The organism is Anabaena sp. AL93, from assembly GCF_001672085.1.
GTDB classification, from domain to species: domain Bacteria; phylum Cyanobacteriota; class Cyanobacteriia; order Cyanobacteriales; family Nostocaceae; genus Dolichospermum; species Dolichospermum heterosporum.
Map to the genome: position 1 here is coordinate 1 of NZ_LJOU01000027.1, position 55,667 is coordinate 55,667.

63 protein-coding genes and 1 tRNA gene are annotated in these 55,667 nt (G+C 37.6%); 29 read left to right on the forward strand and 35 right to left on the reverse strand.

Annotated features, from left to right (window positions below):
- Nucleotides 1–99 precede the first annotated feature (99 nt).
- From hisB to AN486_RS09050, 5 genes are all read left to right on the forward strand, one after another.
- Complete coding sequence (gene hisB / locus AN486_RS09030) at nt 100–705, forward strand: imidazoleglycerol-phosphate dehydratase HisB (RefSeq protein WP_027401172.1); 606 nt, start codon at nt 100–102, stop codon at nt 703–705.
- A 65-nt stretch (nt 706–770) separates the two neighbouring features.
- On the forward strand, nt 771–1,754 hold the full coding sequence (locus AN486_RS09035; RefSeq protein WP_039201786.1) for an ABC transporter ATP-binding protein: 984 nt from the start codon (nt 771–773) through the stop codon (nt 1,752–1,754).
- Nucleotides 1,755–1,873: 119 nt separating this feature from the next.
- Nucleotides 1,874–2,155 (forward strand): hypothetical protein, encoded by a 282-nt coding sequence (locus AN486_RS09040; RefSeq protein ID WP_168465998.1) that lies wholly within the window; start codon nt 1,874–1,876, stop codon nt 2,153–2,155.
- Nucleotides 2,148–3,584 carry a polysaccharide biosynthesis/export family protein gene (locus AN486_RS09045; RefSeq protein WP_168465997.1) on the forward strand — a complete coding sequence of 479 codons (1,437 nt, stop codon included), beginning with the start codon at nt 2,148–2,150 and terminating at the stop codon, nt 3,582–3,584. Before AN486_RS09040 ends, AN486_RS09045 begins: the two co-directional genes overlap by 8 nt.
- Nucleotides 3,585–3,843: 259 nt before the next feature.
- Nucleotides 3,844–4,722 carry an SPFH domain-containing protein gene (locus AN486_RS09050; RefSeq protein WP_053538684.1) on the forward strand — a complete coding sequence of 293 codons (879 nt, stop codon included), beginning with the start codon at nt 3,844–3,846 and terminating at the stop codon, nt 4,720–4,722.
- 55 nt (nt 4,723–4,777) lie between these two features.
- On the opposite strand, the gene folP is transcribed toward AN486_RS09050, so the two are convergent.
- From folP to AN486_RS09085, 7 genes are all read right to left on the reverse strand, one after another.
- Nucleotides 4,778–5,635 (reverse strand): dihydropteroate synthase, encoded by an 858-nt coding sequence (folP, locus tag AN486_RS09055; RefSeq protein WP_290600267.1) that lies wholly within the window; start codon nt 5,633–5,635, stop codon nt 4,778–4,780.
- Nucleotides 5,636–5,682: 47 nt separating this feature from the next.
- Nucleotides 5,683–6,408 (reverse strand): triose-phosphate isomerase, encoded by a 726-nt coding sequence (gene tpiA, locus AN486_RS09060; RefSeq protein ID WP_290600307.1) that lies wholly within the window; start codon nt 6,406–6,408, stop codon nt 5,683–5,685.
- Between the two features lie 179 nt (nt 6,409–6,587).
- Nucleotides 6,588–7,013 (reverse strand): HNH endonuclease signature motif containing protein, encoded by a 426-nt coding sequence (locus AN486_RS09065; RefSeq protein WP_053538682.1) that lies wholly within the window; start codon nt 7,011–7,013, stop codon nt 6,588–6,590.
- Nucleotides 7,014–7,019: 6 nt separating this feature from the next.
- Nucleotides 7,020–7,424, reverse strand: coding sequence for a hypothetical protein (locus AN486_RS09070; protein ID WP_290600269.1), 405 nt, complete (start codon nt 7,422–7,424; stop codon nt 7,020–7,022).
- Between the two features lie 46 nt (nt 7,425–7,470).
- Nucleotides 7,471–7,956, reverse strand: a complete 486-nt coding sequence (locus AN486_RS09075; RefSeq protein WP_290600271.1) for a GIY-YIG nuclease family protein — start codon at nt 7,954–7,956, stop codon at nt 7,471–7,473.
- A gap of 177 nt (nt 7,957–8,133) precedes the next feature.
- Nucleotides 8,134–9,828 carry a beta-carotene ketolase CrtO gene (gene crtO, locus AN486_RS09080; protein ID WP_290600273.1) on the reverse strand — a complete coding sequence of 565 codons (1,695 nt, stop codon included), beginning with the start codon at nt 9,826–9,828 and terminating at the stop codon, nt 8,134–8,136.
- Between the two features lie 280 nt (nt 9,829–10,108).
- Complete coding sequence (locus AN486_RS09085; protein WP_053538678.1) at nt 10,109–11,491, reverse strand: cytochrome P450; 1,383 nt, start codon at nt 11,489–11,491, stop codon at nt 10,109–10,111.
- Between the two features lie 309 nt (nt 11,492–11,800).
- Between AN486_RS09085 and AN486_RS09090 the strand changes: the two genes are divergently transcribed.
- The 7 genes from AN486_RS09090 to AN486_RS09120 all read left to right on the forward strand — a co-directional run bounded on the left by AN486_RS09090 (nt 11,801) and on the right by AN486_RS09120 (nt 21,689).
- Complete coding sequence (locus AN486_RS09090; RefSeq protein ID WP_290600276.1) at nt 11,801–14,014, forward strand: phosphoketolase; 2,214 nt, start codon at nt 11,801–11,803, stop codon at nt 14,012–14,014.
- An 85-nt stretch (nt 14,015–14,099) separates the two neighbouring features.
- On the forward strand, nt 14,100–15,545 hold the full coding sequence (locus tag AN486_RS09095) for a hypothetical protein (RefSeq protein ID WP_290600277.1): 1,446 nt from the start codon (nt 14,100–14,102) through the stop codon (nt 15,543–15,545).
- 895 nt (nt 15,546–16,440) lie between these two features.
- On the forward strand, nt 16,441–16,728 hold the full coding sequence (locus AN486_RS09100) for a hypothetical protein (RefSeq protein ID WP_290600278.1): 288 nt from the start codon (nt 16,441–16,443) through the stop codon (nt 16,726–16,728).
- Nucleotides 16,725–17,126 carry a type II toxin-antitoxin system VapC family toxin gene (locus tag AN486_RS09105; RefSeq protein ID WP_290600279.1) on the forward strand — a complete coding sequence of 134 codons (402 nt, stop codon included), beginning with the start codon at nt 16,725–16,727 and terminating at the stop codon, nt 17,124–17,126. The genes AN486_RS09100 and AN486_RS09105 overlap by 4 nt, the downstream gene beginning before the upstream one ends.
- Nucleotides 17,127–18,508: 1,382 nt before the next feature.
- A complete protein-coding gene (locus tag AN486_RS09110) occupies nt 18,509–19,678 on the forward strand; it encodes a hypothetical protein (RefSeq protein WP_053538676.1) in 1,170 nt (389 codons plus the stop codon).
- Nucleotides 19,679–19,687: 9 nt separating this feature from the next.
- A complete protein-coding gene (locus AN486_RS09115) occupies nt 19,688–20,815 on the forward strand; it encodes a hypothetical protein (RefSeq protein ID WP_053538675.1) in 1,128 nt (375 codons plus the stop codon).
- A 280-nt stretch (nt 20,816–21,095) separates the two neighbouring features.
- A complete protein-coding gene (locus AN486_RS09120) occupies nt 21,096–21,689 on the forward strand; it encodes a Uma2 family endonuclease (RefSeq protein ID WP_053538674.1) in 594 nt (197 codons plus the stop codon).
- A 270-nt stretch (nt 21,690–21,959) separates the two neighbouring features.
- Here AN486_RS09120 and AN486_RS09125 read toward each other — a convergent pair whose 3' ends face one another.
- Both AN486_RS09125 and AN486_RS09130 read right to left on the reverse strand, forming a co-directional pair.
- Entirely contained in the window at nt 21,960–22,334 is a 375-nt protein-coding gene (locus AN486_RS09125; RefSeq protein ID WP_053538673.1) for a type II toxin-antitoxin system PemK/MazF family toxin, read from the reverse strand.
- Nucleotides 22,328–22,639: a hypothetical protein gene (locus AN486_RS09130; protein ID WP_053541228.1), complete on the reverse strand. Its 312-nt coding sequence runs from the start codon at nt 22,637–22,639 to the stop codon at nt 22,328–22,330. The genes AN486_RS09125 and AN486_RS09130 overlap by 7 nt, the downstream gene beginning before the upstream one ends.
- A gap of 606 nt (nt 22,640–23,245) precedes the next feature.
- On the opposite strand from AN486_RS09130, the gene AN486_RS09135 reads away from it, so the two are divergent.
- The 6 genes from AN486_RS09135 (at nt 23,246) to AN486_RS09160 (ending at nt 26,331) form a co-directional block, all read left to right on the forward strand.
- Nucleotides 23,246–23,467: a ribbon-helix-helix domain-containing protein gene (locus AN486_RS09135; protein WP_053538672.1), complete on the forward strand. Its 222-nt coding sequence runs from the start codon at nt 23,246–23,248 to the stop codon at nt 23,465–23,467.
- On the forward strand, nt 23,425–23,796 hold the full coding sequence (locus AN486_RS09140) for a type II toxin-antitoxin system PemK/MazF family toxin (RefSeq protein ID WP_228039348.1): 372 nt from the start codon (nt 23,425–23,427) through the stop codon (nt 23,794–23,796). The genes AN486_RS09135 and AN486_RS09140 overlap by 43 nt, the downstream gene beginning before the upstream one ends.
- Before the next feature lie 310 nt (nt 23,797–24,106).
- A complete protein-coding gene (locus tag AN486_RS09145; protein ID WP_290600284.1) occupies nt 24,107–24,655 on the forward strand; it encodes a hypothetical protein in 549 nt (182 codons plus the stop codon).
- On the forward strand, nt 24,655–25,212 hold the full coding sequence (locus AN486_RS09150; RefSeq protein ID WP_053538671.1) for a hypothetical protein: 558 nt from the start codon (nt 24,655–24,657) through the stop codon (nt 25,210–25,212). Before AN486_RS09145 ends, AN486_RS09150 begins: the two co-directional genes overlap by 1 nt.
- A gap of 586 nt (nt 25,213–25,798) precedes the next feature.
- Nucleotides 25,799–26,062, forward strand: coding sequence for a type II toxin-antitoxin system ParD family antitoxin (locus AN486_RS09155; RefSeq protein WP_053538670.1), 264 nt, complete (start codon nt 25,799–25,801; stop codon nt 26,060–26,062).
- Nucleotides 26,063–26,112: 50 nt separating this feature from the next.
- On the forward strand, nt 26,113–26,331 hold the full coding sequence (locus tag AN486_RS09160) for a type II toxin-antitoxin system HicB family antitoxin (protein ID WP_053538669.1): 219 nt from the start codon (nt 26,113–26,115) through the stop codon (nt 26,329–26,331).
- A 144-nt stretch (nt 26,332–26,475) separates the two neighbouring features.
- On the opposite strand, the gene AN486_RS09165 is transcribed toward AN486_RS09160, so the two are convergent.
- The 8 genes from AN486_RS09165 to AN486_RS09195 all read right to left on the reverse strand — a co-directional run bounded on the left by AN486_RS09165 (nt 26,476) and on the right by AN486_RS09195 (nt 31,899).
- On the reverse strand, nt 26,476–26,715 hold the full coding sequence (locus AN486_RS09165; RefSeq protein ID WP_290600285.1) for a PIN domain-containing protein: 240 nt from the start codon (nt 26,713–26,715) through the stop codon (nt 26,476–26,478).
- Nucleotides 26,702–26,956 carry a DUF2281 domain-containing protein gene (locus AN486_RS09170; RefSeq protein ID WP_190382427.1) on the reverse strand — a complete coding sequence of 85 codons (255 nt, stop codon included), beginning with the start codon at nt 26,954–26,956 and terminating at the stop codon, nt 26,702–26,704. The genes AN486_RS09165 and AN486_RS09170 overlap by 14 nt, the downstream gene beginning before the upstream one ends.
- A 474-nt stretch (nt 26,957–27,430) precedes the next feature.
- Complete coding sequence (locus tag AN486_RS09175) at nt 27,431–27,772, reverse strand: hypothetical protein (protein ID WP_053538666.1); 342 nt, start codon at nt 27,770–27,772, stop codon at nt 27,431–27,433.
- A 23-nt stretch (nt 27,773–27,795) separates the two neighbouring features.
- Nucleotides 27,796–28,035 (reverse strand): papain fold toxin domain-containing protein, encoded by a 240-nt coding sequence (locus AN486_RS26655; RefSeq protein WP_367142430.1) that lies wholly within the window; start codon nt 28,033–28,035, stop codon nt 27,796–27,798.
- A gap of 22 nt (nt 28,036–28,057) precedes the next feature.
- The gene (locus tag AN486_RS09180; RefSeq protein ID WP_190382430.1) at nt 28,058–28,291 is read right to left on the reverse strand and encodes a papain fold toxin domain-containing protein; all 234 of its coding nucleotides are present in this window, start codon (nt 28,289–28,291) and stop codon (nt 28,058–28,060) included.
- Nucleotides 28,292–28,627: 336 nt separating this feature from the next.
- Entirely contained in the window at nt 28,628–28,870 is a 243-nt protein-coding gene (locus tag AN486_RS09185; RefSeq protein ID WP_290600286.1) for a type II toxin-antitoxin system HicA family toxin, read from the reverse strand.
- Between the two features lie 461 nt (nt 28,871–29,331).
- Nucleotides 29,332–30,615: a bifunctional oligoribonuclease/PAP phosphatase NrnA gene (locus AN486_RS09190; RefSeq protein ID WP_053538665.1), complete on the reverse strand. Its 1,284-nt coding sequence runs from the start codon at nt 30,613–30,615 to the stop codon at nt 29,332–29,334.
- A 786-nt stretch (nt 30,616–31,401) separates the two neighbouring features.
- Entirely contained in the window at nt 31,402–31,899 is a 498-nt protein-coding gene (locus AN486_RS09195) for an HNH endonuclease (RefSeq protein ID WP_039203468.1), read from the reverse strand.
- A 490-nt stretch (nt 31,900–32,389) separates the two neighbouring features.
- On the opposite strand from AN486_RS09195, the gene alr reads away from it, so the two are divergent.
- The 5 genes from alr (at nt 32,390) to AN486_RS09220 (ending at nt 37,616) form a co-directional block, all read left to right on the forward strand.
- The gene (gene alr / locus AN486_RS09200; RefSeq protein ID WP_290600287.1) at nt 32,390–33,577 is read left to right on the forward strand and encodes an alanine racemase; all 1,188 of its coding nucleotides are present in this window, start codon (nt 32,390–32,392) and stop codon (nt 33,575–33,577) included.
- Nucleotides 33,578–33,699: 122 nt separating this feature from the next.
- Nucleotides 33,700–33,781, forward strand: a tRNA-Leu gene (locus AN486_RS09205).
- Nucleotides 33,782–34,288: 507 nt separating this feature from the next.
- Nucleotides 34,289–34,720, forward strand: a complete 432-nt coding sequence (locus tag AN486_RS09210) for a HEPN domain-containing protein (RefSeq protein WP_190382424.1) — start codon at nt 34,289–34,291, stop codon at nt 34,718–34,720.
- Nucleotides 34,721–34,723: 3 nt separating this feature from the next.
- The gene (locus AN486_RS09215; protein WP_199924405.1) at nt 34,724–36,112 is read left to right on the forward strand and encodes a tyrosine-protein kinase family protein; all 1,389 of its coding nucleotides are present in this window, start codon (nt 34,724–34,726) and stop codon (nt 36,110–36,112) included.
- Between the two features lie 10 nt (nt 36,113–36,122).
- Nucleotides 36,123–37,616, forward strand: a complete 1,494-nt coding sequence (locus AN486_RS09220; RefSeq protein WP_053541227.1) for a hypothetical protein — start codon at nt 36,123–36,125, stop codon at nt 37,614–37,616.
- A 458-nt stretch (nt 37,617–38,074) separates the two neighbouring features.
- Here AN486_RS09220 and AN486_RS09225 read toward each other — a convergent pair whose 3' ends face one another.
- Entirely contained in the window at nt 38,075–39,064 is a 990-nt protein-coding gene (locus AN486_RS09225) for a PRC-barrel domain-containing protein (RefSeq protein ID WP_039203471.1), read from the reverse strand.
- Nucleotides 39,065–39,533: 469 nt separating this feature from the next.
- On the opposite strand from AN486_RS09225, the gene AN486_RS09230 reads away from it, so the two are divergent.
- Nucleotides 39,534–40,400: a DUF2382 domain-containing protein gene (locus AN486_RS09230; protein WP_053538660.1), complete on the forward strand. Its 867-nt coding sequence runs from the start codon at nt 39,534–39,536 to the stop codon at nt 40,398–40,400.
- Nucleotides 40,401–40,800: 400 nt separating this feature from the next.
- On the opposite strand, the gene AN486_RS09235 is transcribed toward AN486_RS09230, so the two are convergent.
- The 8 genes from AN486_RS09235 to AN486_RS09270 all read right to left on the reverse strand — a co-directional run bounded on the left by AN486_RS09235 (nt 40,801) and on the right by AN486_RS09270 (nt 46,414).
- Nucleotides 40,801–41,211, reverse strand: a complete 411-nt coding sequence (locus AN486_RS09235) for a type II toxin-antitoxin system VapC family toxin (protein WP_053538659.1) — start codon at nt 41,209–41,211, stop codon at nt 40,801–40,803.
- Nucleotides 41,211–41,432, reverse strand: a complete 222-nt coding sequence (locus AN486_RS09240; RefSeq protein WP_015080101.1) for a hypothetical protein — start codon at nt 41,430–41,432, stop codon at nt 41,211–41,213. Before AN486_RS09240 ends, AN486_RS09235 begins: the two co-directional genes overlap by 1 nt.
- A 324-nt stretch (nt 41,433–41,756) precedes the next feature.
- Nucleotides 41,757–42,107 (reverse strand): DUF5615 family PIN-like protein, encoded by a 351-nt coding sequence (locus AN486_RS09245; RefSeq protein ID WP_053538658.1) that lies wholly within the window; start codon nt 42,105–42,107, stop codon nt 41,757–41,759.
- Complete coding sequence (locus AN486_RS09250) at nt 42,104–42,340, reverse strand: DUF433 domain-containing protein (RefSeq protein WP_015080100.1); 237 nt, start codon at nt 42,338–42,340, stop codon at nt 42,104–42,106. The genes AN486_RS09245 and AN486_RS09250 overlap by 4 nt, the downstream gene beginning before the upstream one ends.
- A gap of 274 nt (nt 42,341–42,614) precedes the next feature.
- On the reverse strand, nt 42,615–43,250 hold the full coding sequence (locus AN486_RS09255) for a DUF4276 family protein (protein ID WP_053538657.1): 636 nt from the start codon (nt 43,248–43,250) through the stop codon (nt 42,615–42,617).
- On the reverse strand, nt 43,244–44,452 hold the full coding sequence (locus AN486_RS09260) for an AAA family ATPase (protein WP_053538656.1): 1,209 nt from the start codon (nt 44,450–44,452) through the stop codon (nt 43,244–43,246). Before AN486_RS09260 ends, AN486_RS09255 begins: the two co-directional genes overlap by 7 nt.
- A gap of 400 nt (nt 44,453–44,852) precedes the next feature.
- On the reverse strand, nt 44,853–45,362 hold the full coding sequence (locus AN486_RS09265; protein ID WP_168634789.1) for a hypothetical protein: 510 nt from the start codon (nt 45,360–45,362) through the stop codon (nt 44,853–44,855).
- A 2-nt stretch (nt 45,363–45,364) separates the two neighbouring features.
- Entirely contained in the window at nt 45,365–46,414 is a 1,050-nt protein-coding gene (locus AN486_RS09270; RefSeq protein ID WP_290600289.1) for an ATP/GTP-binding protein, read from the reverse strand.
- A gap of 430 nt (nt 46,415–46,844) precedes the next feature.
- Between AN486_RS09270 and AN486_RS09275 the strand changes: the two genes are divergently transcribed.
- The 3 genes from AN486_RS09275 (at nt 46,845) to AN486_RS09285 (ending at nt 47,912) form a co-directional block, all read left to right on the forward strand.
- Nucleotides 46,845–47,141 carry a hypothetical protein gene (locus tag AN486_RS09275; protein ID WP_027402408.1) on the forward strand — a complete coding sequence of 99 codons (297 nt, stop codon included), beginning with the start codon at nt 46,845–46,847 and terminating at the stop codon, nt 47,139–47,141.
- A gap of 7 nt (nt 47,142–47,148) precedes the next feature.
- Nucleotides 47,149–47,553, forward strand: coding sequence for a type II toxin-antitoxin system VapC family toxin (locus AN486_RS09280; protein WP_015080096.1), 405 nt, complete (start codon nt 47,149–47,151; stop codon nt 47,551–47,553).
- Nucleotides 47,554–47,783: 230 nt separating this feature from the next.
- Complete coding sequence (locus AN486_RS09285; protein ID WP_257720899.1) at nt 47,784–47,912, forward strand: hypothetical protein; 129 nt, start codon at nt 47,784–47,786, stop codon at nt 47,910–47,912.
- A 301-nt stretch (nt 47,913–48,213) separates the two neighbouring features.
- On the opposite strand, the gene AN486_RS09290 is transcribed toward AN486_RS09285, so the two are convergent.
- The 8 genes from AN486_RS09290 to AN486_RS09320 all read right to left on the reverse strand — a co-directional run bounded on the left by AN486_RS09290 (nt 48,214) and on the right by AN486_RS09320 (nt 51,038).
- Entirely contained in the window at nt 48,214–48,564 is a 351-nt protein-coding gene (locus AN486_RS09290) for a DUF5615 family PIN-like protein (RefSeq protein ID WP_027402409.1), read from the reverse strand.
- Complete coding sequence (locus AN486_RS09295) at nt 48,561–48,797, reverse strand: DUF433 domain-containing protein (protein ID WP_015080100.1); 237 nt, start codon at nt 48,795–48,797, stop codon at nt 48,561–48,563. The genes AN486_RS09290 and AN486_RS09295 overlap by 4 nt, the downstream gene beginning before the upstream one ends.
- Before the next feature lie 312 nt (nt 48,798–49,109).
- Complete coding sequence (locus tag AN486_RS09300) at nt 49,110–49,463, reverse strand: MarR family transcriptional regulator (protein WP_053538654.1); 354 nt, start codon at nt 49,461–49,463, stop codon at nt 49,110–49,112.
- Entirely contained in the window at nt 49,460–49,609 is a 150-nt protein-coding gene (locus AN486_RS26660) for a DUF6516 family protein (RefSeq protein WP_367142431.1), read from the reverse strand. The genes AN486_RS09300 and AN486_RS26660 overlap by 4 nt, the downstream gene beginning before the upstream one ends.
- 30 nt (nt 49,610–49,639) lie before the next feature.
- Complete coding sequence (locus AN486_RS09305) at nt 49,640–50,128, reverse strand: DUF3368 domain-containing protein (protein WP_290600294.1); 489 nt, start codon at nt 50,126–50,128, stop codon at nt 49,640–49,642.
- Complete coding sequence (locus tag AN486_RS09310; protein WP_168537962.1) at nt 50,125–50,376, reverse strand: UPF0175 family protein; 252 nt, start codon at nt 50,374–50,376, stop codon at nt 50,125–50,127. Before AN486_RS09310 ends, AN486_RS09305 begins: the two co-directional genes overlap by 4 nt.
- A gap of 36 nt (nt 50,377–50,412) precedes the next feature.
- The gene (locus tag AN486_RS09315) at nt 50,413–50,817 is read right to left on the reverse strand and encodes a type II toxin-antitoxin system VapC family toxin (protein WP_290600297.1); all 405 of its coding nucleotides are present in this window, start codon (nt 50,815–50,817) and stop codon (nt 50,413–50,415) included.
- Nucleotides 50,817–51,038, reverse strand: a complete 222-nt coding sequence (locus tag AN486_RS09320) for a hypothetical protein (RefSeq protein WP_168632932.1) — start codon at nt 51,036–51,038, stop codon at nt 50,817–50,819. Before AN486_RS09320 ends, AN486_RS09315 begins: the two co-directional genes overlap by 1 nt.
- Before the next feature lie 164 nt (nt 51,039–51,202).
- Between AN486_RS09320 and AN486_RS09325 the strand changes: the two genes are divergently transcribed.
- Both AN486_RS09325 and AN486_RS09330 read left to right on the forward strand, forming a co-directional pair.
- Nucleotides 51,203–51,517, forward strand: a complete 315-nt coding sequence (locus tag AN486_RS09325) for a hypothetical protein (protein WP_290600301.1) — start codon at nt 51,203–51,205, stop codon at nt 51,515–51,517.
- A 215-nt stretch (nt 51,518–51,732) separates the two neighbouring features.
- On the forward strand, nt 51,733–52,044 hold the full coding sequence (locus AN486_RS09330) for a hypothetical protein (RefSeq protein WP_290600303.1): 312 nt from the start codon (nt 51,733–51,735) through the stop codon (nt 52,042–52,044).
- A gap of 317 nt (nt 52,045–52,361) precedes the next feature.
- Here the strand turns inward: AN486_RS09330 and smc are convergent.
- The coding region (gene smc / locus AN486_RS09335; RefSeq protein ID WP_290600305.1) for a chromosome segregation protein SMC at nt 52,362–55,667 on the reverse strand (3,306 nt) is incomplete at its 5' end.

A 55,667-nucleotide genomic window follows, 5' to 3' on the forward strand; every position in this document is an offset into this window, starting at 1 on the left:
GATGTGGGGGATGTGGGGGATGTGGGGAGAAAGAATTTTTCCAATGACAACTGACAACTGACAACTGACAACTAACAACTAACAACTGACAACTGACAAATGACTAATAAACAAACTCATCGGATAGCTTCAGTTCACCGCACTACTGGTGAAACAGATGTTCACGTTACTATCAATCTGGATGGTACAGGGATATGTAAAGTTTCTACAGGTATTCCTTTTTTAGATCATATGCTCCATCAAATCGCTTCTCATGGGCTTTTTGATTTGGACATTCAAGCTAAAGGTGATTTGGAAATTGATGATCACCACACTAACGAAGATGTGGGGATTACCTTGGGACAAGCTTTATTCCAAGCTTTGGGTAATAAAAAGGGAATTGTCCGGTTTGGGAATTTTCTTGCGCCCTTAGATGAAGCTTTGGTACAAGTTGCTTTAGACTTTTCTGGTAGACCTCATCTCAGTTATGGTTTAGAAATTCCTACTCAACGGGTGGGGACTTATGATACTCAGTTAGTGCGGGAGTTTTTCGTAGCTTTGGTGAATCATAGTCAAATGACGTTACATATTCGCCAATTGGATGGAATTAATTCCCATCATATTATTGAAGCTACATTCAAAGCCTTTGCTAGAGCCATGCGAATAGCAGTGGAAATTGATCCCCGGCGGGCAGAAACAATTCCTAGTTCTAAAGGTGTGTTATGAAAATCCTCAGCATCGGTTAATCTGTAGTTAGCTCTAAATAGTCAGTAGTTGGTAGTTTCATCGCTATGAATTCTGTTGTAGACAACCCCGATTCTCAGCAAAATCCCCTAGATAAACAACCTGTAGTCCTGACTTCTGAATTGCGAAAAGTCTATCGCACGGGGTTTTGGCTCAATCAAAAGGTTGTATCGCTCAAAAACTGTTCTTTACAAGTGTACCCAGGAGAAACCTTTGGTCTGTTGGGTCCTAATGGTGCGGGTAAAACCACGTTGTTAAAATTATTGTTGGGAATTATCCGCCCTACATCTGGAAGGGGATTATTGTTAGGTAAACCCATAGGCAACGCTAAAGTCAAGCAGCATATTGGCTACCTCCCAGAAAATTCCTATTTATACGAATATCTGAGCGGTTGGGAATTTTTGCAATTAACAGCGGGTTTATTTCAAATTCCCCAAAAGTTACAACGTCAACGCATTCCCCAATTGTTGGAATTAGTGGGATTATCCCAAGCCGATGCTCGTAAAAAGCAAATGCGGCGCTATTCTAAGGGAATGCTTCAGCGTGTGTGTATGGCTCAGGCATTAATCAATGATCCAGATTTAGTTTTTTTGGATGAACCTATGTCTGGACTTGATCCTCTGGGGCGTTACCAAATGCGAGAAATTATTCTTGCTTTGAAAGCATCTGGTAAAACCATATTTTTCAATAGTCATGTATTGAGTGAAGTGGAACAAATTTGCGATCGCGTGGCTATTCTTGATCAAGGAGAACTAATCTGTTGCGGTTCTCTCAATGAACTTTTAGGTAATCAAAACACCTATCATGTTAAAGGTCAAGGCGGAGACGGGGAAATCTTGAGAAAATGGATAGGTAATTTAGAATTTCGGTCTGATGGTTCTTGGCAGGGTATACTCCAAGAAGATTATTATGATTTTCTGTCTAGTTTAAGGTTAATGGGGGGGAAAGTTATCACTATGAATCTGTCACGTCAGTCTCTAGAAGAGTTTTTTATCCATCAAATTCAAATCCGAAATCATCCGCTTAATTAGTACAAACAGGTAGAAAATAAGAGAGATAAATCACCCATAAGTAGTAATTTTTGCGAATTATTTGATGATTCTAAAAGTCAGTTACTTATGTGTTAATAATTCCTGATAAATTTAGTGTTATGACTGTACCATCAGCGGATGAATTAGTTGTTGACATAGGACGAAAATTGTTATCAGCGAGGAACCGTAACTTGCAAAAAGCACTGAAAATATTTCCTAACATTCAGAGAAGATTTAAAATCAAATTCCTTACGCAACAAATTATTTATGTCCGGAAAACTAAAGATTTATTAGAAAATAAAATTGTTGAGTCACTAGGATTCTTCAGTATACTCGATGTTAAAATGTTTCCGAATAACTCTAAATATCGTCATTTTCAATTCTCAGGTAAATATGCTTAATAAAGATTTGTGTAAATTTCTCACCCACTCAACTATGGGTTTAGCATTGTTAACAACAGTGAATATCGCTTTGCCATCGGTGAGTTTAGCGCAAAAACAGCCAGTAAAATCAACACCCAGTATCGCTACAGATTATTTATTAGGCGGCGGCGATCGCATCCGTGTCAATGTATTTGAAGTACCAGAATACACGGGTGAATATCAAGTTCCTCCTGGTGGTTCAATTAATATGCCTTTAATTGGCAGTATCCCCGTTTCGGGCTTAACCACAGAACAAGCTGCTGATACAATCGCCAGAAGATATGCTCGCTTTCTCAAACGTCCGCTCATTTCCGTCAACTTATTATCACCCCGTCCCATTAATGTGTTTGTTGCTGGGGAAGTAACAAGACCGGGTGCTTATACCCTCAGCTTGGAAGGGGGAGCAGGAAATAACCCCGGTGTCCAATATCCAACAGTATTAGCTGCCCTGACCAGCGCTCAAGGTGTGACACTAGCAGCAGATGTAACTCAAGTACAATTACGCCGCAAGGTAGGACGTTCTGGAGAGCAGACAGTTTCCCTAAATTTAAAGGAATTGACGCAAACAGGTAGAATATCTCAGGAGATTACCTTACGAGATGGAGACACCATAATTGTCCCCACTGCTGCCAGTTTGAATGTGGCTGAAGCCCGGAATTTATTTGCAGCTAACTTTGCCGCTAGTCAAAGTTCACCCCGCACAGTGGTGGTAATTGGTCAAGTTTACCGTCCTGGTTCTTATCTTGTTACTGCTGGAAATGCCGGTGGGGCAGAGGGTGGTGGTGCTGGTGGTGGTTTACCCACTGTCATGCGGAGCTTACAACTAGCAGGGGGAATTACGTCCATTGCGGATGTTCGGAAGATTAAATTACGCCGTCCTACCCGAACTGGTACGGAACAAACTATAGATATTAACCTATGGGAATTACTACAAAGCGGTGATATCAATCAAGACATAGTGGTGCAAGATGGCGATACTATCATCATTCCTACAGCTACGGATATTAGTGCCGCTGAATCTACCCAATTAGCAACAACAACTTTGTCCCCAAATACTATTGAAGTGGGTGTAGTGGGTGAAGTCAAAAGAGCAGGGGCGGTAAGATTACAACCAAATAGCTCTTTAAATCAGGCATTATTAGCCGCTGGTGGTTTTAATGATAGTAGAGCCAGTAAAGGAACTGTAGAATTAATTCGCCTCAATACCAATGGTACAGTTACTAAACGTCCAATTAAAGTGGATTTATCTAAGGGAATTAATGAGGAAACCAATCCGATCCTTCGCAACAATGATGTTGTCGTAGTTGATCGCAACGGGTTAGCTAAAACTGGTGATAGAGTTAATACTGTAGCCGGTCCTTTAGGTACTATCTTGGGGATTATCAGACTATTTACTACTGGATTTTAGTTTAAGTCGAAAGGTTGGTTTTCTAGGTTTCCACTCAAAAAATCTAGACCCAAAACATAATTATTATACATCTTAGGTTATTTTTTTCGGCAACTCATGATTAGAGGTGTAGCGATCGCCTATAATGCGATCGCAGGTTTATCATTTTTATAGTTAACAATCGGGAAATTACGCAATTAACCCATTTTAATTTACAGTTAATGCCAGCCATCACCCTAACAATCAATTCTGCCCGAAGCCGAAAGAGGAGAATAACTGAATGGACCCAATAATTTTTATCATATTTTTAGCTCTAGTAGGTTATGCCTTCGCATCTGCAAAGATGGTAAATCAAGGAGATGTCGCCTTAGTTGAACGCTTGGGGCGGTATCATCGCAAACTAAATCCTGGACTAAGTTTCATAGTTCCCATTCTCGATCAAGTTGTGATGGAGAATACAACCAGAGAGCAGTTATTAGATATAAAACCGCAAAATGTAATTACTAAAGACGGAGTTTACTTAGAAGTTGATGCAATTCTTTACTGGCGGATCAAAGACATTGAAAAAAGCTTTTATGCTATTGATGACTTAGAAACAGCTTTAGCTAACTTAGCCACAACCACCCTTCGGGAAAATATCGCTCAAAATTCCTTAGAGGATACTAATATGTCCAGAGCCGAGATGGACGGAAGCATATTAGGTGTATTAAATCCAATTACATCCGCATGGGGAATTGAAATTATCCGTTTAGATATTCAAAGTATCACCCCACCAGAAGCTGTACGCAAGTCAATGCAAGAACAACAAACAGCACAAATTAAAAAAAAGGCAGCAATAGAAGCAGCAGAAGGAGAACGACAAGCAGCAGTTAAACGAGCGGAAGGAACTAGAACATCAATAGAAATAATTGCTGAAGCCTTGCGTTCTCACCCCGAAAGTAAAGATATTTTAAGGTATCTTGTTGCCCAAGATTATGTAGATGCTAGTCAAAAACTGGGTGAAAGCAATAATGCCAAAATTGTCTTTGTAGATCCTGCTAACTCAACAGAAATGTTTCAGGAATTGATTTCCGATTCAGTACAAGAAAATCATGGTAAAAATCCCACTAATGGAAAGGGTAATGGCAATGGTAAAGGTAATGGGAATGGATCTAATTAGAGCTTGACACCATTAACTGGGCGCGAGCCCCGCGCCCCTACCTCCTAACCTATGGCTAACGCCACGCTGCGCTATCACGAAAAATAGCATCTGCTACCAGAGTAACTTCTTGCATTTCTCGAACATCGTGGACTCGGAGAATATCTGCACCATTAAAAATAGCCGCACAACAAGCTGCGGCTGTTCCCCAAACCCGTAATGTTGGATCTGGTTGATTAAGAATATTACCAATAAAACTTTTACGAGATGCTCCCACCAAAATTGGAGAATTAAGTGTTTTTAGTGATTCTAAACAGCGAAAAATTTCTAAATTCTGGTCATGGTTTTTAGCGAAACCAATACCAGGATCAATAATTATTTTATTTTTGTCAATTCCCAAAAGTGTAGCCTTTGTAATTTGCTCAGATAAAAATTGATAAATATCAGGAATTAAATCTTCATAATCAGTACATTTTTGCATAGTTTGGGGTTTTCCTCGGATGTGCATTAACACAATCGGCACATTTAAACTAGCAACAGTTGGCAACATTTGGGGGTCAAATGTACCAGCAGAAATATCATTAACTATATCTGCTCCAGCGGTAATTGCGGCTTTGGCTACTTCTGCTCTAGTTGTATCTATAGAAATAGGAATATCAATAACTGGACGTAGCAACTCCAAGACAGATAGCACCCGCTCAAGTTCTGCTTCTAGGGATATTTGTTCTGCCCCTGGACGGGTTGATTGTCCACCAATATCAATAATATCAGCACCAGCCGAAACCATTGCTTCTGCCTGGGTTAAAGCCGCTGAGGTGGTGTTAAATTTACCACCATCACTAAAACTATCCGGGGTGACATTCAAAATTCCCATGAGATAAGTCCGCTTTCCCCAGGTAAAACAGTGATCTCGGATAGTTAAGTTGTTAGACATGAAATTTTTTAACTTTTAATTGATGTATCCCCAATCCCCAATCCCCATTATTGATAGTTGACAATTCTGGCAAAACTATCAGCTTTTAGACTAGCGCCACCAACGAGAGCGCCGTCAATTTCTGGTTGTTCCATAATTTCATCAATATTATTCGGGTTGACTGAACCGCCATATTGGATAGGAACTAGGGGATTAGTTAATTGACTGCGAATTAAGCCAATTACCCGATTTGCTTCCTTGGATTCACAGGTATCACCAGTACCAATTGCCCAAATTGGTTCATAAGCAATAATTAGGTGAGTTTGATCAATATCTACCAAGTCTTTTTTTAACTGGGTGCTAATTATTGATTCTGTTTCCCCCGTATCTCGCTGTTGTTTAGTTTCCCCAACACAGAGAATGGGTGTGAGTCCATGCTTTTGAGCAGCTTTAAGACGGAGATTGACAGTTACATCTGTTTCCCCGAAGAATTGCCGTCTTTCACTGTGTCCCACAATGACAAAACGCACACCGATTTCTGTTAGCATAGAGGCGGCGATTTCGCCTGTATATGCTCCACTTTCTTCCCAATGGACGTTTTGTGCGCCCAAATTTACACGGCTACCATGCAAAGATTTAGACACCAGGCTTAGGTCTGTGAAGGGAGGAAATAATACCACTTCTCGTTCTGAGGGGGTTTCCTCCAGGTGAGGCAAAAATCCGCTTAAAAATTCTGCGGATTCTGCCTGGGTTTTGAACATTTTCCAGTTACCAGCAATAACGATTTTCCGCACAGGTGATTTAATCAAAATTTTAATGTTACTAGATGCACTTTTTAATGTACTACTTTTTCAGGACTATTCACGAAGCAGAATTTATCTGGCTACAGAAACGGTAGTCAGTAGGAATATAGGCAAAAGTGTTGGTCTTTATAATAAATGAGATGCTTTATAAGTTATTTGTTTATATGCTATCAATCAAGAGGAGGATGCCAACCACTAATTACCCAACGCTTTCGAGCAATCAGAATTACTGGATTATTGATTCGTAGCTTAACTATTGTAGTCCGACCAATAGCATTTATACCTTCTAATCTTGTACCATCAGCGCTCCATCCAAAATGGTCAGTCCATTTCTGTTGACGAGGGTTAAAAAGTTGTATAGTTTCACCACTCAAAGGATCTATAGATTCAACTGCATCACTTTTGAATTCGTTGCATGAACGACAAGCTAAACAAAGATTTTCAAAAGTTGTTTCTCCACCCTTAGAAACTGGGTGAATATGATCATAAGTCATAGGAATACCGCTATTTGCTTCAGATGTCAAGCAATAACAGCAACGTGATTTATCCCTTTCTATGATTTTTTGTCTTAAACTTTCAGAAATATATGTAGACACAACAATTTAAGAATTTGATAAACGATACCCTCGCCAACTGAGTAATACTGCTGATTGGGCTTTACATAACATAAATAAATCAGCCTCATGTCGAAGTGACATCAACTCTAATTGTTCTACTTCTGTAAGTATACCCCTAGAGTTATGATCAAGCAGGATGTTATATCTGTCCATATCATCTGCTGTTTTTCGACTATTGGCAATTTGCCAAAGAGTATTGTCATCTAGCTTATCTAATGCGGCAATTTCAGATTGAAATTCTTCCGGGACATCATCCCAAGCTGGTGGACTACCAACTTGCAAAGCATGAAGCATTACTTCTTCTAAGGGACGTTGAATAGCATTAGCAGTATTAACTAATCGCTGATAGATAATTTCTGGAATTTGGAGAGTTACTGTTTCAGTGGGCATAGGGTGAACGTTAGAGTTTATTTTATATTGATTATATTACCTATTATCAATCATCAATCCACTTAAATCTGAATCGTGCATCCCTGTACCATTCTTTACCACCCTCTTGAGTTCTAAATTGTTGATAATATCGTTTGTACGACTTTTCAATATCTGTATAACCTATTATATATCCTAGAAGTTTTAAATCACTAGGATTTCCTGTTTGTAACTGTTTTATTCTCCGAGGCAAGTTCTGAGTTTTGCCAATTTTGACACAGTTACGATCTGCTACTGAATAAATAAAATAAACTACCCCAGGTTCACCTATAGGAGCTTGTTTACAATCTTCACACCAAATTATTCTTGGTAATGGAACAAGAGTTTCAAAAAATTGAAGTTCTTCTTCTAGTCTTTGTCTAAGATTTCTTTCTATTGTAAGGTCTTGCTCTGCTCTTTTTCTCAAATCTCTTTCTCTTTCTAATTCTGCTTCTAAGTCTTGGCTCTTATTACGGAAAATATTTAAGTATCTTTTTCTTAATTCTTCTGTCATTTTTTTTGCTTGCCTATTTACTAAATTATTTTTACTGTAATTACATCTTACACAAATGTATGAAAATAGGCAATGTTTTTATACAAGCATTTTCAATCATAACCAACGTACTGTATAAAATACTTACATATAAGGCAGGCAGATCAGGATAAACCTGCCCTAAATACCCAGTTATAGCTATCCTATGCCAAATACAGAACCAACTGTAGACTTAATCGAGTTTCGAGCATCCTTTAAAGCCTGACTAAAAGGTTGCTTATTCTGCAAAAATACCCTCGCACAATTGCGTCCTGGCATACCGGAAATTGAGCCACCTGGATGTGTTCCTGCACCTGTTAAAAAGAGATTATCAATGGGGGTTTTATAATTAGCTAATTCGGGTAAAGGTCGGAAAAAGATCATTTGATCCATTGTCATATCAATATGATAATAATTCCCTTTGTATGCCCCTAATCTTTCTCCTAATTCTGCCGGACTTTCTACTCTTCTAGCGATAGTTGCTTTCTTCACATTGGGGGCGTAAGTTGCTAATTTGTCAATTACTCTATCTGCAACTTTGTTTTTCAATTCATCAGTCCAACCTGTCCCTTTTAAACCTGTACCTTTTGCATTAGCAATTTGATAAGGAGCAAAAAATTCAATCCATAAAGTATGTTTACCAGGTGGTGCTAAACTAGGGTCAAGGGCGCTAGGCATGACGAGATACATGGAGGGGTCAGAATCGGGAATTTCGCCAATTGTACATTTATTATGAGCCTGTTCGACATGATTCATGGAATCAGCAATGAGAATTGAACCAATGAGATATTCATCTTTATGATCATGATGAGAAAAATGCAAGGGTTCATCTAATGCTAAATCTATTTTCAGAATGGTTTCATTGTTATTGATAATCCGTCGTTCTAACCTTTCCCACAAATCAGGATCAACGGCATCAATATCACTTTTTTCTGTCATTTGTAAGAACAATCTTTGAGCATCAATATTAGAAATTACTCCCTGTTTAGCTCGATATTCTTTACCACCTGCCACCCGCACACCCTCGGCTTTAGCATCATTAATTAAAATCTTTTCTACGTGCTGGTCTGTGAGAATTACCCCACCTTTACTATTAACTAATTTCACCAATGCTTGGACTAATGCACCTGTACCGCCGCGAGGTCTAGCCATTCCAGGATTATGACGCATAGCCATCATCATCACCCCAATTGCCAGATTTTTTTGAGAAGGTGGCGCACCTAATTCTGATGCTAATCTAGATAGGGGAGCTTTGAGAAATTCTTCATCAAACCATTCATTAAGAATATCTTCGGCGCTGTTTAACATTGTTCGCACAAAATCAAAACTTTTGGCGGGAGAACCAACTACAGAAAATAAATCTTTAACTTGTTGCAGATTGTAGTTACCGAAAATATCTATAATTGATTTGGGTGGGGCATTAAACATGGGAATCATGGCGTTAATTGCCCGTTGCCAATAATTTGTAAACTCGGCATATTTTTTAGCATCTCTTTCATTGTAACGAGCGATTTCTGCACAGGTTTTTTCTAATGATTTATGTGCTAAGAAATATTTACCGTCGGGGTGAGGACAAAATACAACTGGGTCACATTCTAGATATTCTAAGCCATATTTTGTCAGTTCTAATTCTTCTACTACTGGACCCAAATGAATAAATTCATGGTCAATGGCACACAAGTTAAATTTAAAACCTGGTGCTTTGTCTGGGATACATTCTTCTGTTGTGGCTGCACCACCGGGAACAGGACGTTTTTCTAGTAGTAAGACGCTATAACCTGCTTTGAGTAAATAAGCCGCACAAACTAAGCCGTTGTGTCCAGCACCGATGATGATAACGTCGTATTCTTGCATATCTCTTATGACATAGAAACCTGGCTTTTTTATATTATTAATATTTACGGCAAATTGCAAGTAAATTAGGTAAAATTTTAGTGGAGATTAGTTACAATAATATAGCAATCCTATTTGAGTTGTTGCCGGAGAACGAACCACAGAGGCACAGAGAGCGCAGAGGTAGAGAAGGAAGAGATGTATGTTTACGGCAGGTTATACAAATACGTCTTATTTAGGATTACTATAGATCCCCAATTTATTCAATAAATCAGGGATCTTGTTTGAGAAATTATTGCTGTTAAACTGTGACTGTTTCTAAGTTTACATATTTTGGTTGACGAAGATTCTGAATTTCTAAATTTATGGGACCATTTGGACCTGTAACTAAACCCCGTCTTTGTGGTTTAATTTCATCGGTATTCACTAATTTCATTGACCATGTTTTCAGAACTTTAGCTAATATTAATTTCATTTCCATTTGGGCAAATGCTAAACCGATACAACGTCTTGCACCACCACCAAAAGGTAGAAATTCATAGGGAGAAAATTGTTTTTCTAAAAAGCGTTCTGGGTTGAATTTTTCGGGTTGAGGATAAATATCTTCCCGTTGATGAGTTAAATAAATTGAACCCATAATAATTGTGCCTGCTTCAAGTTGATAACCACAAAGAGAAATAGGTGTTTTTACTTTTCTGGGAAAAGTTAGCATTGCTATGGGATAAATCCTTAATGTTTCATTACAGACAGCAGTTAAATATGGCAATTTAAAGATAGTATTAGAATCAGGATTTTCTCCTAAACTATCCAATTCGACTAATAGCTTTTCTCGAACTTCTGGGAGTTTATGAATCCAGTAAAAAGCCCAAGAAATTGCTGTAGCTGTAGTTTCATGACCTGCGAATAATAAAGTCATTAATTCATCTCTTAATTCTTCATCCGTCATAGGTTCACCATTTTCATCCCTAGAGGACATTAGTAAAGTGAGGATATCTGTCCGCTGAGGATCAAAATTTTCTCTTCTTTGTTGAATTTCCTGATAAATGAGTTGGTCAGCTTTTTCCTGTTTCTTTATTTGTTGTTTCCAAAGTTCCGAAATACCAATTACCTCTTTCAATTTGGGAAAATAGAGAAAAGCAACTCTCCAAGGAACACTACTTTGTTCAATAATTTCACAAAGTAAATGTCTCAGGTTTTCAGCTTGTTCTCCTTCATAAATCCCAAAAACAGCTTCCATCATAATCTGAAGAGTAATTTCTTGGAAAACATTTCTAATATTAAAAGGTTGATTTTTTGGTTGTTTATTGATAGTCTTTGTGGTAATATTTTCAATTAATTCAGCATAACTTCGCATTCTTTCCCCATGAAAAGGTGGCATAATTAATTGCCGTTGACGTTGATGCTCTTTACCACTCAGGCTAATGACAGATTTTTTACCGAGTAAATATTCAAAAATACTATTTAATTCTCCTGGTGCTTCCAAGTCCTTGTGATCATTACTTAATATTTGCTGGATAGCTTCAGGAGAATGAACAAATAAAATTGGTGGTAAATTACTTTCCAATTTTAGAGTAAACAAATCACCATAAGTCTTGGCACATTCTGTCAAATAACTCATGGGTCTGAATATCCAGTTTAAAACTTGAATAGTAGCTGATACTTTTGGTCCTGGTAGTAGTTGCATAATTTTCTCCTGTTTTGATTACACAATTAATTACAGAATAACTCAACTTCAACTATAAACCCTTGAGATTTGAATTTTCACAAGATTATAAAAAAAACTAGATGTGTAGGGGTTTAGCAGTGCTAAACCCCTACGTATACTGATGTAATGACATGAAAGGAAAAACAAGTAATCATGTGAGATGAGTATTTAACCTACTTATGGTGATATTGCGAAAAAGCAATTAACTATTAGATCCTCAAAGATGTAAAATCTTGGTTACATTAAACCAGAAACTCAAGTTTTTCCGATTTTATTCAGGTACTCAACATGACAGTAATTACGACAAAGGCAGCTTCCGCAGTTCCAAATTTTTGTGAAGGGATACAATATTTTGGGGAAGCATTGCCAGATTTTGAAATTTATGGGGCAACTCCCGTGATAGAATCGGGCAAGAGGGCGATCGCATCCCCAACAGATCTAAATGCAGTATATCAAACCTTACTGGCCGCTGATGCCCTGCGCTACTTAACTCTACAAATCAGTGCTAGTAAGGCTTCTGGCCATCCCGGCGGTTTTGCCAGCCAAGCGGAGGCTTATGCAGCTTTGGTCATGCTGGGACATAAAAACATTATCACCGAAGTAGGACATCACGCCCCCGGTTTTTATAGTGCCATGTTCTTAGACCGTTCCTTAGAAGACATGGGCATTTCTACAGTACAACAATTGGGCGATCGCTTTCGAGAAAAGCATGGATTATTAGGACACCTATCCGGCTACATTCCCGGTATTCTCGCACCGGCAGGACCCCTGGGACAAGGACAACATTTTGCCATGTCTGCTGCACTGTTGCACCGTGACAAACTCTTCCCCTTCACCGTGGGAGACGGGGGACTGGGTGAACCCTATATCATGAGTTCAATGGCGCATTTCAACACCGCTTACCCCACCGCTACCAACTTCTTACCCGTGTTGGTGTGGAACGGTTACAGCCAAGAACACCACAGCATGGTATCTCTGAAAACCAACGCAGAGATGATAGCCTATTGGCAAGGTAACGGTTTTGCCGAAGTCGTATTAGTCAATGCCAAAGATTTTGACGACCAAAACCAAGCAGGTGAATATGTTGATAGTACGGTATTTTCCTTTGCCAAGCGCCTAGAATTTACCAAAGCCGTATTAGTAGGTATGGATAAAGCTGCCCGTTCAGCACTTAGCGGTAAATTGACCGTATTTATTATCAAACAACTCAAAGGGGCAGGGGTTCACGCTTTAGGGGCAAAATCCCACAACCTCTATCCTCAAGATACTTTAACCGCGCCCCATATTGTCAGCGCCTTACAAAAACGGGCATTATCAGCCCCAGCATGGCAAATTGTGCGGACAAATGCCGAACGGGCTGGAGGTGGTCCGGCTGCGAAAACTGTAGTCACAGAATTTGAATTACCCCTAGCAGAAATTGGCGAATTACCATTAGTAGAATATCAAGTTGGGGCAGTTCCCCAAGTTTCTACAACTGTCATGGGTAAACTGGTGGGAGTAGTAGGAAATAAAGATAAAAACTTCCTCGTGACTAACGCCGATGGTAACGCCGCTTCAGGAATTGGTAATATTAATGAGGCATTAAAAATCATTCACCCCACCACCGATGACACCTATCATCAAGCCCCAGGAGGTCAAGTTTACGAACCTTTGAGCGAAGATGCTTGTGCAGGTTTAGCGGCTGGTTTATCCTTAATGGGGGCGAGAAGTTTGTGGTGTTCCTATGAATCTTTTGCCATCAATGGTTTACCAATTTGGCAAACTGTCACCCAAGCAATGGCAGAATTACGCCGCAAAACACCGTCAACAATTACATTATTTACTGCGGGGGCTTTAGAACAAGGACGCAACGGTTGGACTCACCAAAGACCAGAAATTGAAGCTTATTTTGCTTCTTTGATGAGAACCGGAAATGTCTTCCCATTATTTCCCCCTGATGCTAACAGTATTCAAGTCTGTTATGACTGGGCTTTGCAAACAAAAAATAAGGGCATTGTCATTACTGCTAGTAAGTCTCCTTTGCCAATTCGTAGCACTTTTGCCCAAACTGAAAAAGGCTTAATTGATGGTGCGGTGTTATTACATGAAGTGGCTGGTGGGAAGACTGTTGTATTTGCTGTAATTGGCGATTTGACTTTAATTCCTGTGTTTGAAGCGGCGGCTTTTTTAGAAACTGAAGGTATTGGTGTGAAGATTGTTTCTATTATCAATCCTCGTCGTTTATATCGTCCTCATGATACTGCTTGGGATACTTGTTCTGAACCAGATAACGGTTTTTTAAGTGATGCCGATTTTGAGCAATTGTTTGGTGGAGATGCCTTAATTGGTGTGACAGGTGGCGCTGCGGCGATGTTAGAACCTATCATGTTACGCAGTAATTCTAAGCGTGATTCTTTTGCCTGGAAGCGTGGGGAAACTACGGCTAGTGCGGGTGAGTTGATGGCTTTTAATGGTTTGACTGCGGAAGCGTTGACTAAGCGGGCTATTGAGTTGGTGCATTAAAACCTACTTTCTATTACAATGTAATCACCCATCTGGAGTTTTATCTGGATGGGGTTCAATATGTCAAATTTAGAACTGATAAATTATGCACTGTAAAATCTTTTATTCTTGGCAGTCAGACTTAGAAAATTGTACCAATCGGGGATTTATCAATAAGGCTTTAGAAGATGCAGCCAAATTAATCCGCAATGATGACTCAATAGAAGTAGAACCTGTTATAGATCGTGATACAACAGGTGTACCAGGATCACCAGATATTGCTAATACAATTTTTAACAAAATAGAAAATGCTCAAGTTTTTGTATGTGACATTTCAATTATTAACCTAAATACACCTTTTAGACATACTCCTAATCCCAATGTCTTACTTGAACTGGGATATGCAATAAAGACTCTGGGATGGGAAAACGTAATTATGGTTATGAATACAGCTTTTGGTACGCCAGAATTGTTACCTTTCGATCTCAAAATGAGACGAGTTACTACTTACAATATGCCTGAAGTGAGCGAGGATCGCGCAACAGAACGGAAAAAGCTTCAGCAAACCCTAGAAATAGCACTTCGGAGCATCCTAGAGGGATTAGAAGTGCAAACTCCTGGGGAACTTATACAACAAACTAGTATAGTTGAACAAGCGATAAATGCAATTGAAAATTTTCAGCCCAATCAAGCTTCTCTAGTGCGTAGGTTTATGATATGGTTAAAAGATGAGCTTATTACACTAAAACCAGACTTTTCAAAAAGTAATATACATTACGATGAGTTACTAATTGAGTCAATTGAAAAGACCACAGAATTAATTATAGACTTTGCTAAACTTGCAAAAGTAATTGCGGAATTTAAAAATGAAGTTGCGGCTCAAGAATTGTACAAGAACTTTGGACTAATTTTTGAACTTTATAATGTACCCAAAAATCAGGGGAGTTTTTACGAATTTGAGTTTGATTTTTATAAATTTATTGGACATGAACTATTTGTTACATTCTTTTCATTTCTTATTCAAGAAGAAGAATGGAGACTTATTGGTGAGCTTTTATCCGATGATATTTATGTAGAAAATCTGGGAATTAACAGGAACTCTGATGTTGTGGAATTTGGTTATGCTTCTTATTTTTATCTTCGATTATTGAAAGAAAATGGTCGAAAACTTAATAGGGAATCCGTTCATCCATATATTTTAAATGAACGCCATACTCAGAAAGAGTTAGGCAAAATTGTGCCAATGCAACAATTTATATATGCTGATTTATTCTTATTTTTAAGAAGTGAATGTGACTCTCAAAATCGCAATATTCGCTACAAGTGGATTCCTCATAGTAAAATATATATAGCAGAGGGAGTACCCAGTTATTTATCGAAAGCATATAAAGCTAAATATGCTCAACAACTTTTAGTAGCCTTTGGAGCATATAATATTGGCAATTTTAGAGAAATTTTAGCTAATGCTAAGGAAAATTTAAGACAAGGCTCAGGTTTCTGGCCACTTTATCCATTAAGTGAATATAAAGACTTAGAATTTGGAAGTAAGTAGCAATTAGGTTGGGTTGACGCAAGAAAACCCAACAATATCCACCATTAATAACGCACTTATCACAACCCCAAAACCCTGTATCTGTTTACATTATCTCACCCAACTATTACTAGGGATTTTTAGAGCGATCGCACCTGAAAAGCTTACCCTGTATCTGTTTACGTTATCTCACTCAACCATTACTAGGGATTAGTAGAGCGATCGCACCTGAAAAACTTACCCTGTATCTGTTTACGTTATCTCACTTAACCATTACTAGGGATTAATGGGGCGATCGCACCTGAAAAGCTTACCCTGTATCTGTTTACGTTATCTCACTCAACTATTACTAAGGATTAATAGAGCGATCGCACCTGAAAAGCTTACCCTGTATCTGTTTACATTATTTTACTCAACTATTACTAGGGATTACTGGGGCGATCGCACCTGAAAAGCTTACCCTGTAGATGTTTACGTTATCTCACTCAAGCATTACTAGGGATTAGTAGAGCGATAGCGAAGCGCTGCTGCAAGCAGTTCGCACCTGAAAACCTTACCTTGTATCTGTTTACGTTATCTCACTCAACCATTACTGGGGATGTTTAGGGCGATAGCGAAGCGCTGCTGCAAGCAGTTCGCACCTGAAAACCTTACCCTGTATATGTTTACGTTATCTCACTCAAGCATTACTAGGGATTAGTAGAGCGATCGCACCTGAAAACCTTACCCTGTATCTGTTTACATTATCTCACTCAACTATTACTAGGGATGTTTAGGGCGATCGGATGAATAAGAGAAGACAATAGAACCATGACAGATACACCTGGAAATATTCACCTCACTTGAGAACCATCACCCAGGGCGTAGTTTATAATAGGATCATACCGAAAAAATTTACTCAATTGAGGAGTTAATCATGGTAATAAAAATTGCAGAAGTATCTAAAGATATTGATACCTTAACAGAAGAAGCGCAAATCTTACTACTTGATTTTATTCAATTACTTAAAAAACGTTATCCAAAACCAGAAAATCAACTCATAGAAAATGAGATAACTGTCTCATCTACCCAAAAACAAAAACCACATCCACTAGACACATTTATAGAAAAACATGGTGCTTGGGAAGATGAACGCACAGCAGCAGAAATAGTCAAAGAGATTTATGATAGCCGCACTATTTCTAATGACGATATTAGCTTATGAATTATTTATTAGATACTGACACCTGCATTTACTGGATTAAAAATATTAATTCCGTCAGAGATAAAATTCAACAAATAGGATGGGAGCAAATTTATATTTGCAACATCACCGTTGCTGAACTGTATTTTGGTGCTTATAATTCTCAAAAAGTAGCAGAAAATTTAACTCGTGCAGAAAAATTCATTCAAGATATAGAAGTTATCAATTTAGATAATAATGCTGTCAAAAAGTTTGGAGAATTAAAAGCAGAACTTAGAAAAATAGGACAACCAGTAGCAGATTTCGATTTATTAATTGCTAGTGTTGCAATAACTAGAAACCATATTTTAGTAACTAACAACACTCGTCATTATAGCCGAATTTCAGAGTTAAAATTAGAAAACTGGATTTCACCTTAAAAAAGTTCTTGAACATGAATTAACGGTAACATAACTCATCATTAATAACGCACTTATCATAACCCAAAAAGCCTATATCTGTTCACATTATCTCACCCAACCATTACGAGGGATTAGTAGAGCGATAGCGAAGCGCTGCTGCAAGCAGTTCGCACCTGAAAACCTTACCCTGTATCTGTTTACGTTATCTCACTCAAGCGTTACTAGGGATTAGTGGAGCGATCACAGCCCGAAAACCTTACCCTGTATCTGTTTACATTATCTCACTCAACCATTACTAGGGATTAATGGGGCGATAGCGAAGCGCTGCTGCAAGCAGTTCGCACCTGAAAATCTACCCTGTATCTGTTTACGTTATCTCACTCAAGCATTACTAGGGATGTTTAGGGCGATAGCGAAGCGCTGCTGCAAGCAGTTCGCACCTGAAAACCTTACCCTGTATCTGTTTACGTTATCTCACTCAAGCATTACTAGGGGTTACTAGAGCGATCACACCTGAAAAGCTTACCCTGTATCTGTTTACATTATTTTACTCAACTATTACTAGGGATTACTGGGGCGATAGCGAAGCGCTGCTGCAAGCAGTTCGCACCTGAAAACCTTACCCTGTATCTGTTTACGTTATCTCACTCAAGCATTACTAGGGATTAGTGGGGCGATAGCACCTGAAAAGCTTACCCTGTATCTGTTTACGTTATCTCACTCAAGCATTACTAGGGATTAGTGGGGCGATAGCGAAGCGCTGCTGCAAGCAGTTCGCACCTGAAAAGCTTACCCTGTATCTGTTTACATTATCTCACTCAAGCATTACTAGGGATTACTGGAGCGATAGCGAAGCGCTGCTGCAAGCAGTTCGCACCTGAAAACCTTACCCTGTATCTGTTTACATTATCTCACTCAAGCATTACTAGGGATTGCTGGGGCGATAGCGAAGCGCTGCTGCAAGCAGTTCGCACCTGAAAACCTTACCCTGTATTTGTTTACATTATCTCACTCAAGCATTACTAGGGATTAGTAGAGCGATCGCACCTAAAAACCTTACCCTGTATCTGTTTACATTATCTCACTCAAGCATTACTAGGGATTAATGGGCGATAGCGAAGCGCTGCTGCAAGCAGTTCGCATCTGAAAACCTTACTCTGCATCTGTTTACATTATCTCACTCAAGCATTACTAGGATGTTTAGAGCGATCGCTGTGATCGTGTTGGTGCATTAAGATTTTAACCGCAGATGTACGCAATATCTTATATTTTTAGAGTGTACATTTGCGGTTGAGCGTATGGTAAAGAATTTTACTTTATTTTTCTTTACATTTAGTTTTGTCTTGATCCATTAATTTAAGACTATTATAAGACTATAAAATTTATTGCTGTTAATTTTCATGAAAATACTTTCTCAAATCTTCGATAACAGAATAAAAGCATACAATATTCTGACAGAAATTTCTATTTCTGAATATTTAGAAATAGCTAAAATTATTCTTCAAAATAATCCTTTTCAAAGAAAAAGATTAAGATCATATTCGTCAATATATAACCTACTCAAGAAAGATTTAAAAGTAGGATGTACTATACCTCCCCTAGTTTTAGCACTCGGTAATGAAAATATAGAAATTAATTATGAAGATGATAATGAATCTCTCAATTATATAAATAACCATAAAAATAAATTAATCATTCTTGATGGATTACAAAGAACATACACTTTACTCGATGTAGAAAAAGAGTTAGATTTTGAAAATGATGAAAATAAAAGAAATTTTTATGATCATAAGTTAAGATTTGAAATTTATTTAGGTCTTAACAAAATAGGTATATTGTACAGAATGCTGACACTTAATACGGGTCAATCACCTATGTCGGTGAGGCATCAAATAGAAATACTTTATTCAAATTATCTCGATGAAAATATTCCTGGAGGAATAAGATTACTTAGAGAAGTTGAGGAAGAAACTCCGCATCAAATTGGCGAATACAGATTTAATGATGTAATAGATGGTTTCACTTCTTATATTCTTAGGGATGAGTCTAGTTTGGATAGAAGAGACTTGCTTGAAAGTATAAAAAGTTTAGAAAAGCTTGCTCTAGAAAATCAAGATAATGATCTATTTCAAAATTACCTCATAACATATAATAATTTGGTTAAAAAAATACATGAATTAGCAGGTGATTGGAATTGTAATAATGAAGAAATCATATTATCGGGTAAGCCGTTTGGTTCTAGCGTAGATAAAATATTTTCTAAATCACAAGTAATGACAGGTTTTGGTGCTGCCGTAGGTTTTTTGAAAGATAAAAATCTCATTAATTCATTTGATGATATAAATAGAGGTATTGCAGATATTAAACCTAGCAAAGATGACTACAACTTTCTTGACGAGTTAATTAGAAAATTAGATGAAATCAGTAAAACTGCCAAAAAAATAGGCAACTCTCAAAGAATGTATTTTTATTACTTGTTTAGAGAATTATTTAGCTCTGCAAGTGACTCATTTTTATTAATAGATGAATCAATAGAATCTAGTTATAAAAGATACAAATTAAATGAGTAAAGTTTTTATATGTCTCTCAAAATTATAGATGAAGTTTCAAATACAACATATTTGTTAACAGAAGTTACATCAACTTTTAATGATGATGAATATCATTTTGAGCTTTCTGATTCAAGTGGCACTAAGGTCTATATTGATTATGTTTTAACTCCCTACAATGATTATAAACCTGAAGATTACTCATTGTTCATATTTAAGTCATGGATTTTAAATAGTGAAAATAACATTTTTCAGGCTTATGAAAAAGACATTAATGAGAGAATTGGTTGGATGTTTCCTATTCAATCTCTTGTATCTAATGAACATAAATATGTAGGTAATTCTCATTTTTTAAAATATGCCTATGTTGCATTTCTCAAATTACTAATAAATCGAGAACAGTATGAAACTTTTACTCCATATCTCCAGACTACAGACAGTTATAGATTAACAGAATTTTACGGAGATGATATAATAATATTAGTTTTATCTAATACTCAAATTCAAAAACTTGATAATTTTCATATTGATAATTACCTTACTTCTTTATATTCATATAGTTATTACTACTGTCAACCTATTGATAATTTTAAAGAAATTAATAGTAGAGCTAATTTTCAATCTCCTGGTGATACTAGATTAATACTTCAGAGAAATTCATCCTATTTACAAGGAGAAGTTTATCTACATAGACTTTTCAAAAGTTTGTTAAAAACAGAGGAACATCCTTTGGTTCGGTTTTATCTTCTTTACCAAGTAATTGAACTAATTATAGAGATAATTTTTGAAAAAAGTTTTTCAGATACAATCACTAATTTCCATAACAATACAGATAAAAATATATATGAACTTAAGGAATCAATAGCATCTATTTCTAGTGAAAAAGAAAGAATATCTAAATTAATAGCTACTTTAGAAAAACATTTTGATGGAAATACTAAAACCAATCTACTTCTTTATTGTAATGACTTACTTGTAGCATTTAATAGTGAGAAAAAAGATAGCTTGGCTTTAGCTTTGTACGCTGTTAGAAGTTTAATAGTTCATAAGTTTAGAAAATTGCCAGAGAAGGATTTACCAAAAATCGCAGAAATTAATAAAGAATTTGAAAATATTGTCATTAAAATAATTTTAAATTACGAAGAAATAAGTATTTAGATTTTGTAGGTTTAAATTAGTAAGTACAGTATCTGTTCACATTATCTCACTCAACCATCACCAGGGATTAGTAGAGCGATAGCGAAGCGCTGCTGCAAGCAGTTCGCACCTGAAAACCTTACCCTGTATCTGTTTACGTTATCTCACTCAACCATTACTGGGGATTAGTGGAGCGATCGCAGAAGCATGACAGATACACCTGGAAAGATTCACCTCACCTGAGAATTATCACCCGACCATGAGTTATAATCAAGATTAAAGTCATAACCATAAAATTACTATGACTCTCCAAATCCTAGACAAAACTACCACAATTTCCGAACAGCGATTTCTTCTACCTGGTTATTACACTTGGGAGGAATTTGAAACAATAGAAACCTTAACCGCAGATGCAGCAGGTTTGCGGATAACTTATCTTGATGGGTGCATTGAATTTATGACACTTGGTGAACAACACGAAACTATTAAAAGTGTAATTGCTATATTCTTAGCATTATACTTTTTTGAAAAAGGTATAAACTTTATTCCAGTAGGCAGTGCTACTCGTCGCGCAAAAGAAAAAAGTGCTTCATTTGAACCTGATGAATCTTATTATATCGGAGAAAAAAAAGCAAATCCAGATTTAGCAATTGAGGTTAATATTACCAGTGGCAGTATTGACAAACTAGAAAAATATAAAAGGTTTAATATTACCGAAGTCTGGTTTTGGGAAAATAATCAATTCTCTCTATATCATCTCAAAAATGATAACTATGAGCAAATTAACCAAAGTGAATTATTGCCAGATTTAGATATAGATTTATTGGCAAGTTGTGTTTTAATGCCTTACATTATTGATGCAAGAACAGCATTTATTAAAGGTATTAAGAAGTAGTAGTTTGTAGTTTGGGTTGACACAAGGAAACCCAACAATACCCACCATTAATAACCCTAAATTACAACCCAAAAACCTCACATCATCTCACCGAACTATCACCAGCGATTATTGGGGCGATCCGCAGTTGAAAAACCCTGTATCTGTTCACATTATCTCACTTAACCATTACTAGGGATTAATGGGGCGATAGCGAAGCGCTGCTGCAAGCAGATCATGTAAATAAGAGAAGACAATAGAACCATGACAGATACACCTGGAAATATTCATTTATATTAAATTCACTAAACCCAAACTAATCTGAATTGCTCTATCTACCTGTTCCATTGTGACTGATTCTAGAATACCCAACCGTTTAATTAATCGTTGTTTATCAATAGAACGAATTTGATTAAGAAGTGCAACAGAATCAACCTGTAAACCTCCTTCTGGTACTTTAATTAGCACTTCAGTAGGATACAAAGGTTCTGTAAACTGAGAAGTAATAGCAGCTACAATAGTTATAGGACTATATTGATTAGAAACGTCATTCTGCAAAATTAAAGCTGGGCGTGTTTTTTTGATTTCTGAACCTATAGTTGGATCAAAATTAACCAAGTAGATTTCACCACGCTGGGGATAGATTATTTTTCCCTTACTTAACACGCTTCCTCTTCCAAATTAAACCACTCTTCAACTAATCCTAAATCACGTTCTGCTCTTTTAATAGCTCCTTGTTTTAACTGTTCTTTGATATTAAATTTACTATAACTACCATTCGCATATTCATCACGGACTAATTGAATTTCTTTTTTAGTTTCTTCATCTTCTTGCCAATTTTCCTCCTCATTATCAGCGATCGCTTCATTAAGAAGTTGTGAAATCTTTCGTTTTTCTGATAAACTTAGCGCATTTAAGGAATCAATCAGTAACTCTATCGGAATGAATAGATTTAATCCAGTTTGTGACATGGCTTTTATCATGATGTGATTGTCGTTCTACATTATATCAAACGATGGCGAATTAGTCTATAAAAACCCTGTATCTGTTTACATTATCTCACTCAAGTATTACTAGGGATTAGTAGAGCGATAGCGAACGCGAGTGCGTCCCGGAGGGAACTAGTGCTGCTGCAAGCAGTTCGCACCTGAAAACCTTACCCTGTACTGTTTACGTTATCTCACTCAAGCATTACTAGGGATTAGTAGAGCGATAGCGAACGCGAGTGCGTCCCGGAGGGAACTAGTGCTGCTGCAAGCAGTTCGCACCTGAAAACCTTACCCTGTACTGTTTACGTTATCTCACTCAAGCATTACTAGGGATTAGTGGAGCGATAGCGTTCGCGAGTGCGTCCCGGAGGGAACTAGCGCTGCTGCAAGCAGTTCGCAGCCCAAAAAGCCTGTATCTGTTCACATTATCTCATCTAATCATCACTAGGGATTACTGGGGCGATTGTGTAAATATTCACCTCATCTGAGAATTATCACCCAAACTAAATCAAATCCTATATTTACAAACTACTAGACTAAAAATATCAAATTAAGCTATACTACTTATAGTATGACTGTGGGTAGGATATGGCTAAAATCTCAATTTCATTGCCAGAGGAACTACTAAATTACATTGACCAAAAAGTTGAAAACCGTAGTGCGTTGATTGAAAATCTCTTGAAACAATGGCAAGAAAAACAACAAGATGAAGCACTAGCCGCAGCTTGCGCTTTGGTTGATGAATTAGAATTAGGTTGGGAAAGTGAATGGCAAAACATAGCGATTACCGAATGGGAAGCATCTGGATAGTAACATTTGATCCATCTGTAGGTACAGAAATTCAAAAAACTCGTCCAGCACTGATAATTTCTGGGACTTTGTTTAACAACCAACGCAGCAAAGTCACAGTTTTACCTTTTACTTCCGTAAAACCGAATAACCCCCGCATTTCACCTGCGGTAGTTGAAGTACCTACATCAGCGCAAAATGGACTTTCTGTGGATAGTCTTTTAATCTGCGTTGAACCCATGACTTTTGACAAAATTCGTTTAACTCAACAATTAGGAGAATTAGAAGCAGAATTACTAGAACAAGCTCAAAATATTTTGCGGAGATATCTTAGTTTAAACAGCAATTAATCATTTTTGATTGATTCAGTTCATATTATCTCACTTAACCATTACTAGGGATTACTGGGGCGATAGCGAACGCGAGTGCGTCCCGGAGGGAACTAGCGCTGCTGCAAGCAGTTTGCACCTGAAAACCTTACCCTGTATCTGTTTACGTTATATCATCCAAGCATTACTAGGTATTATTAGAGCGATCGCACAAATATTAACCTCACCTAATAATTGTCACCTGGACTAAATCAAATTCTAGAATAAATAGCTTACGTGCTAGTAGTATAATATTAAATCGTCAATAAATTAATACACTTGAAATGGAATTATGACCACAGATGCAGAATATCAAACAAGAATTACTACCTATCAATGGGATGATTTAATAAAATTATGGTCAGAAATAAAAGAAAAAAAGACCTCAAAGTTTTGGGATGCAGGTAAAGCACTAGAATATTTGGTTTTACGTGCATTTGAACTTGATGGTGCTGATATAGCTTGGCCTTATACTGTGACAATTCAAGGTAAAATAGTAGAACAAATTGATGGAGTAGTATATACAAACAGCCTAGCCTGCCTGATAGAATGTAAAGATACAACTGAAGAGGTTAATATTGGACCCATAGCTAAATTACGAAATCAATTACTACGAAGACCGGCAACAGCGATTGGTAGCGTATTTAGTCGAACTGGATTTACAGAAGCCACAGTAACTTTAACTGGGTTTGTCGCTCCTCAAACTATTCTATTATGGGGAGGAGAAGAAATTGAATATTCACTAGAAAATAAATGTATATGTGAATTTCTAGTCAAAAAATATCGTGTTTGTGTTCAAAAATGTATCCCCAATTACGACGTTACAACGGAGAGTTTCTAATGACACTAGCATACATTCTTACAGAAAGAGATAGAGATATAGTAATTTTACAGAAATTACTACCAAAAAATTTGATTCAAGACATCAAATTTATAGCTGGTGCAAGTTCTTATAGAGCGCGTTCTTTAGCTAGTTCACTGCTTGCTACTCGAAAAACACCAGTTGCTCTTGTCATAGATGCAGATACAAATAACGAATCTCAAGTATTTGAAAAGCAAGATTTAATTAATTATGTATTAAATCAAGCATCATCTGGTATTCCTTTTCAAGTTTCTCTAGCAGTTCCAGAAATAGAATCCATATTTTTACAGGATAAATCATTAATTGAAAAAATAGCAAAAAGAAAAGATCCATTTAATGATTTAGAATGGCAATTTGCTCAAAGTAACCCTAAAGAATTTTTAGAGGCAATCTTAGGTAAAAAACACTCACTCAATGACACAATACTTAGAAATCTAAATGATGATGAAATTAAGATATTGCAACAACATCCATTAATACAAAAAATCAAGGGTTTCTTGTCATCAGTTATTGAGCCTTCTGTTGCTATTAATTAATCTAACTGGATCTAGAATTTCTATTCATCTAATAACGCACTTATTACAACCCGAAAACTCTGTATCTGTTCACACACATCATCTCACCCAACCATCACCAGCGATCGCAGTCCGAAAACCTTACCCTGTATATGTTTACGTTATCTCACTCAAGCATTACTAGGGATTAGTAGAGCGATAGCGAAGCGCTGCTGCAAGCAGTTCGCACCTGAAAACCTTACTCTGTATCTGTTTACATTATTTCACCCAACTATTACTAGGGATTAGCGAAGCGCTGCTGCAAGCAGTTCGCACCTGAAAACCTTACCCTGTATCTGTTTACATTATCTCACTCAAGCATCACCAAATATCATGTAAATAAGAGAAGACAATAGAACCATCACAGATACACCTGGAAATATTCACCTCACATGATTTAGATCCCCGACTTCTAAGATTAATTATGGATATGATAGAAAAATCTTGAAAAGAAGTCGGGGATCTTTGGCTACTATAACTACTAAATATAAATACTTATCTTGATTATAATGGCAGAAAATGACAAAAACTGCCATGATATAAAAAAGTAGATTTAGGAAGTCAGATTATAAAAAGTATGAATATTTCCTTACCTGACACCATGCGCGATTATATAGAAGAACAGGTAGCGCAAGGAGGTTACAGCAGCGTTAGTGAATATTTTCGGGAATTAGTGCGACAAGACCAAAAACTCAGAGCCAACGAACGATTACAAACCATGCTTTTAGAAGGATTAAACTCAGGAAATGCAACAGAAATGACTGCACAAGATTGGGAAGATATTCGTCAAGCAGTTCGTGAAAAAACTAACAAACGTCAAAGTGCAATTTAGCCATGATGTATGATGTATTAAATTAAAAAAACACCTCCCAAAAAAATGCTATGAAATTTCAAGTAATATTCACTTATGATTCAGAATATCTAGGTTACGTTGCTGAAGTACCAGAACTTCCTGGTTGTGTCAGTCAAGGTAAAAGCTTAGATGAAGCAATTGAAAATATCAAAGATGCTATCAAAGGCTATCTTCACGTATTAGAAAAACATGGGAAACCCTATGTAACCAAAGAATCTCAATCTTTTGTAGGGGAAGTAGTAGTATAAATGGGACGCTTATCAAATATTTCCGGTAAACAAACAGTCAAGTTGGGTGAGATAATGTGAACAGATACAGGGTTTTTAGGTTGTAATTTAGGGTTATTAATAGTGGGTATTTTTGGTTTTTTTTGCGTCAACCCAACCTACTAACTAAGGATGGTGAGGCTCTAAATTAAAGATTGTAAATAATTCTTGTTCCAGACTATTTAAAAAGGTGACTTGAGCTTGAACTCCTTTGCGAGTTAGCAAAAGATAACAGGTTTCTGTAACAACACACCATGTTGTAATTAAAGGTTCATTGTATTTTTTTAAAGCTTGTTTTGCTGTTTCGTGGTAGGTGTCTTTTTGATCAATAAGAGCTAACCAAAATCCTGTATCAACTATGATCATATTTGTTTGGTAATGTATTAGATAAAACTTCTTGATATGTGGTTGATAAATTTTCTTCCACAGCACAACAACCAATTAATCCAATTTCATCAAATTTTTCATAGATACTTTTTTGTTGATGATGATTTTCTGGTTGTGGATAACGTTTTTTGAGTAATTGAATAAAATCAAGTAGTAAGATTTGTGCTTCTTCTGGTAAGGTGTCAATATCTTTAGATACTTCTGCAATTTTTATTACCATGATTAACTCCTCAATTGAGTAAATTTTTTCGGTATGATCCTATTATAAACTACGCCCTGGGTGATAATTCTCAGGTGAGGTGAATATTTACATGATCTGCTTGCAGCAGCGCTTCGCTATCGCCCCAGTAATCCCTAGTAATGGTTGAGTGAGATAATGTGAACAGATACAGGTTTTTTGGACTGCGAACTGCTTGCAGCAGCGCTAGTTCCCTCCGGGACGCACTCGCGAACGCTATCGCTCTAGTAATCCCTAGTAATGGTTGAGTGAGATAATGTAAACAGATACAGGGTAGGGTTTTCAGGTGCGAACTGCTTGCAGCAGCGCTTCGCTATCGCTCTAGTAATCCCTAGTGATGGTTGAGTGAGATAATGTAAACAGATACAGGGTTTTTAGGTTATAATTTACTGTTATTAATGATGGGTATTGCTGGGTTTCCTTGTGTCAACCCAACCTACGCATTAATTTTTATTTTCATGAAACTAGTTCATCAATTTTTGCTGTTTCGTGATTTTTCTGATTTTGATAAAATTCTTCAAACAAAGTAAAAAATCTATCTACTGCGCTTTTTTCATCGGCTGAATGGAAAAGAAGAATACTTGACCATAATTGACCTGTTTCTACATTGAATTTGTGTCTTATCCATTGTAAAAAAGTTTGAAATTCTGTTTCTTCTGCTGTTAAGGGAATACCAATTTCTCGACGGGCAAAATAGTACCCATCTAAAAATGCTTGGAGGCTAAAAATAGAGTTTTTACCTAAATACATTGCAGGTCTTTTTTTGATCTTTTGCAGCAATTTGTAAAGATTATCCATATTTAACTCACTAAATTTCTAGGTTAAAAGTAAGTTTCTGTGATTTGAAACTCTAATCCTGCATCTAATATAGGTGAATAGAGATTCTGTATCCAGTTTAATCGGGTAATGCCTTGATGGTGAATATTGTCAAAAACAAGTTCTCCGTCATTTATCTCTATTATAAGTAGGTAAACAGAAAAAATTAAAGGTATATGACGAAATGTAAATTCAATAAATGCCTTGCAAATAGGTCGTTTCACGGTTTTCACAAAACTAAACATATATCGTTTTTATTATGTTTACCTACTTAACACCTTCATGATGACCAGTGGTAGCAATCAATTCTCCAATACTATCATCATAAATTCTGCCATAAATTGGATCTTGAGAATTTGTATTTATTTTAATATGCTTACCATGAATACTTTGTCTGATTAAAAATTCTTTGATTGCTCTAGCACAGGGTATACAATCAAATATTCCGTAACTACTGGCAATTGCTATAATTTGTTGATAGATGATATCCTCTTTATTCAAAATCACTCCCGTTGTCAAATTTTAATATTTCTACCCTGATTACTATTGATTGATAGTTAAGGGAGTATTAAGCTATTCTTTACATTTTAAACTAGAAGAAGCACAAAATAGGATTTGATTTAGTTCGGGTGATAATTATCAGGTGAGGTGAATATTTACACGATCTGCTTGCAGCAGCGCTAGTTCCCTCCGGGACGCACTCGCGTTCGCTATCGCCCCAGTAATCCCTAGTAATGGTTGAGTAAGATAATGTAAACAGATACAGGGTAGGGTTTTTGGGCTGTAATAAGTGCGTTATTAATAGTGGGTTATTTTGTTGTTAACCCACTGAAAATATTACTTATTTCCTAAAAATTCATCTACGGTAATTCCTGCTTGTCTAATTAAACTTCTGAGTAACCCTGGTGCTAGTTCTTTATGATTGGGAACTGATAAAATAGGTTTTGATTCGTGCCACAGTATGATATGACTTCCGGTTTGATGATCTACAGCATAGCCAAATTTTTCAAAGATTTTGAGCCAACTATCATGTAAATAAGAAAAGACAATAGAACCATCACAGATACACCACCGAAACATTTACCTCACCTGATTTACATCTTTACATCCCCGACTTCTAAGATTGATTATTGATATGATAGAAAAATCTTGAAAAGAAGATTCAGCGAAATCACATTATGAAAGTTATCGGACTATATTGATTAGAAACGTCATTCTGCAAAATTAAAGCTGGTCGTGTTTTTTTTGATTTGGGGAACCTATAGTTGGATCAAAATTAACCAAGTAGATTTCACCACGCTGAGGATAGATAATTTTTCCCTTACTTAATACGCTTCTTCTTCCAAATTAAACCACTCTTTAACTAATCCTAAATCACGTTCTGCTCTTTTAATAGCTCCTTGTTTCAACTGTTCTTTGATATTAGCCTGGAACTGAATTTCCAGGCGGGTCTGTCAGCCAAACAAATAAGCTATCTGTAGCTTAAGTTCACACCAATCAGCATTGCTAAATCCTAAATTAATCAAGTCTTTGAATTTGTTTTAAGACTGAATTGGATTATCTCTAGGATTTACCAATTTCAATAGTTTCTGTTTAATTTGTGCGTCGAAAACTTCCCATTTGATTTTGGCATAAGCTGAATTTTCATTACCACCAGATAAGAAACCCATCGGAATTTCAAAGCCTCCAGCACCCGTCCTCCCACCACCAAAAAATCGCCCAGCACTATCTTGTCCAAAGGCTTCTTTAATAAATTCATCAGGATCTAACGTCAGTTTGGTGGTTCTCAGAGAACCTATCACTACTTCTAATTCGTCATCTTCATCATGAACAATTCCATAAACTACTGCTGTATGCACATTTTCCTCAGTAACGAGAAAATCAGCCGCTTGGGGAATTGCATCCCGGTCATCATAGCGCAAATAACCAACACCAGCTATAGAAAAGTTATTTTGAACGATGCGGTTTTTAAGCGATCGCTCGATCACATCCATTACCCGCTTAGAACGATTTGCTTGCAAAATAGCATTTAGTAACTGAGCATCATAAAACCTGCTCAAATACCCAGCAGCCATAAAATCTTCTTCCTGTGCCTGCATCAACCGATTTGTATCTGAGCGTAACCCGTGCATTAAAGCTGTAGCACATTTAACGTGCTGGCTAATGCTATTATCTAAAGTTAATAATCCTGCTTGTAAGTATTGAGTAAAAATTGTCGCTGTAGCTCGCACATAAGGACGAACATCAACAAATTCTGACTTGAGTTCTCCTTGTAAACTATGATGATCCACCAGCACTATCAGGGGAATTCCAGCTTGTTGGATGGCTGGTAATAATTGAGACGTAGTTCCCTGGTTGTCAATTAACACAAACCCTTGATAGCATGACAAATTTTTATTTTTTAAAGTTTGTATTGTCCAACGTTGAGCAGGTAAATTAGTGAGCTTAACTAAAGCAATATTTTCCTGATGACTTAAAGTTCCCGCGTAAACAATATCACACTTGATATCATACTGTTGGGCAATTAATTGGTAAGACCAAGCACAAGAAAGAGCATCAGGATCAGGAAAATCTTGTAAAATCACCAACTGACGTTCATGACGATGTGCAAGCAGCGTCTTCTGTAACTCCTCTGATTTTTGAGATGCTAGAGAATTGCCACGCTGGACTAAATAGATACCTCCATCACCATTAGAGGATGGTAAGGAAGTCCGGTTTAACGGTGGAAGTTCAATTACCTCTTTCTCTATTTCTAATTCCTCTGGATGGGGATCTGTGGTCAATGATAAACTTTCAAATTGAGAAGGTGGATAATTCACGTACATAAGTAACTAACTGTATTTCTAAGCGGGGAAGATAGGGTTATCCATTCAGATACAATCCAAGTAGTAGTGCGCTGATAAAGCTACATGAAACTTGGCAAAATCTAAGATTAATTCCTTTGGCACTGTGTAAAGCGGTTTATTTCTGTCAATAGCATGAGATGAGGATCTATTGCATCCAACTAAGTAGGTGAACATAATAAAACCAATCTGTGTAAAGAAAAGTAAAATCGCCCAAACCCTCTTCACTCTTGCCTCTTGCATGAGTGCCTCTTGCCTTGCCATAACGACGATTTTCAATGCTAACCTACTTAAAGTGCTACAAAAATGTTGAAAGTCAAGTATGCTGTACCTCTTGTGTTATATACAATTTCATAATTTGTGACTTTGTCTAAACAAATATGCAGATTTTTATGAAAAAATTTGATAATTATCTTGAATATTTATTTGACTTGTGCTACTATTGATGTCCTGTGTCTAAATTGATATCTCAATTTCCTGGTGGCAAATCATCTACTCATAATTGTAACAAATTATCAGTTAAGAACAAAATCTATCTATATATCGTTTTTTTAGAAGATAACGCGCCACCTCTGGAAATTAAGGTAATCGGATACTGCGGTCATGAAAATATCAGCTTAGTGGAAACTTGCCACAAGCTGTAGTAAGTGCTGGACAAAACCAAGTGAAACACCTGCTTGTAGTCACTATCATTGACCCAGTTTGGTCAATCAGATATATCTACAGGTGAATTTTGTCCTGAGTTTTTGTAGTTAATTATGTGGGATGTCAAAGACCTATGACATACTTTTGCCACTCCTGGTGCATTCCACTTTTAAGATGCTTTGTCACCTCAAAGTAGAGACTACTGTAAGGTTGACGGGGTAAATGACGCAAGGGCATTCGCGCCTCTTGCGGTGTACGACAGCCTTTTTTGATATTGCAGCGGACACAAGCCGTGACAATATTTTCCCAAGTGTCTTCACCCCCTCGTGATCTTGGCATGACATGATCGAGAGTTAAGCCGTCTCCTGTGTGACCACAGTATTGACAAGTATGGCTATCACGATGCAAGATATTTCTCCGAGTCAGCGGAATTTCCATATAAGGAACACGGACATAATGACGCAACCGAATTACGGTTGGCATCGGAAAATCCGAGTAAAGGAATTTACCGTTGTATTCTAAGCGTTCAGCCTTGCCTTTAATCAACAACACGGTGGCACGTCGCCAACTGGTGATGTTGAGCGGTTCGTAAGAGGCGTTCAGGACTAAAACCTTCCTCATGAATCTGCGCTCAAGGTATTAGTTTTACATATATTAACACAAATACACCCCGCTGGGGATATGAGAATAATTTATACTTTTGTCCTGAACTAAGAAAGATCCCCGACTTCTTGAAGAAGTCGGGGATCTGAATTTGCCAAAAAAATCGCCATAAAGGAGTATTTAGGGGTTGACATTTGATTTTATATCTGTTATCGTAGACTTGATAAGGAAGAACTATTTTCTAATAATCAAAAGATTTTTGAGTGTGCGGATACACTAATTATTGCTCATACTACTATCTTGTATAAATCGCCGGATCAAAGTTAAACTTCCTGATTAAAGTGATATGGCTTCTAGTACACTGCGGCGTAAATAACCCAACCATTCTAAATCGTTCAAAAGCCTATACTGTCTTCGTTTTGACTTTTAACTTTTGGCTCTTGACGAACGCCCTACGGTACTAGGGGATGTGAGCAGCTTTTCGGTGGTGTGATAGGAGTAAAGTGTAATGTTAAGTCGCAAGCAAACCCCGATTTTTGCCGACAATCAGGAATGTGATGCTTATGCTTGGTTTTCTCAGCGGGCTTGGGTAGAAATTGATTTAGGGGCTTTGTCTCATAACGTCAAGCAGTTGGTCAAGTTTTTATCACCATGTACCCAATTAATGGCAGTTGTCAAAGCTGATGCCTATGGACATGGGGCGGTGACAGTTGCGAGGACTGCTTTGGAGGCGGGTGCTAGTTGGTTAGGTGTGGCAACAGTTCCCGAAGGTATTCAATTACGAGAAGATGGTATTCAAGCCCCAATTCTGATTTTAGGGGCAACCAACACACCAGAACAAATTCAGGCGATCGCCCATTGGCAACTTCAGCCCACACTATGTAGCCCTAAACAAGCTTTAGAATTTTCTAACACCTTAGAAACTATTAACCATAATTCCTCTTTATCCGTACATATTAAGTTGGATACAGGAATGTCTAGATTAGGTACTAATTGGCAACAAGCCGCAGATTTTGTCCAGTTAGTACAGGGATTACCCCATTTAAATATTGCCAGTATCTATTCTCATTTAGCAACTGCCGATAGTCTTGATACCACGGTGATGAAAGAACAGCATAGAAGATTTGCAGAAGCAACTGCACACATCAAAGCTAAAGGGATCAAAATTCCCAGTTTGCATTTAGCAAATTCCGCCGCTACCTTGACAAATCCAGAACTGCACTATGACATGGTGCGGGTGGGTTTAGCTATTTATGGTCTTTATCCTGCCACTCATTTACAAAATCAAATCAAACTGCAACCGGTTTTACAACTCAAAGCCAGAGTTACCCAAGTTAAAACCATAGCCGCAGGAACTGGAGTTAGTTATGGACATCATTTTATTGCTTCTAAAGAAATGCGTCTGGCTGTAGTTGGTATTGGTTATGCCGACGGAGTTCCCCGTAGTCTTTCTAACCAAATGCAGGTGTTAATTCGTGGGCAGCGCATACCGCAAGTTGGCGCAATTACAATGGACCAAATTATGTTAGATGTGAGTTCCATTCCCGATTTGCAAGAGGGGGAAATAGTCACTTTGCTAGGAGAACAGGGAAAAGAGCAAATATCCGCTGATGATTGGGCAAACTGCCTCAATACCATTTCTTGGGAAATTCTCTGTGGTTTCAAACATCGTCTACCTCGTGTGGCTGTGATGTAGATAATTAGGGACATGGGAAAATATCACCAATACCCCATACCCTAATTTAAAATTGGGACTGAAATTTTGACTCTTTTGCCTATTGCCATAAATAATTTGTTGTGCTAACATAAGTTATCAATGCGGATATGGCGAAATTGGCAGACGCGCTAGATTTAGGTTCTAGTTCCGAAAGGAGTGAAGGTTCAAGTCCTTTTATCCGCACTTTTAAACAGATAGTTCAGTTAATAGTGATTTTGTGCAGCGATTAATTATATGTCGTCCATGACAAACTGTTATTCCTCTTTGGGGCGATAGCGAAGCGCTGCTGCAAGCAGTTCGCATTCATCAACAATTGAGGGATAATCTCAGTAATATCCTCAGCCTAGTAGTCTGTCAAGCTTGAAATTGTGAGTTATTAAATTTTATAACCGTTTGTTAGCAATACTTTCAAACTTCATTAACACACAAAATTAATATTGACAGACCACTAGCGAGAAACGGAAGTTCATGGTTAAAGCATTACAGCAGTTGCCGATTGAATGCAATACAATTAAGGGCGCAGACCCTGCGCCCCTACAGGATTGGCAATGAAACTTTGTACCTCATAACATCAGGAAGTGCTGTATCATCTCACCCTCATAATTTGGCTAAGGTATTGTTAATGATATATTTTGGGTTAGGTTTTGAAAACTTGTGATTATTATGTTATACAGCAATTTGTAGTAAACAATGCAAGATTCATTTTCTAATTCAGCAGGTAGGCATTTACAGGATGCCCAAATTCTTTTGGGAGAGCAACGATGGGACAATGCCATTTACCTAGCAGGTTATGTTGTGGAATGTTGTTTCAAGGTACTTGTTGAGCAAAACTTTAAGCATGATCAAAAGGCAGCAAAAAAATATAACCACGACATCACTGAACTCGATGGAAGGTTAATGGAACGCTTACGGGTTATCTACCCCGTTCTGGATAGACAACTCCCGACTTCACGAATAGTTGATACTGTTCTGGCTGAAAAACATCCAGATAGGAGATATTTCAAATCTGGACATTGGACTGAAGCTCAAGCAACAACTGCTGTTCAACGTGCGGAAGAAATTTACCGAGAAATAATCTCCAAATTAGTGTTAGACGGCTCAATTCTCAGCAAAGATATTTAAGAAATGATGATCAGTTTTAGTGAAACCTTTGATAAAGTACGCGAATGCTTTGAGGAACAAAGCATTGTAGATGCACTTATACCTAAACTTGAGTCCGTAACTATTATTCGTGACGTTAATGGAAAGATTAGAATTTTTCTTGAATCATTAGACAATAATCCCATTGAAGAATCAGAAACCACTGAACTTAATACGCTTTTATCTACACAACTGGGAAAGTATTATGGGAATGATATTTGGCTACCACGAAGAAATAACGATGCTTACCAATCTTTAATTAAAACTATCAAGGATGAAAGAGTTTTTGCATCTTGGGATAATGGATCAAGTCCTCGCTGGTATATTCTTGAACGCCACATTGCTAAACAGGCATGGATAGATAATAACGTAGGTGAACAACCTTGGACAGAGGCCGTAGTCTATCAAAAATACAAACCCGCGATCATATCTTTTTTCTCCTTTAAAGGAGGTGTGGGACGAACTAGTAGTCTAGTTGCAACTGCCTTGACTTTAGCCCGTAATGGTCATAGAGTTGCTATTGTTGATCTCGATTTAGAAGCACCAGGATTGGCTACAATTTTTTCACCAGATAATCCAGATAATCCAAATAATCCAAATAATCCAGGTGTAATTGATTATTTATTGGAAAAGAAAATTCAAGAACAAGATTGGAAACTGCGTACTCATTTGATCAGCATTAATGAACGGATTTTGCTAGATGATAATGGTGAGAGTATACAATTACTTCCGGCTGGAACAGTAGATAAAAATTATTTGGAAAAATTAGCTAGATTAGATTTTCAGAACCTTGTAAATGGTGAACTGGAAAGTACAATGGTAAGTATGTTAAAAGAATTGGAAAGTGCAGTCAGACCTTTAGATTTTATTCTAATGGATGCGCGGGCTGGGTTTCATGATATTGGTGGATTAGCGATCGCTAAACTCTCCCATGCGGCAGTGATCTTTGGCACTCAATCACGTCAAAGTTGGGCTGGACTAACTCATGTTATTCGACATTTAGCAAGTCCTGGAGTTGATGAGCGTTTACCGTTGATTCTTGTACATTCGATGGCTCCTGCAACAGGAATCCCAGGACGAGAAACAGAATTAACAGAATTTCGGGAACAAGCCTACGACCTTTTTCGAGAAAACTATTACTCCGAAGATGAAGATGTCCCTGATGCTAACAATAGAGAAGAACCATTTTTTCCGCTAGTTGTACCTTATCAGGAGAGTCTACGGGGGGACATAGCTCTATTTTCTCGCAACTCAACTCCAGAAGAATCCACTCGACTATCAAAGCTTGCAGAAATCATGACCAATTCTCCTTATAAGGAGATTGCAGAAAAGTTGTGTAATCTTTTTGGGCGTGAATTTCAAAAAAATAATTAGATTAAAACCTATGTCTGAAATTAATAAACACAAATTACTAGAATTAATAGCGAATATCGCCCCTGGTAAAGGAATTGCTGAACATGAAAGTAATGATCATGAAACATTCTTAAAAAACTTTTTACCCATAGCAGATTATCGTCATGCTTTAGAACCAAATATATTATTAATATTAGGAGGAAGAGGAGTAGGAAAAACTGAATTATTCCGTTTACTAGCAATTCCTTCAGGACGAGCAGCTTTAGTTGAAAGCTTGGGAATTAGATCCTTACCCACCTTGAGTAAAACAACATGGGTAGCTGGCTTTTGCAAGGACAAAAAGCAATTTCCAGCACCAGAAAGTGTGGAAAGCCAAATGGATAAGGCTACAAATATTGAATGGCGCGGCTTCTGGATTGGTTTAATTTTAGGTGTGCTATTACAGCAAGAAGATTTTAAATTCAAAGATTTTCTGCTTGAACAACTAGAGACAGCAATAGTCAATATTCTGAGAGATGATTTATCTCTTTTATCAATTTGGCAACCTATTGTCAATCAGAATCTTGAAAAATTAAATTCTGTCTTAGATAAATTAGATCAAAAACTTATTGAAACAGATGATTGGTTATTTGTTACTTATGATGAATTAGATCGATTAGTGGTTTCCTATACTGCCTTAGCAAGTCCAATACGTCAACTTTTAGCTTTGTGGCTTGATCGATGGCGACGTTGGGATAGAATACGACCTAAAATCTTTTTGCGTACTGATCTATTTCGAGAGGATTTTTTGAATTTTCCTGATGCCTCTAAACTGCAAGGCCATCAAGTTCGATTGGAATGGAAAACTTCATGGCTTTACCAACTTTTGGTCAAACGACTTGCAAACGCTGGATCTGAAATGACAGAATATTTGCAAAATATCCCAGAGTTAATTACTGAAAATAAAACTGGTTTGGGCTGGAGTGTAACATCAAATGAAAAATTATTTGAAGAACTAATCGAAAGAATGATTGGTAAGTATATGGGTGTTAATGCTAAAAAAGGAATTACCTATTGCTGGATTCCCAATCACCTTCAGGATGCTGATGGTCGAATTGCACCGCGTTCTTTTCTCAAGTTATTTGTTTTAGCCGCAGAACTGAGAATACAACAGCACTCGACTGTTGAACAAAATATGGTACTTTTGCAACCCTCTGATTTACAGGGGGCTTTAATAGATACTTCAAAAGCGCGAATTGAAGAATTAGCTCAAGAGGAGTATCCTTGGTTAGAATCTCTTAAAACAAGTTTAGCTGAACTTGTAGTCCCAATAGAGAAAGACAAGTTTTTAGAAGCAGTAGAATCTACTAACTGGAGCGAAAAACCCGAAAAGCAACCACCTGTAATTAACCCTGAAGAAATTTTGAAATATTTACTTCAACTGGGAATTGTAGAAAGTCGTTCTGATGGAAGAATTAATATGCCTGAAATATATATGTATGGATTTAAAGTTAAACGGAAAGGTGGGGTTAAACGTCCCAAGTAGAAACTCAGGTAGAGAGCAACTGCCAAAAAATAACCCCCCCTTAATCCCCCCTTACAAAGCTACGGTGTACACACTGGAAATTGCCTGTTGGTTACCATAAAACCCCACCCCTAGCCCCTCCCCGCTCTTCGAGAGGGGAACTGGATTTTCAATAAATTCTTTCTCGTTGTGGAAAACTGGCTTTGGGTAAGGATGTGTGTACACGGTAGCGGATGCTTTGGGGGGAAACCGGAAAAATTACAGCAAATTGTCATCAAACCTGGAACAAGAACCCCACCCGCCACCCCCTCCCCGCAAGCGATGAGGGGGCTAGGATGTACCTTATATGATTGGAAATCGCTGTAGTTCCCTCCCCAAAGCATCGGGGAGGGTTAGGGTGGGGTAATTTGAGGAATAATGGTGATTCGATAACTTGTGTGTACACCGTAGCTACTTATAGTAGAGGGGGTTTACAAAACTTAATATCCGCCTTCTTCTTCGTATTCCACTTGTCGTTCCTTAACCTTTTTGGGAATGTTTACAGGCTTTGGTGCATCATCCCAGGCATCACCGTCTAGATCATCATCATAGTCATCATACTGGTCAGCGTAGGTCTTTTTGGCAGGTTTGGCTTCGGCTCTGGGGGCTTCCTGATAACTATCTCTTACCGTTGCATCACTCCAGTTATCTTCTTCGTCTTCTTCATACTGAATTGACTCGTAGGAACGGGCTTTCATCACCTGACGCTGGGGTCTTTCTTCTTCTACATAGTCTTCCGTCCATTCCTCTTCTTGGGCTATGGGTTCAGGAATGCGGACTTTAGGACGAGGTGGTTGGAGAGGAACACCACTAGGTAATTGATTACTGGGTGCAACTGTCCGAGGGGCGCTATAGCCAAATTCTTCTTCTGCATCTCTTTCCCAAGGGGCTTTACCGATTCCCAGCCGTTCTAAAACGCCCACGGTTAACTGGTTTACTCTTTCTTCAGCACCTTCAAACACAATTAACCGACTAGGTCCGGTGCTGACTACTTCATCAATGGATAGTTCATAGGTACTCAAAAATTGGTCGGGAATTTGCGGTAATCCCAAGGAGGCAATGACGATAGAGTATATTTTACCCGTTTCGCCATTAAATTTAAAGCCTCTTACTTTGCCTAAAACTTCACCTGTTTCGGTGATTACTTCCCAGTTCATCAGGTTACTGAGAATCTCCACTTCTACATCTTCGATGACATCCTCGTTATCAACTAAGATGACATCACCGATTTGGTTGATGCTGTTGAGATACATATTGCGGGGCAAACTAGAAATAGATATCAGGCTGTCTCGCAAACTTATTGCCACAACCTCTCTTTGATCAACATCAACCCAAATCTGACTCACGATACCTAACCGCTTACCGTTGTCGCGGGTGATTACCTGAGTGTTTAATATATCTGAACGTCTAACTATTTGTTCTGAAGTCATTCTATAGGTCGTCCTGTTCGCGTAGCGTGCCGTAGGCAATCTCGAATCTGGTTTATGTATATGTCTATTTTTAACAGAAATTTGTCAGTTGTCAGTTGTCAGTTGTCATTGGTAAACTTTTTTCCTGTTCCCTGTTCCCTGTTACCTAACTTAATACTCAAAACTTGAGTATCCGCGCCTCTGGCTTGAGTTACGCCAATTGTGCGTTGGGCTGATTGATTCTATCATCGGACGGCGCAAACTCACAATTATAAAGCTTGTTCCGCCTGTTGTCTGATCATTCTAGCTAATCATTCCCTGTTTGGCCCATTTAAAAACATATCAACTTCGTAATTGTAGCTGGATATCCTGATAATACATTTCCACCAGAACAGCAAGATTTATTGATATTAATATCCTTCTTTAGAAAGAAGAAGTAAAAAATTTTATTTTTAAAATTATAAGTATAGCTGTTTGGAGCTAAATGAATATGGCTTTATACAAAATTGAAGACTTTACTGCTGACTCTAACTATGATAGTCCAGGGTTGGATGGCAGTGAAGTTGAAAAGATTAAGCATTTTGATGTCTATTCAGACATAGATGATGATAAAGTTGGCACTATTAAATACATATTGGTAGATGATTCAGGGCGTTTGCGTTATTTAGTTGTGGACACAGGGTTTTGGTTTTTTGGTAGACAAGTATTGTTACCAATTGGACGTTCCCGAATTGACTATGATAAACGTCGGGTATACGCGAATAAGCTGACAAAGCAGCAGGTAGAAAATTTACCAGATTTTAAAGATTTGCAAGAAATTGATTACGACTATGAGGAACGGGTGCGGGGAGTTTATCGTAGACCAAGAGGACAAGCGCCTTTAGAGTCATCAACACCGCTAGAGTCGCCGATAGCTGTAGATTCTCCACTAGTTTCTCATGAGCGCACAATAGTTACTCCTGCTGTTCCTGTTGAACGGAATACATATAGGTATGAGGAAGAACCAAATCTTTACAATGTGAATGAGCAGGATCACCAAAACCTGAAACTATATGAAGAACGTTTAGTAGCTAATAAATCTCGTGTGAAGACAGGAGAAGTAACTGTTAGTAAGCAATCATATACTGAAATGGTAACAGTTTCTGTACCTGTGCAAAGAGAACGTATAGTCATTGAACACACTGATGCAGAAACGGGTGTTAAAACTGTATCACTAACTGAAGCTGATTTAGGTGAAGGAGGAGTAAAAATCAAGAAAATAGTTGAACAGGATACAGTTGAAGCGGAAGATACTATTCGTCGTGAAGAATTAGACGTGACTCGGAATGATCAACGAGTAACTGAGAGAAGAAACTAAGAAACCTCGAAACAGCACTTCCACAATCTCATCATGAAACATAATCAACCTCCTAGAAATTCATAGGGTGTACAAAGAATCGGCAATTCGTATCCAAAATCAATGCTGATCTGCTTGGGATGAGTACAGTTGAAAGTCACTGCGCCGTGTATTCCACCACTCCCTCGTTATCTCAATATTAGCCGCCACAATAATGTCTCTGCTTGGTCGAGCAGTAAGGTAGCCTAAAATACTGGTTTCAATATAGACAGATTCACTCATACACGGTAGATTGTAAGCTACTTCATTTTAGCTTATATTTTAGGTGTGTTACACTGCATTAACGCACCCTACAAGATTGGCGATTCCTAGGTCGCGCTTCGCTATCGCATTGATAGCTGTAATGCTTATAGTTAAAAGATTACAAAATATCTATTTCCCAGTCTTCCAATTGTAGTTGGGGAATGCGTGAAAATTCTTTAGTATTATGGGTAACTAATATCAAATTATTCGCTAAAGCAATAGCCGCAATTTGTAAATCGTAAGCTCCAATAGGTGTTCCGTTAGCAGCAAGTTGGGCGCGAATCTCTCCGAAAATTAGAGCAGACTGGTCATCAAATGGCAAAGACACAAATTGACTCAAAAATCCTTGCTGTAACGTCAGATTACGCTCTGGGTTAGCACTACGAATTGATCCGTAAAATAATTCACCCTTCACAACTGAACAAACAGCAATTTCTGAAAGTGGGATATTATCCAGCTTTTGTTTTAAATGAAAGTTTTTGCCCTTGAGATAAATAATACAGGCATTAGTGTCTAGCAGATAAATCATCAAAATAGCTCTCTTTCTGCTTGTTCTGGCTGTGGATGTCTGATAAATGTTTCATCTTGAATACAACCATAAAAATCACTCAATTTTGTTGTTGTTTTTGTTGGTGATGCTGATTCATAAACAAGAATAATATCTAATTCCGTTCCTTCTGTTGTTTCGGGTAATTGAATTTGTAAAAGTCCATTTTTACCAATTAGCGATCGCACTCTCATACTTTGCATAACTATTTACCTCTTTTGAATATCTGTTCTTTAAGTTCTTGTAACAACATAGATAGCTCCTATGCTGGAATGGTTGTCTAATGTTGTCTATTCAGTATATTATAAACGATCTTGCTTTATAAGTCTAATTTGAGCGATTCCTAGGTCGCGCTTCGCTATCGCACCTTATCAATCCACCTACAAGCGATTCCTAGGTCGCGCTTCGCTATCGCACTTGGTCAATCCAATCTACAAGCGATTCCTGCGGAGCGCTTCGCTATCACACCTTATCAATCTAACCTACGAGCGATCGCTGATTACGCTTCCCCAACAGGCGAACTCGCACTAATGAATAATCAAACTATCTCTAGTCATTTCTAAAAAATCATAGGTCAAAAACAATTCGATTATTGGAGTAATATTTTGTAGAAAAAGTTGTTCAATTTGTTTGTTACTAATATTACCTGTGGTTATTAGTAGTAGTTTGTAAGGCTCTTGTTTGATTAAAAAAGAATCTAAAAAATCTTTATCTTTGGTAATAACAATTCTCTGTTCCAGGATTGATAGTTTGTTGATTTCCGAATCTGGAGTTGCATTTTTTAAAGGAAGATTTTTGGTATGTATAACATCATAACCTAAGTTATCTAATAAATTGGCAATTCGCATTGGTAATTGAGCATCAATCAAGAATTTCATGAAACTAATTGGAGAATACTTTTAACTTGAGTAAGTCGAGTAGCAAAGCTGAGAACTGCTAAAATGTCTTCGTATTCTAAATCATCATAATCTTCTAAAATATCATCAATATTCATGCCTGAACTCAAAAGTTCTAAAATCATTTCCACCGGATAGCGCAATCCACGAATACAGGGTTTACCATGACAAATATCATGGTTAATTGTTATTCTATTTAATAGAAGGTTATTCATGATATTAGATGTTATGTTGGCACTAAATTAATTGTACTTGATTTTTCGAGTTCTATGACAATAGAAAAAAGCGAACTGAAAGTCACCGTTGCGCGACTCTTACAGAGCGCTTCGCTATCGCACTTTATCAATTTAATCTACGAGCGATTCCTAGGTCGCGCTTCGCTATCGCACTTCCTAACACCACCCAACAAGCAATCGCACTTTATCAATCTAACCTATGAGCGATTCCTAGGTCGCGCTTCGCTATCGCACAAGAGGAGCAATTACTAGGTTATGATTCATCCTGTAAATATCCAATTCTTGATTTTAGAGTATTAAATAAGCGATCACAATAAGGAGAAGCTTGACGAACCTGAGTTACATCTAATGATTCTAATAGTTCAGAGGCGTGTTTTATTTTGTGATATTCTCCCTTAGTAGTTCTACCAGTCGCAGTTTTGAGAGTAGGTTCTAAATTATCTTTTGCAATAGTTTCCACATTAGCATTTTTGGGAATAGCATTTTCTTTAAAACCTTGGCCATAAAATTTTTTCAGCGTTGCAAAATCAGCAATAAACCAAGCTTCCATTGTTTGTACCATTAAATGACAATTATCATCATCAACTTCTGTTGGTTTATCCCAATTATCTCTAAATTTTAAATGTTCCCAAGGAGATTTTTTATTTACAGGTGCTTCAGCATCAACTAATAATACATTAAAAGCATCAGGATGAGATTTTAAAGCATTTTTGAAATCACGGAAAGCATTATTCCGAGTACCACACATAATGATATTCCATTTAATGTTTTTGGTTGTTGCTTCCTTTACTAATTTTAAAAAAAACTTACTAAATCCTTTTCTAAGTGAAGATCTCTGATTTTTGGAATCTCCACCACCTTCTATATAAATTCTAATCTCTTTTACCATCTGTTTCCACCTATTTCACCCATCCGCCACAAATCACCTAAAGTATAATTTTCTAACCAGTCTTTGAGTTTATCTGGTTTAAGTCTCCTTAAATGAGTTCCTGTATTATCTCTTTCACAAACTACGACAGATTCAGGATATTCACTCAACGCAGAAACCAAAGCATCAGAATGAGTTGTGACAATTAATTGAGTTCTCTGAGATGCTTCTATTAATAATTCTGCAATAGTCGGTAAAATATCTGGATGTAAACCTAACTCCGGTTCTTCAATACAAATTAGTGGTGGTGGAGTAGGATCTAAAAGTAACGCCATTAAAAACAAATATCGCAATGTTCCATCAGATAAACGAGTTGCAGAAATTGGTTGAATTACATCTTCTTCCCGAATAAATAGTTGTACTGTACCACCATATATTCTTACATCTAAGTCTTCTGCTGTTTCATAAAATTTTTTGAGATATTCAATAAGTTTTCTACTTAATCCTTTGTATTGTAAATCTTTTATAAATAAACCAAAATTACTGCCATCTTCTAATAAAGGATGTTGGGGTAAATCAGCTTTTTGAGCTTTTCTTAGTTCTGAATCTCGTCCCATTTGCCAGGAACGATATAAACTAATTTTAGAAAACTCCGTACTTAGATAGGAAATTTCTGGATATCTACTTGGATCTTTTATTTCAGATAAAACTGATTGATCTGATTTAATTGAATGTAGTTCCAAAAGTTGTTCACTTCGTCTTTCCTGTCCTGACAATGGATCTTTATCTCTTACTGTAAAAGAACGAAATCCATTATAATTGTTAAGATAATAAAATTGAAAACCTTCTTTTGCCGTTTCTGGTTCGATAAATTCATCTACTAAATCAAATTTTTGATCATATGTGGTAAAACTAAGCGTATAATCAAGTAAAAGTGACTCTGATTTTTGAGGATAATCAACAGTAATTTTAATTTCTGCTATCGGAGTATCTTTGTTACCTTTCCATAAAAACTCATTAATACCTCCACTTTTACGAAAAGGCACAGGTAAATCTGTCGGTGTTGCTTTTAAAATTCCAATAGCTTCAATTAAATTAGATTTCCCAGATGTATTAGCACCAATTAACACATTTAGCGGTTGTAATTCAATTTCTTCACCTTCACTTCCATAAGAAAGAAAGTTTTGTAATTTGATTTTATGAATAAATCTTTTACCTTCCATTTACTTCTCCTAATATTAAATAAAACTATATTGTTGCTAATATTTTGGGTAAGGAATACACAATTATTTATGTTTTGCGATCGCGCAATCGCTGACTTGTCAGTTCGCTGATTAAACTTAAAATCAATTGGCGATCGCACTTTATCAATCTAACCTACAAACGATCGCACTAACACCACCCAACAAGCGATTCCTACGGAGCGCTTCGCTATCGCACTTTATCAATTTAACCTGTGAGCGATTCCTAGGTCGCGCTTCGCTATCACACTTAGTCAAGGTGTAAATGGCAAACTGACAAAAGCCTTTTGGGAATCTAAGAAACAGTCTTTGCGGTTCGTACCAAAACAGTGTTAGCCATTACCATCTATTTAGATTAGACGCGGAGATTAAAATTAAGTATTCATAGTTCCGTCACTGTCCACTTTAACCCTTGCATCTGGTTAGACTCAACGACTTTTGGATGCGGATCAATTGGTTTGATTAGACTTCTCAATTTAAGCTGTACCTTTGAAGGGTCAATAGCACGTGGAAATAACTTTGAAGTTTTTACTGGTTGCTCAAGATGCAAAACAACACGCAACTGTTGCCCTTTCAAAATTTCCCCAGCAAAATTACTTTCGGATATGTCTGATGCGTGAATCTTGGCAGGTAACATAGCCGCAAGGGTATACAAGACTTTTTGCACTACTTCATCTGCTAAATCTATGGTTTTAGTCCGAGGATGCTGTCTATAGTCCTTGGCTTCAATTAACCATATCACCTGACTCTCAATTGCGAGAAGATCAACTGCTTTAATTCCAGGCGACATCTTAGAGAACTGGTGACGATAAAAAGCCCATTCATCGTACTTGCAAACTTTCCATGAATCGGGAAAGGTAAATATCAAGCTATCAACCTGGATGTTTATCACACTCAAACCCCACTACTGATAAAGCGATCAGATTGAGCAAGCTCTTCGTCCAGTGTTGTAATATCGCCAATTTCGTCAATCGTATCTCCTTGGTTGACTACAACACCGTCATCTGAAAAGTGCAAACCAAAGAATCGTGAGTTGAGTTCAATATTTTGCTGATCAGTCATTAATATTTCAAGCTCACGCAACAGGAATAAACTATGAGTGGCAATAAATACTTGAATCCCTATTTTACTTAGGCTCACAATGCTTTGAGCTACTTGTTTTATCAGAAGTGGATTGAGATTTGCTTCAGGCTCATCCCAAAATAGAAAACCTTTGTCCATTAATACCCCAGTTGCAATTAAACGCGCCAGCATTGCTAATTTACGCTGGCCTTCTGCAATAAGTGGCATCTCAAAGCGACCGCGCTCATTCTTCAAATAAAAGCGTCCATTCTTATCTAGCTCGATTGAGCCACCCATTGATGTTTCAAGCGGAGCTAACAATTCTTGAATTCTTTTCTCCTTAGTCCCTCTCTGCAAAGGATAGCCTAGAAGTATACAAGTGTCTCGCCAAGTCTCTTCAAATTCAAGGTAATGGCCTTCGTAAACGGAAACAAAGTTTGGAAAAATACTCAGCAATTCACGAGTTGGGATATAAGCTGGTGAAGTGTCAAGCCAACCCTTTGGAACTTTCTCTATTAGCACTTCTGTTTTACTATTCGTAGAAAAGCTAAATTCAAAATTGAACTGTTTATCTTCAAACAAGAGTTTAATGTCACATCTCTCACGTCCTTGCTTTCGTCGAGCGAGCCGTCCAAGAGATTCTGGACGAAAAACATTGATAAGCTTGTCTGCTAGACGAGTTTGCATTAAAGCTTTTGTTGGTGTACTACTTGTTGGTTTGCGGCTTTCTTCCCAACTGGTTGCAAGCGCTGAATAAGCAACTTTAAGAAGATGTGTCTTACCCGATCCGTTTTCTCCAACTATTACATTCAGATGTTTAGAGAATTGGAGATTTGCACTAGGAAAAACTGTGAAGTTTTTAATATTTAGATTATTTAGCATAGATTATTTTAAATGTTTACACTAATATTCTGTACTAATCGCACAGATTATATCAACCAACAAGCAATCGCACTTGGTCAACCTAACCTACAAGCGATTCCTAGGTCGCGCTTCGCTATCGCACTTGGTCAATCTAACCTACAAGCGATTCCTAGGTCGCGCTTCGCTATCGCACTTTATCAATCTAACCTACAAGCGATTCCTAGGTCGCGCTAGTTCCCTCCGGGACGCAATGCGTTCGCTATCGCACTTTATCAGTTTAAACTGTGAGCGATTCCTAGGTCGCGCTTCGCTATCGCTTGACATTCAAAACAGTCGCTACAAACTTTTGGGGACTCATTGGTGATTTAAAAGTGTTAGTATAAATAATTCCCAAAAGTTCACAAACTTGATATAATGGACATAAAGACTATTTAGTGAGGTAATAATTATGTTATCAACTGATATGAAACAAGAATCAATAATTAAGAGAATTGAGAATGTTGTTGCTATTTTAATGGAAGAACGTCCTTTATTTAAAGAGGATCTAAATTATACGAAAATGGTTCAAGATTTAGTAAAAGTATTTAAAGAAAACTTTTCTTTAGAAGAATTTAGTCAGATATCAGAAGAAAGTCTTAAAAAGCGTTGTAGTGGTATCATGGCTCTACACCTTTTGGCTAAAATAGGAGAGGATTTTACTCCTGAACAAATGGCAATTTTTGATGATGCAGTTAAAAGAAAATAGAAAATTTATGAATTATTTATTAGATACTAATATTGTTTCTTTAGCACTCAAACAAAATTCCCAAATTCTTCACAAGATTACAATTAGTGAGTCTAAGGAAGAAAAGATTTTTATTAGTTGTATCACCTATTTTGAAATTAGGCGAGGTTTTTTAGCGGTTGATGCACCAAAACAAAGAGCAAGATTTGAGGAATTTTGTCAAGAATATCCGATTATTTTCTTAGATGATTTAGCAATTTTAGAAAAAGCTGCTCAAATTCATGCTAATTTGAGATTAAGGGGTGTACCAATTCAAACTGAAGATGTTTTAATCGCTGCTACTGCTATTCTTAAAGATTTAATTGTGGTTTCTAATGATAGTGATTTGGCCAGAGTTGAGGGTTTAAGTTTAGAGAATTGGGTAGAATTATGATGATTAAATTATTTTTTGGCTGATGTATTTAAAACTGTAGGTTTGGTTAAGCTGTTATTGGGTTTTTCGCATTTGGTCAGGGTGTAAGAGACTTCCAAATAAAAAAATGTCCCAAAACTGATGCAGAAATTCTCTCTCTGTGTACTCTGTGCCTCTGTGGTTCGTTTCTTAGGATAATTTATTTCTTGGAAGTCTCTAAGTGGCGAACTCGCACTTTATCAATCTAACCTGTGAGCGATTCCTACGGAGCGCTTCGCTATCGCACTTTATCAATCCAAACTAAAAGCGATCGCACTTTATCAATTCAACCTACGAGCGATTCCTACGGAGCGCTTCGCTATCGCACTTTATCAATCTAACCTACAAGCGATTCCTGCGGAGCGCTTCGCTATCGCACTTTATCAATCCAATCTACAAACGATTCCTACGGAGCGCCTCGCTATCGCACTTTATCAATCTAACCTACGAGCGATTCCTGCGGAGCGCTTCGCCATCGCACTTTATCAATCCAATCTACAAGCGATTCCTACGGAGCGCAACGCTTACGCACTTTATTAATCCAACCTACGAGCGATTCCTGCGGAGCGCTTCGCTATCGCACTTGCTCAATCCAAACTACAAGCGATCGCTGATTACGCTTCCCCAACAGGCGAACTCGCACTAATGAATAATCAAACTATCTCTGGTCATTTCTAAAAAATCATAGGTCAAAAACAATTCGATTATTTGAGTAATATTTTGTAGAAAAAGTTGTTCAATTTGTTTGTTACTAATATTACCTGTGGTTATTAGTAGTAGTTTGTAAGGCTCTTGTTTGATTAAAAAAGAATCTAAAAAATCTTTATCTTTGGTAATAACAATTCTCTGTTCCAGGATTGATAGTTTGTTGATTTCCGAATCTGGAGTTGCATTTTTTAAAGGAAGATTTTTGGTATGTATAACATCATAACCTAAGTTATCTAATAAATTGGCAATTCGCATTGGTAATTGAGCATCAATCAAGAATTTCATGAAACTAATTGGAGGATACTTTTAACTTGAGTGAGTCGAGTAGCAAAGCTGAGAACTGCTAAAATGTCTTCGTATTCTAAATCATCATAATCTTCTAAAATATCATCAATATTCATGCCTGAACTCAAAAGTTCTAAAATCATTTCCACCGGATAGCGCAATCCACGAATACAGGGTTTACCATGACAAATATCATGGTTAATTGTTATTCTATTTAATAGAAGGTTATTCATGATATTTAGATTTTATGTTGGCACTAAATTAATTGTACTTGATTTTTCAAGTTTTATGACAATAGAAAAAAGCGAACTGAAAGTCACCGTTGCACGACTCTTACAGAGCGCTTCGCTATCGCACTTTATCAATCCAACCTACGAGCGATTCCTACGGAGCGCTTCGCTATCGCACTTCATCAATCTAACCTACAAGCGATTCCTACGGAGCGCTTCGCTATCGCACCTTATCAATCTAACCTGTGAGCGATCGCACTTAAACCCAATAGGTGATTCCTACGGAGTGCTTCGCTATCGCACTTTATCAATTTCTCACGCTGCTTTCGCTAGTGGCATGAATATTTCAACGGATTCAAACGGTACAGATATTTTGTCTTCTTCTGTCCGTTCAATTAATCCGAGTTCTTCCAGGCGATTTACGTCTGTGTGTACGTTTGAATAGTTTCTTTCGGCTGTTTTCGCCAGCGCGTAAATACTGCATGGCCCTGTTTTGCTTAAAGTATCAAGTAAATCAAGTCTAGCAGGTGTTAGCTCGCTAAAAAGTGATTTTGCAGATTCAAATGAAAGTCTAAAATTTACTGGCTTTCCAATTTCGGAGTCTTTAATTTGTTGACGAGCGGCTCGGATTGCAGAACCACCCTTGGCTACTTCAATAATTGCTTTCATAATTCACTCCAGGTTTCAATGTCTTTTTCAAAATCGTCAAGCAATTTATCAATGCTTGTGAATTTGTAATCTATTTCGTGTGAATTTATATGTTTATGATCTCCTTTTTGTGCGTTCGTTGTCATATCGAATTCTACATTTTCCATATCAATCTAACCTACGGCTAAACTAACAAGTCAAGGTTCTTGAGAAAGAGATAAGATACGCTGATATAGCCGGGGACTGATGCGAAAACCAGCCTGGTTGATCAAAGCATCCATCACAGGTTGAACTTGAGGGATAAGACTTCTTTGTTTAGCAACAAGCAGAATACCCAGAATACCAATAATAGGTATCCCAAGCCGGAGAGCTTCTTGCCGTCCCAAGCGTTCATCAATGAGCAAATCATCGGCTTGTAGCTCAAGTGCCAAGGCTATAGCATTTGCTTCTCCAACATCAAGTCCGCGTTCCTGTTGAAGCTGGTTAGCAAGTTGGAAGTTGTTGAGGAATTGGCTTTGAATCCAGTCCAGTTGGAGAATAGCTGAAATAGTAGGATTGCTGGCGGCTACCAATTCGCTGGCAACCACGTCAGGAATGATAACCTGATGGTAAATAGCTTTTAGCAACCCAAGATGATCAACAAGGGCAAGATTCGAGAGAGCAGAAGTATCACTAACGACAATCATAGCCAGCCCCGACTCCGCAAGTGTTCAACATCCTGCTCAAAGTCTTCCACATCGTAATGGACACAAATATTCCGATCTGCCAGCAGCTTTTGAAAGTTCATTATGTCTATTCCAGCAATTTTGCTGGCGCGGCTGAGGGAAATCCGCTGCTGCTGGAATAGGGCAATGGCTATTTCCTGAAGCCATTCACTCTGGTTAAAAGTTTCAGTTTTACTGAGGCTATCAGGTAGGTTCAGGGTAATTTGCATCAAGTTGTCCTCACGCAGTCACTTCTAATTTTAATTTTACTCTATTTCCCAGTCTTCCAATTGTAGTTGTGGGATACGTGAAAATTCTTTAGTATTATGTGTAACTAGGATCAAATTATTCGCTAAAGCAATAGCAGCAATTTGTAAATCGTAAGCTCCAATAGGTGTTCCGTCAGCAGCAAGTTGGGCGCGAATTTCTCCGAAAATTAGAGTAGACTGGTCATCAAAAGGCAAAGACACAAATTGACTCAAAAATCCTTGCTGTAACCTCAGATTACGCTCTGGGTTAGCACTACGAATTGATCCGTAAAATAATTCACCCTTCACAACTGAACAAACAGCGACTTCTGAAAGTGGGATATTATCCAGCTTTTGTTTTAAATGAAAGTTTTTGCCCTTAAGATAAATAATGCAGGCATTAGTGTCTAGCAGATAAATCATCAAAATAGCTCTCTTTCTGCTTGTTCTGGCTGTGGATGTCTGATAAATGTTTCATCTTGAATACAACCATAAAAATCACTCAATTTTGTTGTTGTTTTTGTTGGTGATGCTGATTCATAAACAAGAATAATATCTAATTCCGTTCCTTCTGTTGTTTCGGGTAATTGAATTTGTAAAAGTCCATTTTTACCAATTAGAGATCGCACTCTCATACTGTGCATAACTATTTACCTCTTTTGAATATCTGTTCTTTAAGTTCTTGTAACAACATAGATAGCTCCTATGCTGGAATTGTTGTCTAATATATGTTGTCTATTCAGTATATTATAAACGATCTTGCTTCATAAGTCTAATTTGAGCGATCGCTGATTAAACTTAAAATCAATTGGCGATCGCATTTTATCAATCCAACCTACGAGCGATCGCATTTTATCAATCCAACCTACAAGCGATCGCACTTTATCCATCCAACCTACAAGCGATTCCTACGGAGCGCTTCGCTATCGCACTTGGTCAATCCAACCTACAAGCGATTCCTACGGAGCGCTTCGCTATCGCACTTGGTCAATCCAACCTACAAGCGATTCCTACGGAGCGCTTCGCTATCGCACTTTATCAATCCAACTTACGAGCGATTCCTGCGGAGCGCTTCGCTATCGCAATTTATCAATCCAACCTACAAGCGATCGCACTTTATTAGTCTAACCTGTGAGCGATCGCACTGAGAGCCATAATGCTTTCAGTTAAAAGATTACAAGAGATAGATTAGTAAAACCTATTAACTAAATGTTAAGAAGTACGGAATATGGGTCTAACTTTATCTGCGTCAAAACCACATTGACAGATTTAAGAATTTTGATACAATCATAAAATACGGCAAATTAACCCTTCAGTATACAAAATTAAGGGAAAAAGATGAGTGATTTTGGTGCTTTTTTAGGAAAAATAGCAGGTAAAGTAGCTAACGCTGCTAACTCTGATCGCAAACTAAAATGCTATGGGTGCGACGAAATAACTGGTCATATAAGTATTTCCTATGCTGATGCTTTCAAAGCTCATGGTGGGGATAATGTTTTTTTTGCCACAGTAGGTGTTGCGTTCGACTTAGTTCCTGCCGCATATCCCATTACGATTGGAAATCCTTATGCTTGTAATGATTGCAAAAGGCTTAGATTTGAAGGAGGAATATTATCAAATGAAGCGAATAAAAAATGCTACTATTTGTAAATATGCCACCACTTACACAAAGACTCCTAATATATTTTTTTGGTGTGTTACAAAGCCCGCTAACACATTCTAATAATTTTATTTGTGTAAGTTTTGATTCACTGAGCGATTAGAAATCGCGGCTACACAGACAAAACCCACCTTCGTGGGTTCAAAAGCCTTGATTTTTTATTAGTCCACGCAGGTGGACTTCGTTTGTGTAGTAGCGATTTCTAATCGCCGAAAACTTTTATACTATACTCCATCCATCTTGAAAACTTGAGTTTTCGTCTTAGAAAAAACTATAGGTTTCAACTTGGACGGGGTTTATTAATAATTCAATGGTCAGATGATTGTAACTTAATACCCAAAACCTGAGTATAAGCGCCTCTAGCTTGAGTTACACCAATTGTCCGCTGTGCTGATTCTATCATCGGACGGCGCAAACTCACAACTATAAACTGTGCCTGTTCTGCCTGTTGTTTAATCATTCTTGCTAATCGTTCCACATTTGACCCATCTAAAAACATATCCACTTCATCAAAGGCGTAAAATGGAGAGGGACGATAACGTTGCAGGGAGAAAATAAAACTTAATGCAGTTAAGGATTTCTCTCCCCCTGACATAGAAGCAAGACGTTGTACAGGTTTACCTTTGGGGTGTGCGACTAAGTTTAAACCACTGTTAAAAGGATCTTCAGGATTATCTAGTTGTAAATAACCGTCACCATCGGAAAGGATAGCAAAGATTGATTGGAAATTTTCGTTTACTGCGTCGAAGGCTTCTTTAAATGCTTTTTGACGAAGGGTGGTAAAGTTTTCAATTCTTAATAATAATTCTGTCCGTTCCCCTTCCAAAGTCTCTAATTTTTCGGTAAGTTCTTGGAGACGACCTTGGACTTTATCAAATTCTTCCAAAGCTAACATATTCACAGGTTCCATTGCCTGTAAGCGCTTGCCTAAACTCCGCAATTCTTTTTGTAATTCTTCTAAATTAACTTTATTGGGAACTTCTGGTAAAGGACTGGGTAATTCTGCACCTAAATCTCGCAATTGGTTTTGCAGTGCTGTTAAATCTTCCCGGCGTTTTTGTTGAGTTTCTTGCAGTTTCTCAATTTCCCATTGTAATTGTTGTTGACGCAATAAGAGCGATCGCAATTCGGTTTCTGCTGTATCCCGATTTTTCTTTTCTTCTCCTAAATTCTCTTCTAATTTCCGCAAATTAGCCTGAATTGCAGTAATCAAATTATTCAATTCTTCAACTTGACTATTAACTGTTACTTGTTGCTGTTTTCCTGTGGTTTCTTCTTTTTGATATTGAATAACTCTAGTTTGGGATTCTTCTATTTTTTCTTGTAATCGTTGTTGTTGATTTTCGAGATTTTTTAATTGTTGTTGAACATCTCTTAACGCAGTTTCTCGTTGTTGTAATTCCTGTTCTTGGGTTTTAATGATAGCTTGGATTTGTTGCCATTCGCTAGGAGTTTGGGAAGATTCCAACTCAGCTAAAGTATGTCTTAATTGTTGTAATTGAGTTTCTTGTTCTGGTAATTCCCGATTTAAAATTTCTAACCGGGATTGTGCAGAGGTAAATTTTTGGGTATTTTGGGAAAGTTGAGAACGAGTATTTTCTAACTGCGTTGTTAAACCTTTAATATCTTTCTTTAACTGTTCTAAATATAGTTGCTGTTCTCTTCGTCCTTGACGTGCTTCTGTCAATTCTAAAGTTAATATTTTAGTGCGAGTTGCTAAAGTAGAAATTGCTTCTCCACAACGGTCTAAAATGCGATCAATATCTATTAAGCGAGATTTCAAATTAGCGACTTCCTGAGATTCCCCGGCTTCACCGTTATCAAAGCGTAAAGATGAACGTTGACTACTACTACCCCCAGTCATTGCCCCGCTAGTTTCCAATAATTCCCCTTGTAAGGTGACTATGCGATATAGTCCCATATTTTTCCGAGCTTGTGCCAGGGTGGCAAATACTACCGTTGCACCAAAAACATAGGCAAATACATCATGATAACGGCGATCGCATTCTACCAAATCTACCGCATAACTGACAAAACCATCAGCTAAACGCAGAGTTGCATCTTGAGTAAATCTAGGGACTTTAATCTTATTTAAAGGTAAAAAAGTTGCCCTTCCTGCCCGTTTTTGTTTCAACAGTTCAATTCCCGCAGATGCCACACTATCATCTTCAACGACAATATGCCCCAAACGTCCACCAGCAGCCATTTCTAAAGCTAATTGATATTTAGGATCTACCTTGCCTAATTGCACGACTAAACCGCATAAACCGGGCATTTCTGACTGTAAAATTACTTTACTTGCTTGTGTTCCTTGTATTTCCTGTTGCGCTTGAGTTTGTGCCTCTAACTTATCTAATTGACGTTGTTTATCTCGTTGTTCTTGTAAAAGTCGCTTTTGAGTATCTTGTTGAATTTGTAACTCTTGTTCCGTTGCAGCGAGATTTTCCGCTAAATTTTGAATGGGTTGGGTAGAAGCATTAAATTCCGTTTCCAACCGCACACATTCAACTTGTTTTGCAGTTAATTCCGGTTCTAAAGTTGCAATTAATTGAGATTGTTCAGAAATCAATTCTTGTAATTGAGTATTGCGTTCCTGTAATTGCGCTTGTTCAGTGCGTTGCGGCTCAAGAGTATGCAGCAAAGATTCCATTTGCCGATTTAAAGCTGTTTGTTGTTGTACCCAAGCTTCCGAAGCCGAGGCAATTTCCGCAGCAGCTTGACGAGAAGATTCTACATTTTGTTGGGCTATATCTCTTTCTGTTTGTAGAGACGTTACATTTACCGTTTCTACATTTTGTTTTTTCTTAGCTTCCTCTAAAGCAAGTTGATATTGTTGAATTTCCTGATAAGTTTGATTTAATCGCTTTGTAGATTCTTGAATAGATGCTTCCAACTCCCGTTGTTGACGTTGGAGTTGTTTCCGTTCCGCTTCCTGAGTAGCGAGATTTGATTGAACAGACAGAAGTTCCTCTTCCCCCAAAGCCTTTACCCGGAGATTGAGTTGATCTAATTCAGTAGTTTTTTGATCAATTTGAGAATTAGTTGTATTTAACTGAGTAGTAAAATCACTGAAATTGCGATCGCCCTCTTGAACTTGTGCAACTAGCTTTTCTTGCTGTGCTTGGAGAGAACGCCAAGATAACACCGCTTCCCAAGACTGCTTTTGAATAAACTCAATTTTCAATAATTGATACTTTTCCGCCTTAGCCTTGTCTTGAGAAAGGCGATCGCATTGTATACTTAACTCAGTCTGAATAATCCGACAACTATCCTCCTTATCCTTCACCTCATCCAAAGTAGACCTAGCTTGGATAATCTTCCGATCATAAGTCGCCACCCCAGCCAACTCATCAATAATTTCCCGACGTTCCCGCGCATTCATCGAGATAATACTCGTCACATCCCCCTGCAATACTACATTATACCCTTCAGGATAAATCCGCAGTTCCTCCAAATCCTCATGTAACTCAGACAGAGTACAAGCCACACCATTAATATAATAATTCGACGTATACCCCCCCTGCTGAGACACCCGCAACCGCCGAGTCACACTCCACTCAGAGGATTTTGGATTTTGGATTTTAGACTTTGGATTTTCCCCCACTTCCCCCAC

Coding starts and splice junctions, on each gene's coding strand:
- AN486_RS09195 (WP_039203468.1), bottom strand. CDS start 31,899: ATGAGGAAGGTTTTAGTCCTGAACGCCTCTTACGAACCGCTCAACATC.
- hisB (WP_027401172.1), top strand. CDS start 100: ATGACTAATAAACAAACTCATCGGATAGCTTCAGTTCACCGCACTACT.
- AN486_RS09160 (WP_053538669.1), top strand. CDS start 26,113: ATGAAATTTCAAGTAATATTCACTTATGATTCAGAATATCTAGGTTAC.
- AN486_RS09250 (WP_015080100.1), bottom strand. CDS start 42,340: ATGAATAACCTTCTATTAAATAGAATAACAATTAACCATGATATTTGT.
- AN486_RS09150 (WP_053538671.1), top strand. CDS start 24,655: ATGACACTAGCATACATTCTTACAGAAAGAGATAGAGATATAGTAATT.
- AN486_RS09050 (WP_053538684.1), top strand. CDS start 3,844: ATGGACCCAATAATTTTTATCATATTTTTAGCTCTAGTAGGTTATGCC.
- AN486_RS09330 (WP_290600303.1), top strand. CDS start 51,733: ATGAGTGATTTTGGTGCTTTTTTAGGAAAAATAGCAGGTAAAGTAGCT.
- AN486_RS26660 (WP_367142431.1), bottom strand. CDS start 49,609: ATGGAAAATGTAGAATTCGATATGACAACGAACGCACAAAAAGGAGAT.
- AN486_RS09210 (WP_190382424.1), top strand. CDS start 34,289: ATGCAAGATTCATTTTCTAATTCAGCAGGTAGGCATTTACAGGATGCC.
- AN486_RS09120 (WP_053538674.1), top strand. CDS start 21,096: ATGACTCTCCAAATCCTAGACAAAACTACCACAATTTCCGAACAGCGA.
- AN486_RS09145 (WP_290600284.1), top strand. CDS start 24,107: ATGACCACAGATGCAGAATATCAAACAAGAATTACTACCTATCAATGG.
- folP (WP_290600267.1), bottom strand. CDS start 5,635: ATGTCTAACAACTTAACTATCCGAGATCACTGTTTTACCTGGGGAAAG.
- AN486_RS09310 (WP_168537962.1), bottom strand. CDS start 50,376: ATGCAAATTACCCTGAACCTACCTGATAGCCTCAGTAAAACTGAAACT.
- AN486_RS09170 (WP_190382427.1), bottom strand. CDS start 26,956: ATGGTAATAAAAATTGCAGAAGTATCTAAAGATATTGACACCTTACCA.
- AN486_RS09085 (WP_053538678.1), bottom strand. CDS start 11,491: ATGCAACTACTACCAGGACCAAAAGTATCAGCTACTATTCAAGTTTTA.
- AN486_RS09245 (WP_053538658.1), bottom strand. CDS start 42,107: ATGAAATTCTTGATTGATGCTCAATTACCAATGCGAATTGCCAATTTA.
- AN486_RS09045 (WP_168465997.1), top strand. CDS start 2,148: ATGCTTAATAAAGATTTGTGTAAATTTCTCACCCACTCAACTATGGGT.
- AN486_RS09260 (WP_053538656.1), bottom strand. CDS start 44,452: ATGGAAGGTAAAAGATTTATTCATAAAATCAAATTACAAAACTTTCTT.
- AN486_RS09175 (WP_053538666.1), bottom strand. CDS start 27,772: ATGGATAATCTTTACAAATTGCTGCAAAAGATCAAAAAAAGACCTGCA.
- AN486_RS09075 (WP_290600271.1), bottom strand. CDS start 7,956: ATGACAGAAGAATTAAGAAAAAGATACTTAAATATTTTCCGTAATAAG.
- AN486_RS09190 (WP_053538665.1), bottom strand. CDS start 30,615: ATGTACGTGAATTATCCACCTTCTCAATTTGAAAGTTTATCATTGACC.
- AN486_RS09040 (WP_168465998.1), top strand. CDS start 1,874: ATGACTGTACCATCAGCGGATGAATTAGTTGTTGACATAGGACGAAAA.
- AN486_RS09225 (WP_039203471.1), bottom strand. CDS start 39,064: ATGACTTCAGAACAAATAGTTAGACGTTCAGATATATTAAACACTCAG.
- AN486_RS09095 (WP_290600277.1), top strand. CDS start 14,100: ATGCACTGTAAAATCTTTTATTCTTGGCAGTCAGACTTAGAAAATTGT.
- AN486_RS09220 (WP_053541227.1), top strand. CDS start 36,123: ATGTCTGAAATTAATAAACACAAATTACTAGAATTAATAGCGAATATC.
- AN486_RS09165 (WP_290600285.1), bottom strand. CDS start 26,715: ATGATCATAGTTGATACAGGATTTTGGTTAGCTCTTATTGATCAAAAA.
- AN486_RS09105 (WP_290600279.1), top strand. CDS start 16,725: ATGAATTATTTATTAGATACTGACACCTGCATTTACTGGATTAAAAAT.
- AN486_RS09240 (WP_015080101.1), bottom strand. CDS start 41,432: ATGCAAAGTATGAGAGTGCGATCGCTAATTGGTAAAAATGGACTTTTA.
- AN486_RS09110 (WP_053538676.1), top strand. CDS start 18,509: ATGAAAATACTTTCTCAAATCTTCGATAACAGAATAAAAGCATACAAT.
- AN486_RS09140 (WP_228039348.1), top strand. CDS start 23,425: ATGGCAAAACATAGCGATTACCGAATGGGAAGCATCTGGATAGTAACA.
- AN486_RS09230 (WP_053538660.1), top strand. CDS start 39,534: ATGGCTTTATACAAAATTGAAGACTTTACTGCTGACTCTAACTATGAT.
- AN486_RS09300 (WP_053538654.1), bottom strand. CDS start 49,463: ATGAAAGCAATTATTGAAGTAGCCAAGGGTGGTTCTGCAATCCGAGCC.
- AN486_RS09115 (WP_053538675.1), top strand. CDS start 19,688: ATGTCTCTCAAAATTATAGATGAAGTTTCAAATACAACATATTTGTTA.
- AN486_RS09270 (WP_290600289.1), bottom strand. CDS start 46,414: ATGCTAAATAATCTAAATATTAAAAACTTCACAGTTTTTCCTAGTGCA.
- AN486_RS09070 (WP_290600269.1), bottom strand. CDS start 7,424: ATGCCCACTGAAACAGTAACTCTCCAAATTCCAGAAATTATCTATCAG.
- crtO (WP_290600273.1), bottom strand. CDS start 9,828: ATGCAAGAATACGACGTTATCATCATCGGTGCTGGACACAACGGCTTA.
- AN486_RS09320 (WP_168632932.1), bottom strand. CDS start 51,038: ATGCACAGTATGAGAGTGCGATCTCTAATTGGTAAAAATGGACTTTTA.
- AN486_RS09130 (WP_053541228.1), bottom strand. CDS start 22,639: ATGTCACAAACTGGATTAAATCTATTCATTCCGATAGAGTTACTGATT.
- AN486_RS09090 (WP_290600276.1), top strand. CDS start 11,801: ATGACAGTAATTACGACAAAGGCAGCTTCCGCAGTTCCAAATTTTTGT.
- AN486_RS09135 (WP_053538672.1), top strand. CDS start 23,246: ATGGCTAAAATCTCAATTTCATTGCCAGAGGAACTACTAAATTACATT.
- AN486_RS09305 (WP_290600294.1), bottom strand. CDS start 50,128: ATGATTGTCGTTAGTGATACTTCTGCTCTCTCGAATCTTGCCCTTGTT.
- AN486_RS09185 (WP_290600286.1), bottom strand. CDS start 28,870: ATGTTTCGGTGGTGTATCTGTGATGGTTCTATTGTCTTTTCTTATTTA.
- AN486_RS09100 (WP_290600278.1), top strand. CDS start 16,441: ATGGTAATAAAAATTGCAGAAGTATCTAAAGATATTGATACCTTAACA.
- AN486_RS26655 (WP_367142430.1), bottom strand. CDS start 28,035: ATGTTTAGTTTTGTGAAAACCGTGAAACGACCTATTTGCAAGGCATTT.
- AN486_RS09035 (WP_039201786.1), top strand. CDS start 771: ATGAATTCTGTTGTAGACAACCCCGATTCTCAGCAAAATCCCCTAGAT.
- AN486_RS09215 (WP_199924405.1), top strand. CDS start 34,724: ATGATGATCAGTTTTAGTGAAACCTTTGATAAAGTACGCGAATGCTTT.
- AN486_RS09235 (WP_053538659.1), bottom strand. CDS start 41,211: ATGATTTATCTGCTAGACACTAATGCCTGTATTATTTATCTCAAGGGC.
- AN486_RS09255 (WP_053538657.1), bottom strand. CDS start 43,250: ATGGTAAAAGAGATTAGAATTTATATAGAAGGTGGTGGAGATTCCAAA.
- AN486_RS09275 (WP_027402408.1), top strand. CDS start 46,845: ATGTTATCAACTGATATGAAACAAGAATCAATAATTAAGAGAATTGAG.
- AN486_RS09280 (WP_015080096.1), top strand. CDS start 47,149: ATGAATTATTTATTAGATACTAATATTGTTTCTTTAGCACTCAAACAA.
- AN486_RS09295 (WP_015080100.1), bottom strand. CDS start 48,797: ATGAATAACCTTCTATTAAATAGAATAACAATTAACCATGATATTTGT.
- AN486_RS09290 (WP_027402409.1), bottom strand. CDS start 48,564: ATGAAATTCTTGATTGATGCTCAATTACCAATGCGAATTGCCAATTTA.
- AN486_RS09315 (WP_290600297.1), bottom strand. CDS start 50,817: ATGATTTATCTGCTAGACACTAATGCCTGCATTATTTATCTTAAGGGC.
- alr (WP_290600287.1), top strand. CDS start 32,390: ATGTTAAGTCGCAAGCAAACCCCGATTTTTGCCGACAATCAGGAATGT.